Below are 57671 nucleotides of genomic sequence, written 5' to 3'. Positions count from 1 at the left end.
TAAATCAATTTTTCACGATACTCCCATTTTATCATAAATAGTCAAGAAATTCACGGATATTCTTTGAAAACTAAAAAGAACTTGACCATTAAGATCAAGTTCCATTATTTTCCTTGATAGGAAGTGTCATTCCACCTTTCCAGAGTGAAGGTTTCAAAATCCTTGGTTTCTAAAACTGTTAGACTAGCATTTGCTAAACCTCCATCTTTTCGAAGAAGAGGTTCTTTATAACCTAGAAGGGTACGAAGACTAGCAGTGAGATTTGCACCATGACCAACAATTAGAACTCTCTCAGCCTGACTCCCCTTCAGAGATTTGATAAATTGAATGGTACGTTGAGTTGTACTGTAGAGGGATTCCGCTTCAAACATTCTTGTATCAAACTTAGCTAAGTTTGTACGGAAAGCCGTGATTTGTTGTGGGTAGATGGCCTCTAATGTTGCAATTTTTAATCCCTCTAGTTTTCCGAGATGCCATTCACGTAGGTCAGGAATAGTCTCTAAAGGACATTGCGTCTGGAGTTGACTTTGGATAATTTCAGCAGATTTGACCGCTCTTGGTAAATCACTTGAATAAATCTCATCGAAAGGAATATTGCTGAGATATTGACCGAGCGCCTTTAAGGTATCAATAGACTCAGGAAGAAGAGGTGAGTCCCCTCCGGCACCTTGGAAACGTCCTTCAAGATTCCAGATAGTTCGGCCATGACGCACAAAATAGAGTTTCATCAGTTGTTTTCCTCCAAGATATCTGCAAAATCTGCTTTCACAAAGCTAGCCAAGTCTTGTGGAGCAATGATAATACTATGCCCGACTTCCCCAGCAGAGACGATCATCTTGTCCAAATCTAAAGCTGTTTTATCAATAAAAATAGGATAGTTGTGTTTTTGGCGAATGCCGACGGGGTTATTTGCCCCATGAATATAGCCTGTCGTTTTTTCTAGGTCTTTTTGTGGAATCATACTCACTTTTTTATTACCAGAAACCTTTGCTAATTTTTTTTCAGCGAGGTGTTCTGGTATGGGGACGATTCCGATGATTGGACCGGTCTTATCCCCCAGCAGAGCCAAGGTTTTAAAGATATGTGTTCGATCATATTCCGAAGGAAGTTCACCCTCAAGCGCATTGATTTGAATCCCTGTATGCTCAATTCCTGCTTTGGTTAAGATTTGCTCGACAAGAGTTTTTTTAATTTTTACTTTTTTTGCCATTATTTATACTTATCCTCCAATTGACTCATCCAGATACCAAGCCAAATGCCAAGCGCAAAGAAGAAGGCGATGAGAACATAGCTCACGATAGAAAGTCCAGTGTATTGGATACTTTCAGCACTTCCAGCATTTGGAATCAAAATCAAGAGAGTGCTTGATAGCACAATCCCAATAATAAAGTGATAAACACGGGAGTGGTAATTGTTTAAGGCATGGTCCATTAATTTTGAAAAGATAATGAGAGTTGCTCCTGCACCCATCCCGATAGGAAGGAAGGTACCAAATAAATCAAAGGCCTTAAAGCCAGTTAGCATTGGAGCGTACAGTCCTAAAATCAAGAGTAGATTTGATGGACTTAAACCAGGCACCAAGACACCAAGAGCTAAAAGAACACCTGCCAAGATGAAACTAGCGAAACTGGCGCTGAGAGATCCAACAACAAAGTTTAGCGCGTAGAGCCCTAGACCTGAAAGGATAAAGGTAGTCCAGAACCAGACTAGGTCAATCTTGTCACGATCAGACTCTCTAGTAGATTCTTTAAGGAGGCTAGGAACTGTACCGATGATAGCTCCAGCAAAGCTCCACAAAACATAGACTTGGTAATTTTCTAGCAAATACTCGATCGGATAGGAAAACAAACCAATCCCAAGCAACATCCCGATAGCTACTGGGATAAAGTAAAGGACATTCTCTTTAAAATCCTTAAAGGGATGAGCCAGAAAGCCAATCATTCGCTCGTAGATCCCCAAAATCGCTGCTAAAACACCGCCAGAAATTCCTGGTAGGATAAATCCTAAGGCGATGACGATTCCTTTAATAACTCGTGCAATCCATGAAAACATAATAAAATCCTCAATTTCATAAAATTCTTTCTCTATGCTATCAATTATAACACAGACGGGGAAAAAATGAAAAAACAAGTGAAAAAGTTTGTTATTTTCACTTGTCTTATGGTCTTAAAAATAGTTTTCTGAAGGTTTCTTCCTTGTCTTTGTCAGTAGAAATCAGATTGATGTCCAAATGATGTTCAAATCCTGCAATTCTCCCCTTAGAAGTGTACTGGTGGAGGTCATAGTCTAAATCAGTATTGGGTGTGGACTCAAAGTAGCCTGAGTCTGTCCCATAAGAAGGGATCCAGACGGCAGAGAAATTTTCCGTATTGATGCTATGTTCTTGCATGAAATAGACACCAATGTAAATCCCGATATTTTTAGCGCCCAGCGATTCAAGCTTAGCTCGAAAAGCTTCGACTCCGTCATTCATATCTGCCATTGTTTTTTTCTCAACGTCAAGCCAGTAATAACTAGGGTTGTATGGAGAAGCAGAATTGTAGAAAACTTCAGCCGCTTTTTCCATTTCTTCTTTGTTCGTACCAGCTAGATAAGCATAGACGGCTACGGGAACATTGCGCTTTTGAAATTCTGAAATGTGATTTTTATAGGATTTATCGACCCCGTTGATAAAGGCTGCATCATTTGCTTCCGTGTGTTGAGTACCACTGTGTACGCGAACAATAGCTCCAGAAATATTTTGAGATAAAATATCGTAGTTTATCTCCTCCGGTCTTTGCCAACCAGAAATGTCAATAATAGGTTTATCAAGATTATGCAAGGCCTGGTTTTCAACTTGGACAGTGTTGCTTTTTGACTTGACCGAATGGTCTTCATAAGCTGGTTTATTAAAGATTAAAATAGCTATAACAATGGTGAATAGACTAAAAATAATAGCTGGATGAATCTCTTTTCTCATATCTAATTAGTTTAACGTAAATAGATAAAAAAATCAAAGAAAACGTTGAAAAGATGAATGAACTAGCATGTTTTCCCCTATTTCTCTGTTTGTTTACTCCTAAGGAAGTAAATTATGGTATAATATAAGGGAATTTTTACAGAAAAGAGAATAGTATGTCAAATTATGCCATTATCTTAGCAGCGGGTAAAGGTACTCGCATGAAATCAGATCTTCCAAAGGTACTTCATAAAGTAGCAGGAATTTCGATGTTGGAGCATGTTTTTCGTAGTGTTGGTGCTATTCAACCTGAAAAAACAGTCACTGTTGTGGGACACAAGGCGGAGTTAGTTGAGCAAGTATTGGCTGGTCAGACAGACTTTGTTACCCAATCAGAACAACTAGGAACTGGGCATGCTGTCATGATGGCAGAGCCTATTCTCCAAAATCGTATCGGCCACACCTTGGTTATCGCTGGGGATACTCCTCTGATTACAGGTGAAAGTTTGAAAAACCTCTTGGATTTCCATATCAATCACAAAAATGTGGCGACTATTTTAACGGCTGAAGCAGCAGATCCTTTTGGGTATGGTCGTATCGTCCGTAACGATAATGCTGAAGTTCTTCGCATTGTGGAGCAGAAAGATGCCACAGACTTTGAAAAGCAAATTAAGGAAATCAATACAGGAACATATGTATTTGACAATGAACGTCTTTTTGAGGCCCTTAAAAACATCAACACCAACAATGCCCAAGGTGAGTACTATATTACTGACGTGATCGGTATTTTCCGTAATGCGGGTGAGAAGGTTGGGGCCTATACTCTCAAGGATTTTGATGAAAGTCTTGGAGTAAACGACCGTGTGGCTCTTGCCATTGCGGAGGCAGTGATGCGCCGCCGTATCAACCAAAAGCACATGGTTAATGGTGTTAGCTTTGTCAATCCTGAAGCAACTTACATTGATATTGATGTCGAGATTGCACCTGAAGTCCAAATCGAAGCCAACGTTACCTTGAAAGGTCAAACGAAGATTGGGGCGGAAACTGTTTTAACAAATGGAACTTATATCGTGGATAGCGCTATCGGAGCTGGAGCTGTGATTACGAATTCCATGATTGAGGAAAGTACAGTTGCAGATGGTGTGACAGTCGGTCCGTATGCTCATATTCGTCCAGGCTCAAGTCTTGCTTCTCAAGTTCACATTGGAAACTTTGTTGAAGTAAAAGGATCTTCAATCGGTGAAAATACTAAGGCAGGTCATTTAACCTATATCGGAAACTGTGAAGTGGGTAGCCATGTTAACTTTGGTGCAGGTACGATTACAGTTAACTACGACGGGAAGAATAAGTACAAGACTGTCATTGGCAACAATGTCTTTGTTGGATCAAACTCAACCATCATTGCTCCAGTAGAACTTGGTGATAATTCACTAGTTGGAGCTGGTTCAACGATTACAAAAGATGTTCCAGCTGATGCCATTGCTATTGGACGTGGACGTCAAGTTAATAAAGATGAATATGCATTACGTTTGCCTCATCATCCTAAGAATCAGTAGGAGTCTATCATGGAATTTGAAGAAAAAACGATTAGCCGGAAGGAAATCTACCAAGGTCCTATTTTTAAGCTAGTGCAAGATCAGGTGGAACTACCAGAAGGGAAGGGAACTGCCCAACGTGATCTGATTTTTCACAATGGAGGCGTATGTGTTCTAGCTGTAACAGCTGAGGACAAAATCGTCCTTGTTAAGCAATACAGAAAAGCTATTGAAGCTATCTCTTATGAAATTCCTGCTGGTAAACTGGAACTTGGTGAAAATGCAGATCCCATGTCGGCGGCCCTTCGTGAATTGGAGGAGGAAGTTGCCTATACGGGTAAGTTAGAGCTTCTATATGATTTCTACTCTGCTATTGGTTTTTGTAATGAAAAATTAAAACTCTACCTCGCAAGAGATTTAACTAAGGTGGAAAATCCTCGTCCGCAAGATGATGATGAAACCTTGGAAGTTCTAGAGGTCAGCCTTGAGGAAGCAAAAAACTTAATTCAGTCTGGCCATATCTGTGATGCCAAGACGATTATGGCAATCCAGTACTGGGAATTGCAAAAGAAATAGAGGAGTAGCCCATGGGAAAACCTTTGTTGACAGATGAAATAATCGAACGTGCCAATCGTGGGGAGAAAATCTCTGGGCCACCTCTTCAAGATGACGAGGAAACTAAAATTTTATCAACTTCTTCACAAAACTTTGGTTATTCACGTTCTAGAGACTATAATTCTATTCAAGATACTTTAACAATCGAAGTAGAGCCAACGATTCATAAGAGCCGTCGCATTGAGAATACCAAGAGAAATGTTTTTAACTCAAAATTAAACAGAATCTTATTTACAGTCATCCTACTCTTGATTTTACTTGTGTTGGCGATGAAACTTTTGTAATAGAAAAGGAAATAAAATGAAAATTGGAATCATTGCAGCAATGCCAGAAGAGCTCGTACACTTGACTCAGAATTTAGATCGAACACAAGAAGTCCAAGTCCTCGGAAATACTTACTACACTGGCACTGTTGGCAAGACAGAAGTTGTTCTAGTTCAGAGTGGGATTGGAAAGGTCATGTCAGCTATGAGTGTAGCGGTGTTAGCTGACCATTTCCAAGTAGATGCCGTTATCAATACAGGATCGGCAGGTGCAGTTGCAGAAGGTATTGCCGTTGGAGATGTAGTGATTGCGGATAAGTTGGCTTACCATGATGTGGATGTAACTGCTTTTGGCTATGCTTATGGTCAGATGGCTGGTCAACCTCTTTACTTTGAATCCGATAAGAACTTTATCGCTAGGATTAAAGAAAACTTATCTCAGTTAGAACAGACCTGGCACCTAGGCTTGATTGCTACAGGGGATAGCTTTATAGCTGGAGATGATAAGATTGCTAGTATCAAATCCCACTTTCCAGATGTTTTAGCCGTTGAGATGGAAGGGGCAGCGATTGCACAGGCAGCTCAGGCTCTTGGCCTACCTTTCTTAGTCATTCGTGCCATGAGCGACAATGCCAATCACGAAGCTTCTATCTCTTTTGATGAGTTTATCATTGAAGCTGGACGTCGTTCTGCCCAAGTTTTACTGGCCTTTTTAAAGGCTATGGATTAAGCGGAAATTTGACAGTTTATCTAGCTTATGATAAGATTTAAGTAAAGAAAAGCTAGAAAACGTTTCAGAGGATATTATGAGTATTGAAATGACCGTCAGTGAGATTGCAGAGGTCCTAGGACTCTCTCGTCAAGCAATCAACAATCGTGTCAAAGAACTTCCAGAAGAGGACACGAAAAAAAATGACAAAGGTGTAACAGTAGTTACTCGAAGTGGCTTGATCAAGCTAGAAGAAATCTACAAAAAAACGATTTTTGAGGATGAACCAGTCAGTGATGATGTCAAACAACGTGAACTGATGGAAATCTTGGTCGATGAGAAAAACGCTGAAATTCTTCGCTTGTACGAGCAACTTAAGGCCAAAGACCAGCAGTTAGCAGAAAAGGATGAACAGATGCGTGTTAAAGATCGACAGATTGCTGAAAAGGACAAACAGTTGGACCAACAGCAACAATTAACTCTTCAAGCTATGAAGGATCAAGAAAGTTTGAAACTAGAGTTGGACCAAGCAAAAGAAGAAGTCCAAGCAACCAAAAAAGGCTTTTTTGCTCGCTTATTTGGAGGAAAATAAAGAAGCTGTTTGGGTTATTCACTAACCTGATAGCTTCTTTTATTATTTATGGATTAAATCGAGTTGGAACTGAGGTAAAAAATGGAAAAATTAAGAGATTATATTGCCTTTGATTTGGAGTTCAATCAATACGAAGGGGTTACCCATTTAATTCAAGTATCAGCAGTTCGCTTTCAAAATGGTCAAGAAATAGGTGCCTTTGATTCTTATGTTCATACTACAGCACCTTTGAAGAGTTTTATCAATGGCTTAACTGGAATCACAGCTGAAACCTTGAAAGATGCGCCAAAGGTAGAGCAAGTTTTAAAAGTCTTTCAGGCATTTGTCGGCAACTTACCTATCGTTGGTTATAATGCAGCTAAGAGTGATTTGCCTATTCTCTTGGAGCATGGTATCGATTATCGTGATCAGTATAAGGTTGATCTATATGATGAAGCTTTTGAACGGCGTAGTTCTGACCTACACGGGATAGCTAATCTTAAATTACAAACTGTCGCGAATTTTTTAGGTTTTCACGGGAAGTCTCATAACAGTTTAGAGGATGCCCGCATGACGGCGCGTGTTTACGAAGCCTTTTTAGAATCGGATGAAGGAAAGCTATTAATAGAAGACCAGAGTAGTTTTTCTCTGAATAATCCTTTCGGTGGCTTAGATTTATCTCAATTTTTAGACTAGGAGTGCCTATGAAACCTGAAAAACCTAAAAAGCTAGGTTTTAGGAAGATATACTATAACCTAGATAAAATACTATTTCTATTTTTCTTGATTTTCATGATGGTAGAGTTTGTTTGGTTGCCATTGAATTCATGGATAGCTGGCATACTTCTAAGACAAACAGGTTACTTGTTTATCTCCTACAATAACTTTTGGGCGATTATACAAGGCTCGCCTTTTGTCAGTTTAGCCTTTCTCATTTTAATAGTAATCAATCTTTTAGTGGCTTATTTTCAAATCTGTCTTTTGTTCATTGGGGCGCGTCACCTTCTCTACCATGAAAAGAGAACCCTGATTGAATATAGTCGAAAAGTCTTTCACCAGAGTTTTCTATTTGTCAAACGATTGAGCTTTTGTAAGATGGCCTTTGTCTTCTTTTATGTAGCTCTGCTTTTTCCTTTTATTAGGAAAATTTTAAAAATCTACTATCTCAATAAGATTATTATTCCTGATTTTATCGTTACATACCTAGAAGATAAGAACTGGCTGGTAGGGCTGTTGATCATAGCATCCGCTTGGATCTTTCTCTACATTTCTGTTCGCTTCATGTTTGCCCTTCCTAAGATTCTCTTTGAAAGAAAGACAGTAAGAGAAAGTGTGAAATATAGTCTCCAAAAGACGAAGAAAAACGTCCTTTTCTTCTCTTGGCATCTCCTACTCATTATCATTAAAACCTATCTCTTCTTCTTTGTTTTGTTAATTCCCTTGCTCTTTGCTCAGGCGGTAATGGATAATTTTACTCAAAAAGAATCCTTGATTCTTGGTGTGATTAATTTTATCTTGATTAAAAACCTCCATTACATGACTCTGACTTATTTCCTAGTGAAGTTTGTTTCCTTCCTGACAGGAGAAGAGTTGGAGATCATGCCAAGGCGAAAGAAAGACCATTTGATGAGGTGGGGAGTCATGGGGTGTGCAAGTATCTTCTTTGCTTTAGAAGGTTACATCTATTTGGAGTCTCCGGATACCAATACACCTTTAGTGATTTCGCACAGAGGAGTAAGTAATAAAAATGGTGTTCAAAATACTGTGCAGTCTTTGGAAAAAACAGCTCAACTAAAACCAGATCTCATTGAAATGGATGTTCAGGAAACGAAAGACGGTCAGTTCGTGATGATGCACGATGCTAACCTTAAATCGCTAGCAAGAATTAATGCTACACCGCAAGACTTAACTCTGGATGAATTAACAAATACAGATATTTACGAGAATGGTTATCAAACAAAGATTTCAAGTTTTGATGCCTATTTAGAGCGAGCAAATGCTTTAAACCAAAAATTGTTGATTGAGATTAAAACCAGTAAAAAAGATAGCCCACAAATGATGGACCATTTCCTTGAAAAGTATGGAACGACGATCAAGAAATATGGCCACCAGATGCAGTCACTAGACTATCATGTGATTGATAAGGTCTTGGCTTACGATCCTGAAATTCCAGTGTACTTCATTCTGCCATATAATAGTGTGTTTCCGAGAACCAAGGCGACTGGTTATACCATGGAATATTCAACTTTGGATGAATACTTTGTCAATAAACTTTGGACAACAGATCAGAAACTATATGTTTGGACTGTGAATAGTTCTGAGTCCTTTGATAAGGCAGTCAGACTTGGAGCAGATGGAATGATAACGGATGATCTTGAAATGGTCCAGTCACAAGTCACAATGGCTCAAGATGATCCGGAATACACGGAATTACTCTTAAAGAAAGCAATGGAATTCTTTGATTTCTAAGAAAAAAAGAGAAACAGATGTTTCTCTTTTTTTGTGGATTAGAAAGGCAATTTTCCAGCGAAAGCACCGAGTTTCTTCTTAGTCGTTTCATCAATTTGTTCAAGTGCAGCGTTAATCGCTTGAACAGTCATGTCAGAAAGGGTTTCAAGATCTTCTGGATCTACAACTGCTGGATTAAAGTCAATGCTGACCACTTTCTTATCACCAGTTAGAGTTGCTTGGACAAGGTCTTGAGCTGATTTTCCAACAAATTCCATGGCAGCGAGTTCTGCTTGACTTTGTTCCATTTGTTTTTGAAGTTTTTGTGCTTGGCGCATCATGTTCTGCATGTTCATCATAGCGGTTTATAGTTTCCTTTTTCTATTATTTTCTTTTTTATTTTACCAACTTTAGGAGCAAAAGTCTAACAATAGTTTAAAACATCGTAGAGATTGCTTTCTTAAATTTACAAAAATGGATGCCACAATTTTCCTAGCTTTTTCTTGTATTTCTAAAAATATGTTTAAGTTTTATTTAAGGTTTCTATTATATTCTAAAGAACTATATATTAACCGAACGTTGAATGAGGGGTATAGAGAATAACCTAAATTTATTTCTTAATTTATTATAATTTTTCAGACTTTGTTGAATATTGTTCATTTTTCATCCTAATAATGAGCCGATTCACATGGTGGTTCTTTATCTTTTCTTCATGATAGGCATATATTGTGATATAATAGATAGTAATGAGTTTTTTAGAATAAACTAAAGGAGAATATAAATGGTCTATGCAGGAATCCTAGCCGGAGGAACTGGCACACGCATGGGAATCAGTAATTTACCAAAACAATTCTTGGAGTTGGGTGATCGACCTATTTTGATCCACACAATCGAAAAATTTGTTTTGGAACCAAGTATTGAAAAAATTGTAGTTGGAGTTCATGGAGACTGGGTGTCACACGCTGAGGACCTAGTTGACAAGTATCTTTCTCTTCACAAGGATCGCATCATCATTACCAAGGGTGGTGCTGATCGCAATACCAGTATTGAGAAGATTATAGAAGCCATTAATGCCTACCGTCCAATCACTCCAGAAGATATCGTGATTACCCATGACTCTGTTCGTCCTTTTATCACACTTCGCATGATCCAGGACAATATCAAACTCGCCCAAAATCATGATGCGGTTGACACAGTAGTAGAAGCGGTTGATACCATTGTTGAAAGTACCAATGGTCAGTTTATCACGGATATTCCAAATCGTGCTCACCTCTATCAAGGTCAAACACCTCAGACTTTCCGTTGCAAGGATTTCATGGATTTGTATGGTTCCCTATCTGATCAAGAAAAGGAAATCCTAACGGATGCATGTAAGATTTTTGTTATCAAAGGGAAGGATGTTGCCTTAGCCAAAGGTGAGTATTCAAACCTTAAAATCACAACTGTAACAGATTTGAAAATCGCGAAAAGCATGATTGAGAAAGACTAAGGCTATGATTAATCAAATTTATCAACTGACAAAACCAAAGTTTATCAATGTAAAATACCAAGAAGAGGACATTGATCAAGAGAATCATATCCTTATTCGTCCAAATTATATGGCGGTTTGTCATGCAGATCAACGTTACTATCAAGGGAAACGAGATCCAAAGATATTGGCTAAAAAGCTTCCTATGGCTATGATTCACGAGTCTTGTGGAACTGTTATTTCAGATCCAACTGGGACTTATGAGGTCGGTCAAAAGGTAGTTATGATTCCAAATCAACCGCCTATGCAGAGTGACAAGGAGTTCTACGAGAACTACATGACAGGGACCTACTTCCTATCTAGTGGTTATGATGGCTTTATGCGAGAATTTGTCTCTCTTCCCAAAGACCGAGTTGTTTCTTATAATGACATTGAGGACACTGTTGCCACCATTACCGAGTTTGTAAGTGTTGGTATGCATGCCATGGATCGTTTCTTGCATCTCGCTCATAGCAACCGAGAGCGCATCGCTGTTATCGGAGATGGTAGTTTGGCCTTTGTGGTTGCAAATATTATCAATTATACCTTGCCAGAAGCAGAGATTATCGTCATTGGTCGCCATTGGGAAAAGCTGGAGCTCTTCTCTTTTGCAAAAGAGTGCTACATTACGGATAATATCCCAGAGGATTTGACCTTTGATCATGGATTTGAGTGTTGCGGTGGTGATGGTACAGGTCCAGCTATCAATGACTTGATTCGTTATATTCGTCCACAGGGAACGATTCTCATGATGGGAGTAAGCGAATACAAGGTTAATATCAATACACGAGATGCTTTGGAAAAAGGATTGTTATTAGTGGGATCGTCTCGTTCAGGACGCGTCGATTTTGAAAAGGCCATTCAAATGATGGAAGTTAAAAAGTTTGCGAATCGTCTTAAGAATATCCTTTATGTTGAAGAACCCGTGAGAGAAATCAAGGACATTCACCGTGTCTTTGCTACAGACCTTAATACTGCTTTTAAAACAGTATTTAAGTGGGAAGTATAGAAGATGGAGGTTAATTGTGGAGAAACTCATCAAAGAAAAAATTTCTTCTTTACTATCTGAAGAAGAGCAAGTACTCAGTGTTGAACAGCTTGGAGGCATGACCAACCAAAACTATTTGGTCAAAACAACCAACAAACAGTATATTGTGAAATTTTTTGGTAAAGGGACTGAAAAACTCATCAATCGTCAAAATGAAAAGTACAATCTTGAACTTTTAGAGGATTTAGATTTAGATGTCAAAAATTACCTCTTTGATATTGAGTCAGGGATTAAAGTAAATGAATACATCGAATCGGCAGTAACTCTTGATTCAATATCTATCAAGTCCAAGTTTGAAAAGATTGCACTAATTTTACAAACCATCCACGCTTCAGGGAAAGAATTAAGAGGAGAGTTTGCTCCTTTTGAGGAAATCAGCAAATATGAATCCTTGATTGAGGGACCTATCCCCTATGAAAACTATGAAGCTGTGAGAAAAGAAGTATTCTTGCTAGAGAAAAGATTGGCTGATTTGGGTGTTGATAGAAAATCCTGTCATATCGATTTGGTACCAGAAAACTTTATCGAGTCACCACAAGGTCGCTTGTATTTGATTGACTGGGAATACTCTTCCATGAATGATCCAATGTGGGATCTGGCAGCTCTATTTTTGGAGTCTGACTTTACAAATCAGGAAGAAGAAGATTTCCTTGCTTATTATGAAAGTGACAAAACTCCAGTATCTCGTGAGAAGATTCGTATCTATAAAATCTTGCAAGATTCTATCTGGAGTTTGTGGACAGTCTATAAAGAAGCTCAAGGGGCTGATTTTGGAGATTATGGTATCAACCGTTACCAAAGAGCTGTCGAAGGTTTGACTTATTATGGAGGTTAGGATGAAGAATAAAAATGGTGTTTCTTTTGGTCTGCTCTCTGGTATTTTCTGGGGATTAGGTCTAACAATTAGTGCTTATATCTTTTCAATTTTTACAAATCTTTCGCCTTTTGTTGTGGCTGCTGCTCATGATTTCTTGAGTATCTTTATCTTGTTAGCTTTTCTTTTGGTAAAAGAAAGAAAAGTTCGTCTTTCGATTTTCTTAAATATTCGAAATGTGAGTGTAATTATCGGTGCTTTACTAGCAGGACCTATTGGTATGCAGGCCAATCTTTATGCGGTTAAATATATTGGTAGTTCTCTAGCTTCATCTGTATCGGCTATTTACCCAGCAGTTTCAGTTTTACTAGCCTTCTTCATTTTGAAACACAAGGTTTCAAAGAATACAGTATTCGGTGTTTTCTTGATTATTGCAGCGATCATTGCTCAAACCTACAAGGTTGAACAAGTTAACTCGTTTTACATTGGAATTCTTTGTGCCCTTGTCTGTGCCATTGCCTGGGGGAGTGAAAGTGTTCTCAGCTCCTATGCTATGGAAAGTGACTTGAGTGAAATCGAAGCACTATTAATCCGACAAGTAACCTCATTCTTGTCCTATCTTGTGATTGTGCTCTTTTCTCACCATTCATTTGCAGAAGTAGCAGATGGGCAATTGCTCGGTTTGATGTTAGTCTTTGCAGCATGTAATATGATTTCATACTTAGCCTACTATATTGCTATCAACCGTTTACAACCTGCAAAAGCGACAGGTTTGAATGTGAGCTATGTAGTCTGGACTGTCTTATTTGCAGTTATTTTCTTGGGTGCACCTCTAGATATGCTGACAATTATCACTTCACTTATTGTTATGGCTGGTGTTTATATTATTATTAAAGAATAAAGGAGATTCGTGTGAAAGCGATTATTTTGGCAGCGGGCTTAGGAACTCGTCTGCGCCCTATGACTGAAAATACCCCTAAAGCCTTGGTTAAGGTCAACCAAAAACCTTTGGTAGAATACCAAATTGAATTTTTGAAAGAGCGTGGAATTGATGAGATTATCATCGTTGTCGGTTACCTCAAAGAACAATTTGACTACCTAAAAGAAAAATATGGTGTCCGTTTAGTCTTTAATGACAAGTACGCAGATTACAATAACTTCTATTCACTTTATCTAGTAAAAGAAGACTTGGCTAACAGTTACGTCATCGATGCAGATAACTATCTTTTCAAAAATATGTTTCGAAACGATCTTAAACGTTCTACCTATTTTAGCGTTTATCGTGAAGACTGTACAAACGAATGGTTCCTAGTTTATGGTGATGACTATAAGGTTCAAGATATCATTGTTGACAGTAAGGCAGGCCGTATTTTGAGTGGTGTATCTTTCTGGGATGCTCCAACTGCAGAGAAGATTGTTGGCTTTATTGACAAAGCATATGCAAGTGGTGAATTTGTGGATCTCTACTGGGACAATATGGTTAAGGATAATATCAAAGAATTAGATGTGTATGTTGAAGAATTAGAAGACAATAGCATTTATGAAATTGATAGTGTAAAAGATTACCATAAGTTAGAAGAGATTTTATCTACTATTGAGTAAGGAAAGAGAAGAAGGCTTGAGCCTTCTTTTTATGTAGATTTTAAAACAGAAATGTTTGATATTGATTATATTCTTTAAACAAAACAAAAATTACAAAAAAATGAACAAAATGAAACAAAAAATATTGACAACGATTTCATATAGTGTTATACTTATACCATAAAAGATAATTGAAAGAAGGGAAAAGGTTATGGGATTAGATCATTTCTTTGACAAAAACCTGGTGTTTTGCTTAGAAGCGGATAATCAAGAACAACTTTTTAATCAGGTGGCAACCTTATTGGAAGAACGAGAAATCGTTACTCCAACTTATCGTGAAGCCTTGATCGCGCGTGAGAAGTCATTTCCAACTGGCTTAGATATGGAATTTCTAGGAAAGGATTTGCCAAATGTAGCGATTCCTCATACAGATATTGTTCATAATCTAGCTGAGAAAGTAGTGGTTGTTCGATTAGAAAAACCAGTAACTTTTCACAATATGATTGCTCCTGATAGAGAGGTTGAAGTTTCACTGCTCTTCTTTATCATTAACAATTCAAGTTCAAGTCAAACAAATATTCTGGCTCAGTTGATGGATTTCTTTACAGGGAAGGATCATCTAGAAGATCTATCAAAAATTTCTGAACCAGAAAAACTTTATGCTTATATTGCTGAAGCAACAGCTTAATCTTGTCTATTAAAAAATAAAATCGGAGGAAATCCAAATGATTAAAATTCTTGCTGCCTGCGGTGCAGGTGTTAACTCAAGTCACCAAATTAAAAGTGCCCTAGAAGAAGAACTTTCAAACCGTGGTTATGATGTTCACTGTGATGCAGTCATGGTGAAAGATGTAAACGAAGACCTTATCAAGGGCTACGATATCTTTACACCAATCGCTGCAACTGACCTTGGTTTTGAACCTGGTATTCCAGTAATTGAAGCTGGACCAATCTTGTTCCGTATTCCAGCGATGAGCGCTCCAGTATTTGACAATATTGAAGCAGCTATCAAAGAACACGGACTAAGCTAATTTATTCTTTATCTTGTTAACATTCATATAACTAAAAAAACGGGAGGAACTATTATGGATGTCATTATCGAACTAGCCAATAAGATTTTCAAGCCAGTCTTGGAAATGGGTGGTCCTATCATCATGCTGATCATCTTGACAGTATTGGCCTTACTATTTGGAGTGAAATTCTCCAAAGCGCTTGAAGGTGGTATCAAACTTGCCATCGCCCTTACTGGTATCGGTGCTATCATTGGTATGCTCAACGGAGCTTTCTCAGCTTCACTTGCGAAATTCGTTGAAAATACTGGTATTCAGTTGAACATCACTGACGTTGGTTGGGCACCACTTGCTACGATTACTTGGGGTTCTGCATGGACACTTTACTTCTTGCTTGTAATGCTGATTGTCAACGTTGTGATGCTTGCAATGAAGAAAACGGACACACTTGACGTTGATATCTTTGATATCTGGCACTTGTCAATCACTGGTCTTTTGATCAAATGGTATGCAGACAACAATGGTGTTAGCCAAGGAGTTTCACTTTTCATCGCAACTGCAGCAGTTGTCCTTGTAGGTGTTTTGAAAATCATCAACTCTGACTTGATGAAACCAACATTCGACGACCTTCTTAATGCACCAAGTTCATCACCAATGACTTCAACTCACATGAACTACATGATGAACCCAGTTATCATGGTTTTGGATAAGATCTTTGATAAAGTATTGCCAGGTCTTGATAAATACGACTTTGACGCTGCAAAATTGAACAAGAAAATCGGTTTCTGGGGATCTAAATTCTTCATCGGTTTCATTCTTGGTATCGTTATTGGTTTGATGGGTACTCCACACCCAGTTGCAGGTGTAGAAGGAGCTGATAAATGGGAACTTGTTATTAAAGGTTGGTTGAGCCTTGGTTTGACTGCCGGTGTCTGCTTGGAGCTCTTCTCACTTATCGGATCTTGGTTCATCGCAGCCGTAGAACCACTTTCACAAGGTATTACAAACGTTGCTACTAAACGTCTTCAAGGACGTAAATTCAACATCGGTCTTGACTGGCCTTTCATCGCTGGTCGTGCTGAAATCTGGGCTTGTGCAAACGTACTTGCTCCAATCATGCTAGTAGAAGCTGTGCTTCTTTCAAACGTCGGTAATGGTATCTTGCCACTTGCAGGTATCATCGCTATGGGTGTAACTCCAGCTCTCTTGGTTGTTACACGTGGTAAATTGCTCCGTATGATTATCTTCGGAACACTCTTGTTGCCTCTCTTCCTTCTTTCTGGTACACTTATTGCACCATTTGCAACTGAACTTGCTAAAGGTGTGGGTGCCTTCCCAGAAGGTGTGAGTCAAACTCAATTGATTACTCACTCAACTCTTGAAGGACCAATCGAAAAACTTCTTGGTTGGGCAATTGGTAATGCCACAACAGGTGATATTAAAGCAATCCTTGGCGCAGTAGTCTTCCTTGTATTCTATGTAGGTATCTTTGCTTGGTATAGAAAACAAATGATCAAACGTAACGAAGAATACGCAGCAAATGCTAAATAATTCGCTCCTATAAAATGTAAATTGTGAGAACTAGGTTGTTAATTTCCTACATTGGGAGTGGCAACCTAGTTTTTTATATAAATATCTAAAAATAGTTGGAGAACATTATGGTAATTGAAATCAAATCAGACCAGTTAACGGTCCAGTTTAAAACTTTAGGTGGCGCCTTGTCGTCAATCAAGGACCGAGAAGGAATTGAGTATTTGTGGCAAGGAGATGCCACTTACTGGAGTGGACAAGCCCCAGTACTTTTTCCAATCTGCGGCTCTTTAAGAGAAGATACAGCAATCTATAGTCATGCGGATGGAACGGAAACGAAAGGAAACATTCCTCGCCATGGTTTGGTCCGTAAAAAAGAATTTGAATTAGTTGATCAAACAGAAAACAGTGTAACCTTTGCTATCGAAGATGATGAGAATACTTATCAAAACTATCCTTATCATTTCCGCCTTGAAATCACTTATCTAGTGACTGGCAAGACCGTTCGTACCCAATACAAAGTCTTCAATAGAGAAACTAATAAAGTAATGCCATTCTTTATAGGAGGACATCCAGGGTTTAATTGCCCTCTTCTAGATGGCGAAACTTATGAAGACTACTATTTAGAGTTTGAGAAGGAAGAGACTTGCTCTGTTCCACGTCCTTTCCCAGAAACTGGACTCTTAGACTTCCAAGATAGAAGTCCATGGTTGGATTCACAAAAGGAAGTGGATCTCAGTTACGATCTGTTTAGTGTTGATGCAGTGACTTTAGATGAGTTGCAATCCAGAACAATTTCTCTTCGTTCTCGTAAACATGAGAAGGGATTAAAAGTACACTTCCAAGAGTTTTCAAATCTCATCATTTGGTCAACTTTGAATAAGGGACCATTCATTGCATTTGAACCTTGGTCTGGATTATCTACATCTCTTGAAGAAGGAGATCATTTAGAAGATAAGAAAAACGTTCGTCTCTTGGAACCCGGTCAAGTAGACCAAATTGGCTTTGATATTGAAATATTTTAGATAAAAAAACCACAAAAACAAACATTTATTGTTGACTTTTTCTATAAATAGGAGTATATTATGTTTGTAAGCAACAAATGATGTTTGCAACAAACAAATAATCACTTGTTATATTCTCTTTCGCAGAGAAAGTTTGTTTCTAGGAACTTGATTTCCTGGACTTGGATAAGGTGTAAATCATCTCATTCAATCAAATTTGTCAATAAACTGCTAGAAAGTCTTTTGTAGGTAAACTGCTAACTATAAAAGTCTTTACTAGCCTAGAAAAATAAAAAGGAGTAAACAATATGTCTATTGTTATCGGTGCAGATGCTGCAGGTTTGAGATTGAAAGAAGTTGTGAAAGACTTCTTGGAAAAAGAAAACTTCCACGTTGTGGATGTTACAGCTGAAGGTCAAGATTTTGTTGATGTGACTCTTGCTGTTGCTGCAGAAGTAAACAAAGAAGAACAAAATCTTGGTATCGTGATTGATGCTTATGGTGCTGGTCCATTCATGGTCGCAACAAAAATCAAAGGAATGGTTGCCGCAGAAGTATCTGACGAACGTTCAGCTTATATGACTCGTGGACACAACAACTCACGTATGATCACTATGGGTGCACAACTTGTTGGTGATGAATTGGCTAAAAACATTGCTAAAGGTTTTGTTAACGGTAAATACGACGGTGGACGTCACCAAATTCGTGTGGATATGTTGAACAAAATGTGCTAATTAGATTACAGTAAGAAAGGTAAGTTAAAAATGAGAATTGCAATTGGATGTGACCACATCGTAACAGATGAAAAAATGGCGGTTTCAGAATTTTTGAAATCAAAAGGATATGAAGTCATCGACTTTGGTACCTATGACCACACACGTACTCACTACCCAATCTTTGGTAAAAAAGTTGGTGAAGCCGTTACAAGCGGTCAAGCTGATCTTGGGGTATGTATCTGTGGTACTGGTGTTGGTATCAACAACGCTGTAAATAAAGTTCCAGGAGTTCGTTCTGCCTTGGTTCGTGATATGACAACAGCTCTTTATGCAAAAGAACAATTGAATGCCAACGTTATTGGTTTTGGTGGTAAAATCACTGGTGAATTGCTCATGTGCGACATCATTGAAGCTTTCATCAATGCTGAATACAAACCATCAGAAGAAAACAAAAAATTGATTGCGAAAATTGAGCACGTTGAAACTCACAATGCTCATCAAGCAGATGCAAACTTCTTTACAGAATTCCTTGAAAAATGGGATCGCGGTGAATACCACGACTAAGAGGTGACGCATGATTTTAACAGTCACAATGAATCCATCCATTGATATTTCTTATCCTTTGGATGAATTAAAAATTGACACTGTCAACCGTGTGGTGGACGTGACCAAGACAGCTGGTGGTAAAGGTCTCAATGTTACACGAGTTCTTTCAGAATTTGGTGATTCTGTTGCTGCTACTGGTTTGGTCGGTGGTAAACTTGGTGAGTTTTTAGTAGAGCATATTGACGATAAAGTAACGAAACGTTTCTTCTCCATTCAAGGAGAGACTCGTAACTGTATCGCTATTCTACACGGTGAAAACCAAACAGAAATCCTTGAAAAAGGTCCCGAAGTTCTTGAACAAGAAGGGCAAGATTTCTTGGTTCATTTCGAAAATCTTCTTGACACTGTGGAAGTAGTTGCTATCTCTGGTAGTCTGCCAGCAGGTCTTCCAGTTGATTACTATGCGAGCTTAGTAGAACTTGCTAATCGCGCAGGAAAACCAGTTGTTCTGGATTGCTCAGGTGCTGCCCTTCAGGAGGTTCTTGAATCACCACATAAACCAACAGTAATCAAACCAAATAACGAAGAATTGTCTCAGCTTCTTGGGAAAGAAGTTTCTGAGGATTTGGATGAATTAAAAGAAGTTCTTCAAGAGCCTTTATTTGCAGGGATTGAGTGGATAATTGTTTCACTTGGTGCAAATGGTGCTTTTGCAAAACATGGTGATACTTTCTACAAGGTAGATATTCCTAGAATTCAGGTAGTCAATCCTGTCGGGTCTGGAGATTCTACTGTTGCAGGAATTTCTTCAGGTCTTCTTCACAAAGAATCAGATGCAGAACTCCTCATCAAGGCAAATGTCCTTGGTATGCTCAATGCTCAAGAAAAAATGACTGGTCATGTCAACATGACCAACTATCAAGCTCTATATGATCAATTAATAGTAAAAGAGGTATAAAATGGCTTTAACAGAACAAAAACGTGCACGCTTAGAAAAACTTTCAGATGAAAATGGAATCATTTCAGCTCTTGCCTTTGACCAACGTGGTGCTTTGAAACGCCTCATGGCTCAATACCAAACGGAAGAGCCAACAGTAGCTCAAATGGAAGAACTCAAAGTCTTGGTTGCAGATGAATTGACTAAATACGCTTCTTCTATGCTTCTTGACCCAGAGTATGGACTTCCAGCTACAAAAGCGCTTGATCCAAATGCTGGTCTTCTCCTTGCTTATGAGAAAACTGGTTACGATACAACAAGCACCAAACGCTTGCCTGACTGCTTGGATGTTTGGTCTGCAAAACGTATCAAGGAGCAAGGTGCAGACGCTGTGAAGTTCTTGCTTTACTATGACGTAGACAGCGCTGACGAACTCAACCAAGAAAAACAAGCCTACATCGAACGTATTGGTTCTGAGTGTGTGGCAGAAGACATTCCATTCTTCCTTGAAATCTTGGCTTACGATGAAAAAATCGCTGATGCTGGCTCTGCAGAATACGCCAAAGTAAAACCACACAAGGTTATTGGTGCTATGAAGGTCTTCTCAGACCCACGCTTTAACATCGATGTCTTGAAAGTAGAAGTTCCTGTTAACATTAAATATGTTGAAGGCTTCGCTGAAGGTGAAGTAGTATATACACGTGAAGAAGCTGCAGCCTTCTTCAAAGCACAAGATGAAGCGACTAACTTGCCATACATCTACTTGAGTGCTGGTGTATCAGCTAAACTTTTCCAAGATACTCTTGTATTTGCTCATGAATCAGGCGCAAACTTCAACGGAGTTCTTTGTGGCCGTGCTACATGGGCTGGATCAGTTGAAGCCTACATCAAAGACGGTGAAGCAGCAGCTCGTGAGTGGTTGCGTACAACTGGATTTGAGAACATTGACGAACTCAACAAGGTTCTTCAAACAACAGCGACTTCATGGAAAGAACGCGTGTAAAATCTTTCTCCTAGTTTAGGAACATGAATCTAAAAAAATTTTTAAAAAAAGTTACATGTAAAGGTTTACAAAATAACTTACTTGTGCTATACTTAAATCACAAGTTAATACAAGGTGAGTGTTACTAAGTAATATTAGGCATGATCACAGGTGGATTAGAAATCAAAGGATTTTCTAGTTCATTTGTGGTCATTTTTTGTACTTATATACCTTTAATATATAAAAGGAGGTTGACATGTATCGAATTCTAAATCCAATGAATCACAATGTTTCACTTGTCAGAAATGATAAAGGAGAAGAGGTGATTGTAATTGGTAAAGGGATTACATTTGGAAAGAAGAAGGGGGATTTGATTGCTGAAAATCAGGTTGAGAAAATTTTTCGGATGAAGACCGAAGAGTCCAGAGAAAACTTTATGGCTCTTCTCAAAGATGTTCCGCTTGATTTTATCACAGTGACCTACGAGATCATTGATAATCTTTCTAAGAAATATCACTATCCGATTCAAGAATATCTCTATGTGACCTTGACAGATCATATTTACTGTTCCTATCAAGCTCTAACACAAGGAAGGTACAAGGATAGCAATCTACCAGATATTTCCACTAAGTATCCTGTCGCTTTTCAAATCGCAAAGGAAGCCTTTGAAATCTATCGTCAGAAGTTGACAGATCATTTCCCTGAGGATGAAATTATTCGGATTGCTTATCATTTCATCAATGCCGAAGGTGAAAATGAAGTGGAACTTGTGGAGTCGATTGATAAGAGGAAAGAAATTCTCAGGAATGTCGAAGAAGTGCTAAAGGGTTATGCAATTCAACGAACCAAAGAGAATAATCATTTCTATGATCGTTTTATGATTCATTTGAATTATTTCTTGGATTATTTAGACAGATCTAGAGATGATAACCAATCACTTCTGGATATGGAAGATCATATTAAACAATCCTATCCAAAAGCGTTCGAGATTGGTTCCAAGATCTATGATGTGATTACGCAACATACGGGTCTTGATCTGTATAAAAGTGAACGAGTTTATCTAGTTCTACATATCCAACGTTTATTGTCATAAAAATTTAATTAAAAATACATAAGGAGAATTCTATCATGAATAGAGAAGAAGTAACATTGTTAGGTTTTGAAATCGTAGCCTATGCTGGCGATGCTCGTTCAAAACTATTGGAAGCCTTGAAGGCTGCTGAAGCTGGCGATTTTGCGAAAGCAGATAGCTTAGTCGAGGAAGCTGGTTCTTGCATTGCAGAGGCTCACCACGCGCAAACAAGTCTATTAACTAAGGAAGCTTCAGGTGAGGACTTAGCTTATAGTGTAACCATGATGCATGGCCAAGACCACTTGATGACAACTATCTTGTTAAAAGATTTGATGCACCATTTAATCGAACTCTATAAGAGAGGAGTTAAGTAATGAATAAATTAATTGCATTTATTGAGAAAGGAAAACCTTTCTTTGAGAAATTATCTCGTAATATCTATCTTCGTGCTATTCGTGATGGTTTCATTGCAGGTATGCCTGTTATTCTCTTCTCAAGTATCTTTATCTTGATTGCTTTTGTACCAAACTCATGGGGCTTTAAATGGTCTGATGATGTTGTTAATCTCCTCATGAAACCTTATAGCTATTCAATGGGGATTCTAGCTCTCTTGGTAGCTGGTACAACAGCTAAGTCATTGACCGACTCAGTAAACCGTAGCATGGAGAAAACCAATCAAATCAACTATATGTCAACATTGTTGGCAGCAATTGTTGGTTTGTTGATGTTGGCAGCTGATCCTATCGAAAATGGCCTAGCTACTGGATTCTTGGGGACAAAAGGTTTGCTTTCAGCCTTCCTTGCTGCCTTTGTTACTGTAGCCATCTATAAGGTTTGTGTTAAGAACAACGTCACTATTCGTATGCCTGACGAAGTTCCACCAAATATCTCACAAGTCTTTAAAGATGTGATTCCATTCACTCTATCAGTGGTTTCTCTTTATGCTCTTGATTTACTAGCTCGTCATTTTGTTGGTGCAAGCGTAGCTGAATCAATCGGTAAATTCTTTGCACCATTATTCTCTGCTGCTGATGGTTATCTAGGTATTACGATTATCTTTGGTGCCTTTGCCTTCTTCTGGTTTGTTGGTATCCACGGTCCTTCAATCGTCGAGCCAGCAATCGCAGCTATTACCTATGCAAATGCCGAAGTCAACTTGAACCTTCTCCAACAAGGTATGCACGCTGACAAGATTCTTACTTCTGGTACACAAATGTTTATCGTTACCATGGGTGGTACTGGTGCGACACTGGTTGTTCCATTCATGTTCATGTGGTTGACCAAATCGAAACGAAACCGTGCAATCGGACGTGCGTCAGTAGTACCAACCTTCTTCGGTGTGAACGAACCAATCCTGTTTGGTGCACCGCTTGTCTTGAACCCAATCTTCTTTATTCCTTTCATCTTTGCGCCAATTGCCAACGTATGGATCTTTAAATTCTTCATTGAAACGCTCGGCATGAACTCATTTACTGCCAACCTTCCTTGGACAACACCAGGTCCGCTCGGTATTGTTCTCGGTACAAACTTCCAAGTTCTATCGTTCATCCTTGCTGCCCTTCTAATCGTTGTTGACATTGTCATTTACTATCCATTCCTTAAAGTCTATGATGAACAAATCCTTGAAGAAGAGCGTTCTGGTAAAGTTAATGATGAATTAAAAGAAAAAGTAGCTGCAAACTTCAATACTGCCAAAGCAGATGCTATTCTTGAAAAAGCAGGTGTAGAAGCAGCTCAAAACACAATCACAGAAGAAACAAATGTTCTCGTTCTCTGTGCTGGTGGAGGTACAAGTGGTCTCCTTGCAAACGCTCTAAACAAAGCAGCTGCAGAGTACAAGGTTCCTGTGAAAGCAGCAGCTGGTGGCTATGGAGCTCACCGTGAAATGTTGCCAGAGTTTGATCTGGTTATCCTTGCTCCTCAAGTTGCTTCAAACTTTGAAGACATGAAGGCCGAAACCGACAAACTTGGTATCAAACTTGCTAAGACAGAAGGTGGCCAATACATTAAACTGACTCGCGATGGAAAAGGCGCTCTTGCCTTTGTTCAAGCGCAGTTCGAAGAATAAAATGTAAATAGCGAAGAAGTGAGATGGAGGAACTCCTCCCAACTATACCCCATCTCATTTCTATTTCTTGAAAGGTGAATCAAATGACAAAAACACTTCCAAAAGACTTTATTTTTGGCGGAGCAACAGCAGCCTACCAAGCAGAAGGTGCTACACATACTGATGGTAAAGGGCCAGTCGCCTGGGACAAATACCTCAAAGATAACTACTGGTACACTGCTGAACCAGCCAGTGATTTCTATCACAAATACCCAGTTGACCTCAAACTTGCAGAAGAGTATGGTGTCAATGGTATCCGTATTTCAATCGCTTGGTCACGTATCTTTCCAACGGGTTATGGGAAGGTTAATGACAAGGGGGTTGAGTTCTATCATAATCTATTTGCAGAGTGCCACAAACGGCATGTTGAGCCCTTCGTGACTCTTCATCACTTTGACACGCCAGAAGCACTTCATTCAAACGGAGATTTCCTGAATAGAGAAAACATTAATCACTTTGTGGATTATGCAGCCTTCTGTTTTGAAGAATTTCCTGAAGTTAACTTTTGGACAACCTTTAATGAAATTGGGCCGATAGGGGATGGTCAGTATTTGGTTGGGAAGTTCCCTCCAGGTATTCAGTACGACCTTGCCAAAGTCTTCCAATCTCATCACAATATGATGGTGTCGCATGCGCGTGCAGTAAAACTTTTCAAGGATAAGGGATATAAGGGTGAAATTGGTGTGGTTCATGCACTGCCTACTAAGTATCCTCTGGATCCAGATAATCCAGCAGATGTTCGTGCAGCCGAGTTAGAAGATATCATTCACAATAAATTTATTTTGGATGCGACTTATCTAGGACGATATTCCGAAGAAACCATGGAAGGTGTCAATCATATCTTAGCAGTCAATGGTGGAAGTTTAGATCTGCGTGAAGAAGACTTCGCTGTGCTAGAAGCTGCAAAAGACCTGAATGACTTCCTTGGTATTAACTACTATATGAGTGATTGGATGCAAGCCTTTGATGGAGAAACAGAAATCATTCACAATGGTAAGGGTGAAAAAGGAAGCTCTAAATATCAGATTAAGGGAGTTGGACGCCGAGTGGCGCCTGACTATGTCCCACGTACGGACTGGGACTGGATTATCTATCCTCAAGGTTTGTATGATCAAATCATGCGCGTGAAGAAAGATTACCCAAATTACAAGAAAATCTACATCACAGAGAATGGTCTCGGATACAAAGATGAGTTTGTGGATGGGACAGTCTACGATGATGGACGGATTGATTATGTTAAGAAACATATGGAAGTGATTGCAGATGCAATCTCTGATGGAGCCAATGTCAAAGGCTACTTTATCTGGTCTCTGATGGATGTCTTTTCTTGGTCAAATGGTTACGAAAAGCGTTACGGCCTCTTCTATGTTGATTTTGAAACCCAGGAGCGCTATCCAAAGAAATCAGCTCACTGGTACAAGAAACTAGCTGAGACACAACTTATTGATTAAAATTCAACAAAAATTCCCCGCCAAAAGGCAGGGGAATTTTTATGGTTTTGATAAAAGAATGGTTGTTTGTTTCGACAGATCTTCAAATGTCTCCTGACTCAGTTTGGCATCTGAAACGATGGTATCAATCTCTGAGATATTGTAAAAAGTGTAAAAATCAAACTTATTAAACTTACTGTGGTCTGCCAGTAAGTATTTTTTATTGGCATTATTCAGGGCGATTCGTTGTACCTCGCCCTCTTCTTCACTGAAAGTAGCAATTGCCTTATCCTTAATACCATTACAGCTAACAAATGCCTTAGAAAACTGAAGGTTTGTCAAATCCTGTAAGGTAAGTGTCCCTACAAAAGCACCAGTGATAGAGCGATAATTTCCGCCAATCAAGATCAAATCTGTTAGTTTTCGTTCGTTTAGGATGAGAAAAACTGGAAGACTGTTTGTTACAACACGAATATTATCGATAGGGAGCTCACGAGCAAAACATTCTAAGGTTGTTCCTGGTCCGATAAAAATGGTTTCACCTTCGTCAATCAAATGACCTGCAAAACGGCTAATTTCTTGTTTTTCAGCAATCTGCAAGCCTTGTTTTTCGACGTTTGAGCGTTCGTTGTTTAAGAGAGAACCTGTACGAAGTTTTTCAGCACCACCATGCACACGAACCAGCAAATCCTTATCTGCCAATTCTTGTAAGTAGCGACGAGCAGTCATATCTGATACATCAAGACTCTCCATAATCTCTTTTACAGTAATGGTTCCTTTAGTATTCACTGTTTCTAAAATACTATCTAGCTTTTCTTGCTTTAGCATCCTTATCACCTCGATTTCTACTATTATTATCTTACCATAAAACGCTCAATCAATCAAATAGAAAAAAACAAAATAAAACAAAAACAAAAACAAAAATACCATGGTTGTTTTAAACAGACCATGATATTTTGAATGATTGGTCAAATTAGTCTAAACCGTAGTTGTAATCCTCGTCTTGCATGGCTTCAACTTCACCAAGGAGGTAACCATTTCCGACTTGAGAGAAGAAGTCGTGGTTAGAAGTTCCTGTTGAAATACCGTTCATGACGATAGGATTGACATCATCAGCTGAATCTGGGAAGAGAGGATCTTGTCCTAGGTTCATAAGGGCCTTATTGGCATTGTAACGAAGGAAGGTTTTAACTTCTTCGGTCCAACCAACACCGTCATAGAGACTTTCAGTATAACCTTCTTCGTTCTCGTAGAGGGTATAGAGCAGATCGTACATCCATTCTTTAAGTTTTTCTTGCTCTTCTTCAGGCAATTCATTGAAACCAAGTTGGAATTTGTAACCAATGTAAGTTCCGTGAACAGACTCATCACGGATGATTAGTTTAATGATTTCCGCAACGTTGGCCAGTTTGTTGTTACCGAGATAGTAGAGTGGTGTAAAGAAACCAGAGTAGAAGAGGAAGGTTTCAAGGAAAACGCTGGCAACTTTCTTTTCTAGTGGGCTACCATTGAGATAGATTTCATTGATAATTTCCGCTTTTCTTTGTAGGTAGGGATTAGTGTTGGTCCATTCAAAGATTTCTTCAATTTCAGCCTTGGTATTCAAGGTTGAAAAGATAGAAGAGTAAGATTTTGCGTGGACAGATTCCATAAATTGGATGTTGTTGAAAACAGCTTCCTCATGCGGTGTACGGATGTCTGAACGAAGCGCCTGAACTCCTGTTTCAGATTGCATGGTATCCAAAAGTGTCAAACCACCAAAGACTTTTCCTACCAAGTCTTTTTCTTTGTTTGATAATTTTCTCCAGTCGTCTAGGTCATTTGACAAGGGGATACGCGTATCGAGCCAGAATTGCTCCGTCAGCTTTTCCCAAGTTGATTTGTCGATGACATCTTCGATGGCATTCCAGTTAATGGCTTTGTAGTAAGTTTCCATTTGAAATCTCTTTCTGTATGTAATAATGCGATTGTCGAATCATCTCTATTTTATCATAGTCTGAGAAGAGTATCGCACAAAAAGTCGGAAGACCGACTTTTTGGTTTTTCATAGTATTTAAGATACTTATCAAGTTTTGTCTGGCGGGTAATTTAATCAGTAGTCTGAGAAAATGTGGTTGCCTCAGATAAAAATTAAATCACACAACTTTCACATTGGTTAGCACCAACTTCTCCACCGTCGTCTGTAAAGGTACGGACGTAGTAGATTGACTTGATACCCTTGTTAAAGGCATAGTTACGAAGGATGGATAAGTCACGTGTCGTTTGTTTGTTTTCTTTCTTCCATTCGTAAAGACCTTTTGGAATGTCACTACGCATGAAGAGGGTGAGTGAAAGTCCTTGGTCCACGTGTTCAGTTGCAGCCGCGTATACATCGATTACCTTACGCATATCCATGTCGTAGGCAGAAGTGTAGTATGGAATGGTTTCTGTTGACAAACCAGCAGCTGGGTAGTAGATTTTACCAATTTTCTTCTCTTGGCGTTCTTCAATGCGTTGTGTAATAGGGTGGATAGAAGCAGAAACGTCGTTGATGTAGCTGATAGAACCATTTGGAGCTACAGCAAGGCGGTTTTGATGGTAAAGACCATCTGCTTGAACCTTTTCGCGAAGTTCAGCCCAGTCAGCAGCGCTTGGAATAAAGACATCTTTAAAGAGTTCTTTAACACGGTCTGATTTTGGAACAAACTCGCCTGTCACATACTTGTCAAAGTAGCTTCCGTTAGCATAGTCTGATTTTTCAAAGTTATGGAAGGTGATACCGCGTTCGCGCGCTATATTGTTTGATTCCACCAAGGTCCAGTAGTTCATAAGCATAAAGTAGATGCTTGTAAATTCAATTGACTCAGGTGATCCGTACTCAATCAGTTGTTGGGCAAGGTAACTATGAAGTCCCATGGCACCAAGACCAAAGGTGTGAGCCAAACTATTTCCGTGATCGATAGTAGGAACAGCTACGATGTGTGAACTATCTGTAACGAAAGTAAGGGCACGAACCATAGCGCGGATAGAACGACCAAAGTCAGGTTAAGTCATCATGTTGACCACGTTTGTTGATCCAAGGTTACATGAAACGTCTGTTCCCATTTGAAGGAATTCTTGAGCATCGTTGATCAAGCTTGGTTCTTGAACTTGAAGAATCTCAGAACACAAGTTACTCATGATAATCTTACCATCAACGGGATTTGCACGGTTGGCTGTATCAATGTTGACTACATAAGGGTAACCAGACTCTTGTTGCAATTTAGAAATTTCAGTTTCCAAATCACGCGCCTTGATTTTTGTCTTGCGGATGTTTGGATTTGCTACTAATTCATCGTATTTTTCAGTGATATCGATGTAGTTGAATGGCACACCGTATTCAAGTTCTACAGAGTATGGGCTGAAGAGATACATTTCTTCATTTTTTCGAGCCAATTCGTAGAATTTATCGGGTACTACAACACCGAGTGAAAGAGTCTTAACACGAACTTTTTCATCAGCGTTTTCTTTCTTAGTGGAAAGGAAGGCGATGATATCTGGGTGAAAGACGTTGAGGTAGACAACCCCAGCACCTTGACGTTGCCCCAATTGGTTGGAGTAAGAAAAGCTGTCTTCAAAAAGCTTCATAACTGGTACGACACCAGAAGCTGCTCCTTCATAGCCTTTGATAGGAGCTCCAGCTTCACGAAGGTTGCTGAGGGAAATTCCTACACCACCACCGATACGTGAAAGTTGAAGGGCTGAGTTGATAGAACGTCCGATAGAGTTCATGTCATCAGTTACTTGGATCAAGAAACAAGATACCAATTCCCCACGACGAGCACGACCTGCGTTCAAAAAGGAAGGAGTAGCTGGTTGGTAGCGTTGGTGGATGATTTCATTGGCAATATCAATTGCAATCGCTTCATCCCCGTCAGCAAAATAAAGTGCATTAAAGAAGACACGGTCTTCCATGCTTTCAAGGTAATATTCACCGTCATTAGTCTTCAAGGCATATTGATTGTAAAACTTATAGGCTGCCATAAACGACTTGAATTGGAAGTTTTGGTCCTTGATAAATTGATGCAATTCTTCCAAAAACTCTGGACGGTATTTCTTGAGAAATGCAGTTTCGATGTAGTTATGTTCAATAAGGTAGTTGATTTTATCAGTAATTGAATCAAAAACCATAGTGTTTGGAACTACATTTTCTTTAAAGAAAGCATCCAAGGCTTCCTTATCTTTATGAAGCATGATTTGTCCATTGACAGGACGGTTGATTTCGTTATTGAGACGGAAGTAAGTCACGTCTTCAAGATGTTTTAATCCCATAAAATTTTCCTTATCTAACCTGATTACAAAAGAAAGGCCTCTAAGTTAGCCCTAGAAGCAATTTCTTCTGGATGATGCACTAAAATTATGCTAACTGTTTTAGTTTTCCTGGTTGGAAACCTGAAAAGACTTCAGTTGGTGTTTGGATAACAGGAGCAGCGCTGAAACCGAGCTCTTTAACTTGATCGACGTACTCAGGTTGCTCGTCAAGATTGATCTCACGATAAGCCACGTTGTTGCTATCCAAGAAACGTTTGGTCATTTTACATTGTACACAGTTGTTTTTAGAATAAACGGTTACCATTTTCGTAACTCCTCTTTCAAAATAGATTACTTTCTTAGTATATCAGAAAAAAAAACTTTGTCAAACTTTTTAAACTAAATCTTGTGCCAAAAAGTTACGGTTTTGAAATCAAAACACAAGATATAGTGTTTTCGAAAACATAAATTTTGATTTCCGTTGAACTGTCAAACTTTCTCAAAATAAAAAAACTACATACTGTATATTGGCAATATAAATAGAAGATTTTCAGCAAGTTATCAGAAAGGAAAACGAAGAAAATAGCAAAAATCGTAAGAACAGTAATAAGTATAGCTGAGATAATACTTTAACAAAATAGAAACTGTAATATTTACGAAAAAAGAAATTTTCTACACAAGATGTCCCAATATTTGTATTAGAATATCTAAAATATAACCAAAGTGGAAATAACAGATTATGATGTATTCATAAAAATGGATCATTGGTTAATTTTATATAGGATACTTATGAGTTTCGTATCCTTTCATAAGGAGTATATAAATACAATGTTTGAAAAAGTTCATTTTATGTGATACACTATCTGTGATTATAAGATTAAAAAATGGATATCTGGATACTTTTGTTTGATAGAGAATGTTATCAGATTATAATTAGATTAAATGAATGAAAGAATACAGAATTAGGAGGCGCGTGGTGAAAGAAAATGATGTTATTTTAAAACGGCAATCGACTCAAATATTTTTTAAGAATGGTGATACGGATTTTTTCTTCAATTGGTTGTTAGGAATCGGTGAAATTTTTGGTTTCTCTCATGGAGAGCTTTATTATCTTGCTCAAAGATTGGGGAACTCACCAAAGCCTGATGACTGGAAAAATGTATTTTTATCGCATGTAAACTACCTTGAACAAGAAGCAAGTAATTCAGGGTTGAGTGAACAAACAAAGGCGCATTATTATCTTGCACAGACCTACTCACTTCGCTCGGCAATCCAATTTACCGATCCATTTTCTGAAGAGTATTTACCGACCGTTCGTCAAATGGAGAAGGTGTTTTCTAGTGCAATTCATTCACTAGGTGCACCGATTGAAAAATTAACTATTACCTATCAGGGTTCTTACTTGCCTGGTTATTATCTTCATAGCGGCGATAATTGCCCAACGCTAATCATGATTGGTGGAGGTGATACTTATCGCGAAGATTTATTTTACTTTGCAGGATATCCTGGATGGATACGAAATTATAATGTTTTAATGGTTGACCTTCCCGGTCAAGGGAGCAATCCTAGTAGAGGGCTGGTCTTTGATGTGGATGCCTCTATTCCAATTTCATTATGCATAGACTGGTTGGAAAATAGAAATCCTAAACTAAATTATTTAGCCATTTATGGTGTCAGCGGAGGGGGATATTTTACCGCACAAGCTGTTGAAAAGGATCCAAGAATTCATGCTTGGATTGCTAGTACCCCTATTTACGACGTTGCAGAACTTTTCAGAAAAGAATTTGGATCAAGTTTGAAAGCACCTAGTTGGTTAATAAATGCCATTTTAAAATTAGCTGGAAATTTGAATGAATCAGCAAATTTGAATCTTAAAAAGTATGCATGGCAGTTTGGTACTTCTGATTTTAAGAGTGCTATTGATGATGTATTTAACCACGCAAAGATTGTAGATTATCAAAAAATTCAATGTCCTTGCCTGTTTATAATGGGAAAGGGAGAAGGTACTGAGCTGCAACGACAAACTAAGGTAATTTATGAAGCGCTTAAATCTAAAAATCCGCAAACTAAACTTCAGGTTTTTGACTCCGAAAGCGGTGCAGATGCTCATTGTCAAGTCAATAATTTAAGACTCGCCCATAATATAGTTTTTGATTGGTTGGACACTTTATTTGAATGGAATAGATTGAATTTTTAGCCACGCTTACACTACTTAAGTATATCTATTTTAATGTGAGACATCAAAAGATTATTTTACGTTAAGTGGCTAACTAGATAATTCTATACTATTAATAATTAGTGCCCAAATTTCCCATAGTACCTGTATGATAGAAAAAGAAGCAAGTTCATTTTCAGTAAAAGTCCATAAAATACTTGAAAAATTATCTAGAAGGTGATATAATACAGTCTTGTAAGGGTTATCACATATAATCCAAATAAGAAACAATTAAAGGAGAGTCAAACTATGGCTTCTAAAGATTTCCACGTAGTGGCAGAAACAGGTATCCACGCACGTCCAGCAACATTGTTGGTTCAAACAGCTAGCAAATTTGCTTCAGATATCACTCTTGAGTACAAAGGTAAATCAGTAAACCTTAAATCAATCATGGGTGTTATGAGTCTTGGTGTTGGCCAAGGTGCTGATGTTACAATTTCAGCTGAAGGTGCAGATGCTGACGACGCAATCGCTGCTATCACTGAAACTATGGAAAAAGAAGGATTGGCATAAGGAAAATGACAGAAATGCTTAAAGGAATCGCAGCATCTGACGGTGTTGCAGTTGCAAAAGCATATCTACTCGTTCAACCGGATTTGTCATTTGAGACTATTACAGTCGAAGATACAAACGCAGAAGAAGCTCGCCTTGATGCCGCTCTAAAAGCATCACAAGACGAGCTTTCTGTTATTCGTGAGAAAGCAGTAGGTACGCTCGGTGAAGAAGCTGCTCAAGTTTTTGACGCTCACTTAATGGTTCTTGCTGACCCAGAAATGATCAGTCAAATCAAGGAAACAATCCGTGCGAAGAAAGTGAATGCAGAAGCAGGTCTGAAAGAAGTGACAGACATGTTTATCACTATCTTTGAAGGCATGGAAGACAACCCATACATGCAAGAACGTGCAGCGGATATCCGCGACGTGACAAAACGTGTATTGGCAAATCTCCTTGGTAAAAAATTGCCGAACCCAGCTTCTATCAATGAAGAAGTGATCGTGATTGCGCATGACTTGACTCCTTCAGATACAGCTCAATTGGACAAAAACTTTGTAAAAGCTTTTGTAACCAACATTGGTGGACGTACAAGCCACTCAGCTATCATGGCTCGTACACTTGAAATCGCGGCAGTACTAGGTACAAACAACATCACTGAAATTGTTAAAGATGGTGATATCCTTGCTGTTAACGGTATCACTGGTGAAGTGATTATCAACCCAACTGATGAGCAAGCGGCAGAATTCAAGGCTGCTGGTGAAGCTTATGCGAAGCAAAAAGCTGAATGGGCACTTTTGAAAGACGCTCAAACAGTGACTGCTGATGGTAAACACTTTGAATTGGCTGCTAATATCGGTACTCCAAAAGATGTTGAAGGTGTCAATGCCAACGGTGCTGAAGCTGTTGGACTTTACCGTACAGAGTTCTTGTACATGGATTCTCAAGACTTCCCAACAGAAGACGAGCAGTACGAAGCATACAAAGCTGTTCTTGAAGGAATGAACGGTAAACCAGTTGTCGTTCGTACAATGGATATCGGTGGAGATAAGGAACTTCCTTACTTTGATATGCCTCATGAAATGAACCCATTCCTTGGATTCCGTGCCCTTCGTATCTCTATTTCTGAGACTGGAGATGCTATGTTCCGCACACAAATCCGTGCTCTTCTTCGTGCGTCTGTACACGGTCAATTGCGTATCATGTTCCCAATGGTTGCGCTTTTGAAAGAATTCCGTGTAGCGAAAGCAGTCTTTGACGAAGAAAAAGCAAACCTTCTTGCTGAAGGTGTTGCAGTTGCGGACAACATCCAAGTTGGTATCATGATCGAGATTCCTGCAGCGGCTATGCTTGCAGACCAATTTGCAAAAGAAGTTGACTTCTTCTCAATTGGTACAAACGACTTGATCCAATACACAATGGCGGCAGACCGTATGAACGAGCAAGTTTCATACCTTTACCAACCATACAACCCATCAATCCTACGTTTGATTAACAACGTTATCAAAGCAGCTCACGCTGAAGGTAAATGGGCAGGTATGTGTGGTGAGATGGCTGGTGACCAAAAGGCTGTTCCACTTCTTGTCGGAATGGGCTTGGATGAGTTCTCTATGTCAGCAACATCTGTCCTTCGTACACGTAGCCTGATGAAAAAACTCGATACAGCTAAGATGGAAGAGTACGCAAACCGTGCCCTTACAGAATGCTCAACAATGGAAGAAGTTCTTGAACTTCAAAAAGAATACGTTGACTTTGATTAATTGAAAGGTCCTTGCAACTCAGTTGCAGGGATTTTTTGCTTTAAAAATTTGGTGATTGATTTTCAATATAGGATTCTTAAATCAGACTGTTCAGATAGAAGGTAGTGTAGAAAACAAAAAAAATGTTAACTGGTTCATAAAATTCTTGACAAGTTGAAAATTTAGGAGTAAACTATTAACCAGTTAACTTTTAGAGAGGAGTTTCTGCAATTTAGAAATGAATTGCAACTAGAAATATCAAAAAGAAAGAGAGTTTCGATGAAAATTAATAAAAAATATCTAGCTGGTTCTGCGGCAGCCTTGATTTTAAGTGTTTGTTCTTATGAGTTGGGATTGTATCAAGCTAGAACAGTCAAGGAAAATAATCGTGTGTCTTACGTTGATGGTAAACAAGCGACGCAAAAAACGGAGAATTTGACTCCTGATGAGGTTAGCAAGCGTGAAGGAATCAATGCAGAGCAAATCGTCATCAAGATAACAGACCAAGGCTATGTCACTTCACATGGCGACCATTATCATTATTACAATGGTAAGGTTCCTTATGACGCTATCATCAGTGAAGAGTTGCTCATGAAGGATCCAAACTACCAGCTAAAAGACGAGGATATTATCAGTGAAATCAAGGGTGGTTATGTTATCAAGGTAGATGGAAAATACTATGTCTACCTTAAGGATGCAGCCCATGCAGATAATGTCCGTACGAAAGAAGAAATCAATCGGCAAAAACAAGAGCATAGTCAGCATCGTGAAGGAGGAACTTCAGCAAACGATGGTGCGGTAGCCTTGGCACGTTCACAGGGACGCTACACCACAGATGACGGCTATATCTTTAATGCATCCGATATCATTGAAGATACTGGTGATGCTTATATCGTTCCTCATGGCGACCATTACCACTACATTCCTAAGAGTGAGTTATCAGCCAGCGAATTGGCTGCCGCAGAAGCCTTCCTATCTGGTAGAAGTGGTCAATCAAATACGCCTACTTATCGCCGTACCAATGGCAACAGTGCTAGCAGTGATATAGATAGATGGACACCATCCTATAATAATCAAGGCAGTGGCTATACGAACACAAACACATCTAACAACAGTAACAGTAGCGACGATAGCCAAGCAAGTCAAAGTGATGAGGATATTGATGGCCTTCTGAAACAACTTTATGGCTTGCCACTCAGCCAACGACACGTAGAATCTGATGGCCTTGTCTTTGATCCAGCACAAATCACAAGTCGAACAGCTAGAGGTGTTGCAGTACCTCATGGGGACCATTACCATTTTATCCCTTATTCACAGATGTCTGAATTGGAAGAACGAATCGCTCGCATCATCCCGCTTCGCTATCGTTCGAACCATTGGGTGCCGGATTCAAGACCAGAACAACCAAGTCCACAACCGACTCCGGAACTTAGTCCAAGCCCGCAACCTGCACCAAATCCTCAACCAGCTCCAAGCAATCCAATTGACGAAAAATTGGTTAGACAAGCGGTTCGAAAAGTAGCTGATGGCTATGTCTTTGAGGAAAATGGAACCTCACGTTATATTCCTGCTAAGGAACTTTCAGCAGAAACTGCTGTAGCCATTGATAGCAAACTAGCCAAGCAAGAAAGTTTGTCTCATAAGCTAGGAGCTAAGAAAACCAACCTCCCATCTAGTGATCGAGATTTTTACAATAAGGCTTATGACTTACTAGCAAGCATTCATCAAGATTTAATTTCCAATAAAGGGCGTCAAGCTGAATTTGACGCTTTGGATAAACTCTTGGAACGTCTCAATGATGTCTCAAGCGATAAAGTCAAGTTAGTGGATGATATTCTTACCTTCCTAGCACCGATTCGTCATCCAGAACGTTTAGGAAACCCGAATGCGCAAATTGCTTATACTGATGATGAGATTCAAGTAGCCAAGTTGGCAGGCAAGTATACAACGGAAGATGGCTATATCTTTGATCCTCGTGATATCACTAGTGATGAGGGGGATGCCTATGTAACTCCACATATGACCCATAGTCATTGGATTAAGAAAGATAGTTTGTCTGAAGCTGAAAGAGCGGCAGCCCAGGCTTATGCTAAAGAGAAAGGTTTGACACCTCCTTCTACTGACCATCAGGATTCAGGAAATACTGAAGCTAAAGGAGCAGAAGCTATCTACAACCGCGTGAAAGCAGCTAAGAAGGTACCGCTTGATCGTATGCCTTACAATCTCCAACATACTGTGGAAGTCAAAAACGGAAGCTTGATTATACCTCATTATGACCATTACCATAACATCAAATTTGAGTGGTTTGACGAAGGTCTTTATGAGGCTCCTAAGGGGTATACTTTAGAGGATCTCTTTGCGACTGTGAAGTACTATGTAGAACATCCAAACGAACGTCCGCATTCAGATAGTGGATGGGGCAATGCAAGTGACCATGTTCAAAGAAACCAAAATGGTCAAGCTGATAATAATCATACTGAAAAACCATCAGTGGAGAAACCTCGGACAGAAAAACCTGAGGAAGAAAAACCTCGCGAAGAGAAACCGCAGAGTGAGAAACCAGAGTCTCCAAAACCAACTGAGGAACCTGAGGAAGAATCACCAGAGGAGCCAGAAGAAACTCAGGTTGAGACTGAAAAGGTTGAAGCGAAGTTGAGAGAGGCTGAAGATTTACTTGCAAAAATCCAAGACCCCGTCATCAAGTTCAACGCTAACGAAACTCTTACTGGATTAAAGAATAATCTATTGTTTGGCGCTCAGGACAACAATACTATTATGGCAGAAGCTGAAAAACTATTGGCTTTGTTAAAGGAAAGTAAGTAAAGGTAACAGCATTTTCTAACTCCTAAAAACAGGATAGGAGAACGGGAAAACGAAAAATGAGAGCAGAATGTGAGTTCTAGTTCTCATTTTTTTCATGAAAATGTACAAAATATCTTGACAGATAGTGTAAATAAAGATAAACTATTTACTAGTTAATTAAATGGTTAAATACTAGTTAAGGAGTAATGATGAAAAAAAGAACAATCCTATTATTGATGGCCAGTTTATTGGCTCTTGTCTTAGGAGCATGTGGTCAAAAAGAAAAACAAGAAGCAAAAGGGATGAAGATTGTCACAAGTTTTTACCCTATCTACGCCATGGTCAAAGAGGTATCGGGTGACTTGAATGATGTTCGAATGATTCAGTCAAGTAACGGGATTCACTCCTTTGAACCGTCAGCCAATGACATTGCTGCTATCTATGACGCGGATGTTTTTGTCTACCATTCTCATACGCTCGAATCTTGGGCGGGAAGTCTAGATCCTAACTTGAAAAAATCAAAAGTTAAGGTTTTAGAAGCGTCTGAAGGGATGACTTTGGACCGTGTACCAGGCTTGGAAGATGTAGAAGCTGGTGATGGGATTGATGAAAAAACACTTTACGACCCGCATACTTGGTTAGATCCTGAAAAAGCAGGCGAAGAAGCGCAGATTATTGCGGACAAACTTTCAGAGGTTGATAGTGAGCACAAAGAAACTTACCAAAAAAATGCTCAAGCCTTTATCAAAAAAGCTCAGGAATTGACTAAGAAATTCCAGCCTATTTTTGAAAAAGCGAGTCAAAAGACTTTTGTTACCCAACACACAGCTTTTTCTTACTTGGCTAAACGCTTTGGATTGAAACAACTTGGAATTGCTGGTATCTCTCCTGAACAAGAGCCGAGCCCAAGACAGTTGACAGAAATCCAAGAATTTATCAAAACCTATAAGGTCAAAACCATCTTTACTGAGAGTAATGCTTCTTCTAAAGTTGCTGAAACCTTGGTCAAATCAACAGGAGTTAGTCTGAAAACACTGAATCCTTTGGAAGCAGACCCCGAAAATGATAAAACTTACTTAGAAAATCTAGAAGAAAATATGAAAGTTCTTGCAGAAGAATTAAAATGAGGAGATTATGAAAATTAAGAAAAAGTATCTTGCGGCGGGATCGGCTTTAGTCCTTTCCCTAAGTCTTTGTATCTACGCACTGAACCAACACCAGGTAGAAGACAAAAAAGATACAAATCGTGTATCTTATGTTGATGGTAAACAAGACTCTCAAAAGACAGAGACTCAGACACCAGATCAAGTTAGCAAAAAAGAAGATATTCAGGCAGAACAAATTGTCGTGAAAATTACTGATCAAGGTTATGTGACTTCACACGGTGATCATTTCCATTATTACAATGGTAAAGTTCCTTTTGATGCGATTTTCAGTGAAGAACTGTTGATGAAAGACCCTGATTATCAGCTAAAGGATGCTGATATTGTCAACGAAATCAAAGGTGGGTACATTATCAAGGTGGATGGTAAGTATTATGTTTACCTTAAGGATGTGGCTCATGCAGATAACGTTCGTACGAAGGACGAAATTGAACGCCAAAAACAAGGTCATACACACGATGCCCCAACTTCTAACAGTGCAGTGACACTTGCACGATCACAAGGACGCTATACTACCGATGATGGCTATATTTTTAATCCATCTGATATTATTGAGGATACTGGTGATGCTTATATCGTTCCTCACGGTGGACATTACCACTACATTCCAAAGAGTTCCTTATCTGCTAGCGAATTGGCAGCTGCTCAAGCTTACCTCTCTGGAACTAGAAAACAACCGAGTGTAACTGACTATCGTCCAAGCCAAAATGGAAGCAGTCACACCACTAATCCAAGTCAACAAACCGAAACACCAAGCAAACCAGAAGAGAGCCTTCAGAGTCTATTGCAGCAACTCTATGCTCTTCCAAGTAATCAACGTTATGCTGAATCAGATGGCTTGATTTTTGATCCTGCTAAGATTTCAAGTAGAACGCCGAGTGGCGTGGCGATTCCTCACGGAAATCACTATCATTTCATCCCATATACAAAGCTTTCTGCATTGGAAGAAAAGATTGCGCGTATGATTCCTTTATCTAGCGACAGTGGGAAGCCAACACCTTTAGAAAATCCAAGCAAACCAGCAGAGCATCCAGCTCAGCCAAATCATTCTCATGACCAAGACGGTGACCATGGAAGCCAGGATACCAACCATGAAGATCATGACCATGATGGAGAGGAGCATGACCATCACCACGGTGAAGAACATGATCATAGTTTTGCAGCTGATCGTGTTATTAGTGAAGATGAGCAAGGGTTTGTAGTTTCTCATGGAGATCACGCTCATTATTTCTTTAAGAAGGACTTGACTGCAGCCCAAATCAAAGCTGCCCAAAATCACTTGAAAGAAAATCATCAGTCCGATCCTGTTCAACCACTTGCAAAGACTGTGGAAAGTTTCTCAAGAGATGCTAGCGATGAAGAAAAAATCAAGTATATCTCACAGACCTACGGGGTTCCGCTCGAAGCGATTCGTATTTCAAATGGATTCTTTGTCTTTGGAAATCCGGATCAAGCCTATGATCCAACCCATATCCATCCCTATGCCGTTCGAAAAGAACATGTTCGTATTCCTCTCCAAACTGGAAATCCAGAACTGGATTTCCTAAATGAACTGTATACGACTGCACTACGTGATGGGGTGTCTCCTTACAGTTTGCAAGTTGAAAATGGTAGTTTTGTCATTCCTCATGGTGATCACAATCACTACATTAAGGTTCAGACCAAGGGATATGAGGTAGCCTTAAAGAACAAGATTCCTACCTTACAATCAAGCTATCAGCCTGGAGCTTTTGACGAGCAGACTGTTCTTTCTAAAGTGGATCAACTGTTAGCAGATAGCAGAAGCCTCTACAAGGACCAACCTATCATGCAGAGACGTGTGGAACTTGCTTTGGGTCAATTTACCGAGAACATGAAAAAATTGGCGACTAACTCAACTGCTGGATACTTAGCAGCCTTGAATCTCTTTGATAAGCAATATATCCATGTGGATCATAGTGTTTCTCCAGTTGAAACATCACCTTTAGACAAGAAATACCAAGCCCTTGTAGATAAGATCAATACACTGGATACAGATACATATGGTTTGCCTAAGAAGGATCTCTTGCTTCATTTGCAGGAAGCAAAACTAGCACAGGATGAGACAGAGTTGGCTGCCATTGAAGCGAAACTGCAGGCCTTGCAAGATTTCCGAGATCGGACAGGAGTCACAACAGTAGAGTACATCAAGTATTTCTATGAACATGTGTCTGATGGTCGTTTGAGAGAAGAACTTCGGAACCGTGTTGCCAAGTTGACTTGGGAACTTTACCAGTCACAATCTTTCCTCAAAGCAACCGACTTGAACAAGCTATTCCCAACTATTTACCAAACTAAGCTAGAAGTAGAAGAAGCTCTCAAAGAAGAACCCGTTTCTACAAAAGCTGGTAAGACTATTCTAGATACGGAAAAAGTAGATAGTCAAACTGCTAAGACAGCTATCTATGAATTCCTAAAAGAACTCTACGGTGATTTCATGCCAGAAGAGCGGGTTAGCAAGGTCAAGAAGGAAGAAGTGGATGCTCTTCTGACCAAAGCTGTTCAACTTCTAGCACGTGTCAAAGAAGACGGTGTCAAACAATCCCTAGCTGAAGAAGTAGCTAATATCAAAGCAGCCACAGAAAAAGAAAATGCGGACTTTGATGAAGCCAAAACACAGCTTGAGGAACTTTTGAACCGTATTGCAACAACTATCCAACGAGAAGAAAAACAGGCGGAGCAAGATCCACAAACGGTGATGATCTATCAAAAACTCTATAATGTTCTGATGTCTCTTCACAAGTATTTGGAAGATAACAAAGGTTCAGATGCTGACTTTGAACGTGTCGATGCACTCTTTGATCAGCTTGCAGCTAAAAGCGGGGATAAAGAAGGTCTCCTTGCTCTAGCTAAAGAGATTATTAGCTTGAATCAAGAACTTCGTTCAAAATCGAGTGAAACTGCTAGCCAATCTAAGTCTGAGAAAGGCAATGAAACAGCTGCTTCTCAAGCAAGCGAAAAGCAAGAGAAAAGCGAGTCTGATCCAAGTACTCAACCAAACGAATAAAAAGAAAGGCGAAGTAGCTGAGCTACCTCGTCTTTTTTAGTCTTTATAAGATACAATTCCAATGATGGTATCTACTGCACGCTCCATGGTCTGAAGACTAACGTATTCAAAACGTCCGTGCATGTTTTCACCACCTGCAAAGATATTCGGAGTTGGAATACCCATGAAGGAAATCTTAGACCCATCAGTCCCTCCGCGAATCGGTTCAATGATTGGCGTGATTCCCAGATCTTCCATTACGGCTTTGGCAATGGTAACGGGCGTCATATCTTTCTCGATGACTTCTTTCATGTTGTAATACTGGTCAGTCAAGTTTAAGGTAACACGATTACTACCAAGTTCTTGATTCATCTTGTCAGCAATAGACTGCATAGCTGCTTTACGTGCTTCAAAGGCATTCTTTTCAAAATCGCGAATGATGTAGCTTGCACGCGCCTCCTCGACACTACCTGACACATCCATAAGATGATAGAAACCTTGGTAACCATCTGTCAGTTCAGGACGATCATTCCCAGGAAGTTGATTATGAAAATCAATCGCTAGCTGAAGGGCATTGACCATCTGACCTTTAGCAGTACCAGGGTGAACATTGCGCCCTTGGAAATGAAGTTCAGCAGCAGCTGCTGAGAAAGTCTCGTACTGCAGTTCCCCTAGTGGTCCACCATCAACCGTGTAGGCAAAGTCTACATCAAAGTCATCTGCATCAAACTTATTGGCACCGACACCGATTTCTTCGTCAGGTCCAAAGCCAACACGAATTTCACAGTGTTTGATTTCAGGATGAGCAGTCAAGTACTCGATAGCGGTCATAATCTCAGCAATACCTGATTTGTCATCGGCACCCAGCAAGGTCGTGCCGTCAGTTGTGATAAGCGTTTGACCATGATATTTTTCAAGACTCTTGAAGTCAGAAGGATCTAGTTTAAATCCAGAATCACCCAAGTCGATAGCTCCACCATCGTAATTTTCGATGACTTGTGGCTTCACACCTTCCGCATTAAAATCAGCAGTATCCATATGGGAGATGAAGCCAATTTTGCGAGTGAGCTTTGGATCATTAGCTGGTAAGGTCCCAATTGCAAAACCATTTGGAAGGTAGTAGACGTTTTGCAAACCAACACGTTTCATTTCAGGAATAAGAACGTTGGTCGCAAAATCTACCTGACTTTGCGTACTTGGAGTAGTAGTAGAGTGTTCATTAGAACGCGTGTTGACCTTAACGTAGGTAAGAAAACGTTCCAAAAGGTTCGGATAAGACATAAAAACTCCTTTATTATCATTTTTTTCATTGTATCATAGAATGGAGAGAAAGACAAAGAGAAGTAAATAAAAATAAAATGAATGAAAGCGTTTATTTATTATATATTTCATGGTAGAATGGTAATTGAAAAAAACATCACAAGGACATATCGATGAAAAAAGCAATTTTAATGATGACATTCGGTTCGCCAGAAGAGATTACCTTTGAGAGTGTGGCGGATTTTTTTACCAACATTCGTCGTGGAGTTAGACCCAAGGATCACGAGATTCAGACTCTCTATGACAACTATGTTCGTATAGGTGGAACACCGCTTCAGAGGATTACACGTGAGGAGGTCAGTCTAGTCAAGGAACGGTTAGGAGAAGACTATGATATCTACTTTGCTAACAAATTTTCTCGCCCCTTTATTCCTGATGTGATCAAGCAGATGGAGGCTGATGGCGTTGAAGAGTGTATTTGTTTGATTTTAGAACCACATTATTCCTTCTACTCGGTTATGGGGTATGAAAAGTTCCTGGAGAGCCAGCAAATACAATTTTTAGTCATTAAGGATTGGTATCAGCAACAATCTTTGCTGGACTTCTGGACAGATGAGATTAGCAAAATTTTACGAAACGATGTGGGAGAAGAGTCCTTTAAGGTGATTTTCTCAGCCCATAGTGTTCCAATTTTTGCCTTGGACTTTGGCGATCCTTATATCGATCAGATTTTTGATAATAGCAAGTTGATAGCAGAGCAACTCAGTCTAACAGCAGATCAGTATACCAATACTTGGCAGAGCGAGAGTGATATTGGAATCCCTTGGATCAAGCCAGATGTCTTAGAATATTTGCGAGAACAAAAGCAACATCCAGAGCATTATATTTTTGTACCAATTAGCTTTATCAGTGAACATATTGAAGTTCTTTTTGATAACGATGTAGAATGTTATGAATTATGTCAAGAATTAGGTGTCACCTACCATCGACCAGCTATGCCAAACACAGACTCTCGTTTAATTGATGCTTTAGTTGATACTGTAAGGGCCAACGAACAAAAAGAATTTAAGGAATTTCTCCCAGAAGAAGAAACCTTTGACGAATTAGCGCCTTCAGCAACCACCAAGGATATTATGGAAGAAACAGATGACCTTCAGATGCCAGAATTTGTGAAAAAACTGATTGAGAAAAAAGGTCGTGAAAATGTGAAGATGCCTTACTTGATTAAGAAAATGCTAGAAAAGGCTGGTAAGTTGCCGAAAGACTAAAGAAAAAAGGATTTAGCATGAAGCTAGATCCTTTAATTGTCTTATTTTTTCTCAAGAAGAGCTTTGATTTCTTGAAGAACTTCAAGTTCGGTTGGAGCAGCAGGTGTATCCTCAGCTGGCTCTTCTTTCTTAGTAAGGTTTTGAGCTTTTTCAAAAGCCTTGATAACGAAGAAAAGAACAGTACCAATCACTAAGAAGTTGATAACAGCACTCAAGAAGCTACCGTAACCAACGCCATTCCATGAAAGTTCAGCGATGCGTTCAACGTTCGCCGCTTTCAAAGCTGGGTTCAAGATAAGTGGAGTGATGATGTCATTTACAAGTGAAGTAACAATAGCACCAAAAGCAGAGGCGATGATCACACCGACAGCGAGATCAACGACATTGCCACGAAGCAAAAATTCTTTAAGATCTTTTAACATTTTCATAAATTCCTTTCCAAAATTTCATTCTTATTATATCCTAAAACCGAACGAATTGCGAGATTAATGTTTTAGAGATGAATAGCCCTTTTTAAAAATGTAGATTTTGCTGATAATATAGTTTAAGATAATGATTAATATCTGCGCCAAGATAGTCTCAATAGTATTAATCCTATCTAAATTCTGTTCGACAAACTGACCAATAATATTAGGATAAGATGTAACGAAGATATAAGTTAAAAGTACGTCCAGCCCAAGGGTAGAGAGACGAGCTAAGAAAAATTTAGCCAAACGGATTGCCCAATTCTTTCTTTCTTGTTTAAATACAAAAGTATCATTAGTGATAAAGGCAAAAAGAATACCGATAATATTAGCTAGAGCCGTAGCTAGAAGCTCTTGATGAGTTATTTGATAGATAGCTAAACGTGATAGGATTGAGACTAAAGTAGTGGCTCCTCCAAAGAAGAGATAAGCTAGAATCTCATTGTCAAAAAAATTTTGAATCAATTTTCTCATGGTTTTAGTATAGCATAAAGTCATATATTGTGCTATACTGGTAAGGTTGATTCAATCAACCCTTGGTGCTTAGCTTCTTTCACCAAGCATATTTTACGCGGGAAACCGCCAAAGGAGAAAACATGAAAAATTTAACTGTTCGTGACATGGCAGATATTGCTATTGTTGCTGCTATCTATGTGGTTTTGACCATTACTCCACCACTAAATGCTATTAGCTACGGTGCTTACCAGTTCCGTATTTCTGAGATGATGAATTTTCTAGCCTTTTACAACCCTAAATACATCATTGGTGTGACGATTGGCTGTATGATTGCAAATTTCTTTAGCTTTGGTCTGATAGATGTCTTTGTTGGAGGGGGATCTACCCTAGTCTTTTTAAGTTTAGGTGTCTGGCTCCTTAGCAAGTACAAAAAGGACTTTTTGTTTAATGGCTTGATTCGAAAAGATCATTTCTTCTTTTCAATCCTATTCTCTATTTCAATGATTACCATTGCAGCAGAACTTCATATCGTTGCTGAAGCTCCATTCTTCTTTACTTGGTTTACTACAGGGATTGGAGAGTTTGCTTCGCTTATCGTTGGTGCAATCCTAATCGGAAAACTGGGACAGCGAATCGACCTTACAAAATAAGAAGTTTATAAGCTAGATTCTTGCTAGATCTAGCTTTTTTCATTCTAGAAAATTAAAAGAGAGCGCTTGACAAGAGCATAGAACTATAGTATACTTTTTAGGTAAGCTGATTTAGCTCAGTTGGCAGAGCGCATCCATGGTAAGGATGAGGTCGCCGGTTCAATCCCGGCAATTAGCATGATAGAAACGAAATAACCTTGGGAAACCAAGGTTTTTCTTGTACACTTGTATAAATGAATCGAAGAGTTTTGGCAGTTGACAAAAGTGACTCTATCTAGTAGAATAGTAGTTGCGATGAGTCGATAGGTAGTCTTCGGACTACTATTGAGCATAAGGAGGTCATAACGCAGGAGCGGACCTTGATGAGTTGTGTGAACCTGCTCATCACATGAAGATGCCTCTTAGTCCCTGGTCAAATGGCTAGGGATTTTTAGTTTTCAGAAAATATAGTCTAAAAGTGCTTTTCAATTTCTGGAAAAAGTAGTATAATACATCTATTATAGAAATTTTTAGAAAATTCCGAAAGAGGTTATTTATGGGATATACAGTTGCTGTAGTCGGCGCGACAGGTGCTGTCGGAGCTCAGATGATAAAAATGTTGGAAGAATCAACACTTCCAATCGATAAAATTCGTTACCTTGCTTCTGCACGTTCAGCAGGCAAAACTTTGAAATTTAAAGACCAAGATATTACGATTGAAGAAACGACTGAAACAGCTTTTGAAGGAGTTGATATTGCACTCTTTTCAGCAGGTGGTTCGACATCAGCTAAGTATGCACCATATGCCGTTAAAGCTGGAGCGGTAGTGGTGGATAATACATCTTATTTCCGTCAAAATCCAGATGTTCCTTTGGTTGTCCCGGAAGTCAATGCTCACGCACTTGATGCCCACAACGGCATCATTGCCTGTCCTAACTGTTCAACAATCCAAATGATGGTGGCTCTTGAGCCGGTCCGCCAAAAATGGGGCTTGGACCGCATCATCGTTTCAACTTACCAAGCAGTCTCTGGTGCTGGTATGGGTGCGATTCTTGAAACACAACGTGAACTTCGTGAAGTCTTGAATGATGGTGTGAATCCACGTGATTTGCATGCGGAAATCTTGCCTTCAGGTGGTGACAAGAAACACTACCCTATCGCCTTTAACGCTCTTCCGCAAATCGATGTCTTCACGGACAATGATTACACTTACGAAGAGATGAAGATGACCAAGGAAACGAAGAAAATCATGGAAGATGATAGCATCTCAGTATCTGCAACCTGTGTACGTATTCCAGTCTTGTCAGCTCACTCTGAGTCAGTTTATATTGAAACAAAAGAAGTGGCACCAATCGAAGAAGTCAAAGCAGCCATCGCAGCCTTTCCAGGTGCTGTTCTTGAGGATGACGTAGCGCACCAAATCTATCCTCAAGCCGTCAATGCAGTGGGTTCGCGTGATACTTTTGTTGGTCGTATCCGTAAAGACCTAGATGCAAAAAAAGGAATCCACATGTGGGTTGTTTCAGACAACCTTCTAAAAGGTGCTGCTTGGAACTCAGTTCAGATTGCAGAAACGCTTCACGAACGTGGATTGGTTCGTCCAACAGCTGAGTTGAAATTTGAATTAAAATAGTCATATCGTTTAGGAGTTCAGATGAACTCCTTCTTTGAATAGAGAGGTGTTTTCATGTCTTATCAAGATTTAAAAGAGTGTAAAATCATCACGGCCTTCATTACCCCTTTCCACGAGGATGGTTCTATCAACTTTGATGCCATTCCAGCCTTGATTGAGCATTTATTGGCCCATCATACGGATGGAATTCTTCTCGCAGGGACGACTGCTGAGAGTCCAACCTTGACCCACGATGAGGAGTTGGAACTCTTTGAGGCAGTTCAAAAAGTTGTCAACGGACGTGTTCCTTTGATTGCGGGTGTTGGTACCAATGATACACGTGACTCGATCGAGTTTGTCAAAGAAGTCGCAGAATTTGGTGGTTTCGCAGCTGGGCTTGCGATTGTACCATACTACAATAAACCTTCTCAAGAAGGAATGTATCAGCACTTTAAGGCAATTGCAGATGCCTCGGATTTGCCGATTATCATTTATAACATTCCAGGGCGTGTAGTTGTCGAATTGACTCCAGAAACCATGCTTCGTTTAGCTGACCATCCTAATATCATCGGTGTTAAAGAATGTACCAGCTTGGCTAATATGGCTTACTTGATTGAGCACAAACCAGAAGAGTTCTTGGTCTATACTGGTGAGGATGGAGATGCTTTCCATGCCATGAACCTTGGTGCGGACGGGGTTATTTCTGTTGCATCTCATACAAATGGGGATGAAATGCACGAGATGTTGACTGCCATTGCGGAGAGTGATATGAAAAAAGCAGCAGCCATTCAGCGTCAGTTCATTCCTAAGGTCAACGCCCTCTTCTCTTATCCAAGCCCTGCTCCAGTTAAGGCAGTTCTGAACTACATGGGATTTGAAGCTGGACCAACTCGTCTACCTCTAGTTCCAGCACCAGAAGAAGGTGCCAAACGCATTATCAAGGTTGTCGTAGATGGCGACTACGAGGCCACAAAGGCAACTGTAACAGGTGTCTTAAGACCAGATTATTAAGAAAGACAATAAAATCCATGACCGCAAGAACGATCATGGATTTTGCTTATTTTCCTAAACAGAATTGACTAAAGAGTTGGGTAATGAGTTCATCTGGAGCAGCATCTCCAGTGATTTCTCCGAGAATTTCCCAAGTACGGGTCAAGTCAACTTGAAGCAAATCAACTGGCATCCCTAGTTCAAGACCTTCATTAACTGCTTGTAGGCTTTCAACTGCCTTCTCAATCAGAGAAATATGACGGGCGTTGGACAAGTAAGTAGCATCTTGCTCGACCAAACCAGCATTTTCAAAGAAGAGGTTGTTGATTCTCTCTTCAATCTTATCGATATTTTGGTTTTTAAGAACTGAAATACGGATAACATCTTCAGGGAGTTCCGAAGTTTCAATTGTTTCTGGTAGGTCAGTTTTATTGAGTAGAATAATGCGGTTGGTATCCTGACTGATTTCTAAGAGTTGTCTGTCTTGTGCTGTTAGTGGCTCACTAGCATTTAGCACTAGTAGTACCAAGTCAGCTTCCTTGAGGGCTTTTCTCGAACGCTCGACACCGATTTGTTCCACGATATCATCTGTATCCCGGATACCGGCTGTATCAATCAATTTGAGAGGAACACCATTGATATTGACGTATTCTTCGATGACATCTCGAGTAGTACCAGCAATGTCTGTAACGATAGCCTTGTCTTCACGTAGGAGATTGTTTAGGAGGCTCGATTTCCCAACGTTGGGGCGTCCGATGATGGCAGTTGAAATTCCCTCACGAAGGATTTTGCCACGTTGTGCTGTTCTAAGGAGATTGGTCAGCAGTTGCTCAAACTCCATAGTCTTCTCGCGGACGACTGCAGTAGTGGCTTCTTCAACATCATCATACTCAGGATAGTCAATATTGACCTCTACTTGGGCAAGCGTATTGAGGATTTCTTGGCGAGTATTATTAATGAGGTCAGAAAGAGAACCGTCCAATTGTTTGACTGCGATATTCATGGCCTTGTCAGTCTTGGCACGGATGATGTCCATCACCGCCTCAGCCTGTGTCAAGTCCACACGACCGTTTAGAAAGGCACGCTTGGTAAATTCACCCGGTTCAGCCAATCGAGCTCCTTCACGGATAGCTAGTTGGAGAATCTCATTGGTCACCGCAATCCCACCGTGAGTGTTAATCTCGATAATATCCTCACGAGTGAAGGTCTTTGGAGACTTCATAGCTCCAACCATAACTTCGTCCATGACCTTCCCTGTCTGCGGGTCAATAATGTGACCGTAGTTGAGGGTATGGCTTGCAACCTTGCTCAAGTCTTTTCCTTTAAAAATCTTTTGCGCAATGGCAAAACTATCTGTTCCGCTCAGGCGGACAATACCAATGGCTCCTTCACCTAGTGGAGTAGAGATAGCAGCGATGGTATCAAATTCACGTGTAATCATACTATTTCCTTTTGTAATTCTTTTCTTAGGATATGTATCCAAACATCTCTTCAAATTGTAACAAATTTAGGTTATTTCTTCAATGGATGCTACTTGGAGATTGAAAAAGCCTAAGCAATTCTGCTTAAGCTGGATTATTTGGTGCGCATTTCCCCTTGAGGGAAGTAGGTTCCTTCTGGCATGTCGTTGATGATGACATGAACGGCTGATTGAGGGGCTCCAGTGTTGCGGACAACAGCTTCCGTTACTTCCTTAGCAAGAGCTTTCTTTTGCTCGAGCGTGCGACCTTCAAATAAATCGATGCGTACAAATGGCATAATAGCTTCCTCCACTAGTTTTTGATTTCTTCTATTTTACCACATTTTGCCGTTTAAAGCTTCAGAAAATTATGATATACTAGAATGTAGCAAAAATTTAGAAATGGACGTGAAATAGAAGCATGGCACAGTTGTATTATCGTTATGGGACCATGAACTCTGGTAAGACGATTGAGATTCTCAAGGTGGCCTATAACTACGAGGAGCAAGGAAAGGGAGTTGTGATTATGACTTCGGCTCTGGATACGCGTGACGGTGTTGGCTATGTGTCGAGTCGAATCGGCATGAAACGCCCAGCCATTGCGATTGAGGAAACGACAGATATCTTCGGCTATATCCGAGACTTACCTGAAAAACCTTACTGTGTGTTGGTCGATGAGGCCCAGTTTCTCAAGCGTCACCATGTTTATGACCTAGCTCGTGTTGTTGATGAGTTAGACATACCTGTCATGGCTTTTGGTTTGAAGAATGACTTTCGCAATGAATTGTTCGAAGGTTCCAAATATCTCTTGCTTTTAGCAGATAAGATTGACGAAATCAAGACCATCTGTCAGTACTGTAAGAAAAAGGCGACCATGGTGTTGCGTACTCAGGATGGACTGCCCGTTTATGATGGCGAACAAATTCAAATTGGTGGTAATGAAACCTATATCTCAGTCTGCCGTAAACATTATTTTGCCCCTGAAATCAATAAGGAGAATGAAGAAAAATGAACATCTATGATCAACTACAAGCTGTAGAAGACCGTTATGAAGAATTAGGAGAATTGCTGAGTGACCCTGATGTGGTATCTGATACCAAACGTTTCATGGAATTGTCCAAAGAAGAGGCTTCTACTCGTGACACCGTAACTGCCTACCGTGAGTACAAACAAGTCCTTCAAAACATCGTCGATGCCGAAGAAATGATTAAGGAATCAGGTGGAGATGCGGACTTGGAAGAAATGGCCAAGCAAGAGCTCAAAGATGCCAAGGCTGAAAAAGAAGAGTATGAAGAAAAACTCAAAATTTTGCTCCTTCCAAAGGATCCAAACGATGACAAGAACATCATCCTTGAAATTCGTGGAGCGGCTGGCGGTGACGAAGCAGCACTTTTTGCTGGTGACCTTCTAACCATGTATCAAAAGTATGCTGAAGCTCAAGGCTGGCGCTTTGAAGTTATGGAAGCCTCAATGAACGGCGTAGGTGGTTTCAAAGAAGTGGTTGCCATGGTTTCGGGTCATTCTGTATATTCTAAGCTTAAGTACGAATCAGGTGCCCACCGTGTGCAACGTGTCCCTGTGACAGAAAGCCAAGGCCGTGTTCATACCTCAACTGCCACAGTCCTTGTCATGCCTGAAGTGGAAGAAGTAGAATACGATATTGATCCAAAAGACCTTCGTGTTGACATTTACCACGCATCTGGTGCTGGTGGACAGAACGTCAATAAGGTTGCGACTGCCGTGCGTATCGTTCACTTGCCAACCAATATCAAGGTTGAGATGCAGGAAGAACGTACCCAGCAGAAGAACCGTGAGAAGGCTATGAAAATCATCCGTGCGCGTGTTGCTGACCATTTTGCTCAGATTGCTCAAGATGAACAAGACGCCGAGCGTAAGTCTACTATCGGAACTGGTGACCGTTCAGAACGTATCCGTACTTATAATTTCCCTCAAAACCGTGTCACAGACCACCGTATCGGCTTGACCCTCCAAAAACTAGATACCATTTTGTCTGGAAAATTGGATGAAGTTGTAGATGCCTTGGTGCTCTATGACCAAACACAAAAATTAGAAGAATTAAACAAATAATGAAATTAGCTCAATTATTTTCAGATTTTGAAGAAGAGTTGATAAGACAAGGAGAGGAAGCAGAAAGCCTCTCTTTTGTCTATCGTAGCCTTAAAAAACTCTCTTTTACAGACTTTGTCTTTGCCCTCCAGCAAGAGGTAACAGAGGAAGAAAAACAATTTGTAGAAGAAATTTTCCAGCAGTTAGCAGTTCACAAACCAGCTCAGTATATCATTGGTCACGTAGATTTCTTTGGAATGCAGTTAAAAGTAGATGAGCGGGTTTTGATTCCTCGTCCAGAGACAGAAGAGTTGGTGGAGCTCATCCTCACAGAAAATCCTGAGGAAAATCTTAAGATCCTAGATATCGGGACTGGAAGTGGCGCCATAGCCCTTGGATTAGCAAAAAACAGACCAGATTGGTCAGTGACAGCAGCAGATATTTCCCAAGCCGCCTTAGAGCTTGCATCAGAGAATGCTAGAAATCAAAATCTTAATATATTTTTTAAAAAATCGGATTGTTTTGCAGAAATTTCTGAAAAATATGATATAATTGTATCCAATCCACCCTATATCTCTCGTGAAGATGAGTCAGAGGTCGGTTTGAATGTTTTGCATTCGGAGCCTCATCTAGCTCTCTTTGCAGATGAGGATGGCCTAGCTATTTACCGTAGAATTGCGGAAGATGCAAAAGACTATCTCACAGATGGTGGTAAGATTTACCTTGAAATTGGATACAAGCAAGGTCAAAGTGTTCCTGCGCTTTTTAGGAAACATCTTCCTGAAAAACGAGTACGAACACTCAAGGACCAATTTGGTCAAGATAGGATGGTTGTAGTTGATGATGGACAGGATTAGACAAGAGTTGGAAAAGGGCAGAGCTGTTGTTCTACCAACCGAGACAGTTTACGGTCTCTTTGCTAAGGCCTTAGATGAAAAAGCTGTCGACCATGTTTACAAACTCAAACGTCGTCCTAGAGAAAAGGCGCTCAATCTTAATGTCGCTTCTCTAGAGGACATCTTGCACTTTTCAAAGAATCAGCCAACTTATCTACAAAAGCTTGTAGAGGCCTTTTTACCGGGTCCCTTGACCATTATCCTCGAAGCCAATGACCGAGTTCCCTATTGGGTCAATTCTGGTCTTTCAACGGTGGGATTTCGGATGCCGAGTCACCCCATTACACTTGATTTGATTCGAGAGACAGGTCCTTTGATTGGACCGTCTGCCAATATCTCGGGTCAGGCGAGTGGAGTGACCTTTGCTCAAATTCTAGAGGATTTTGACCAAGAGGTTTTGGGGCTGGAGGACGACGCTTTTCTAACTGGACAGGATTCGACTATTTTGGATTTGTCTGGAGACAAGGTGAAAATCTTACGCCAGGGGGCGATTAAGCGAGAAGATATTCTTGCTCGGTTGCCAGAGATTTCTTTTGAGGAGGAATGAGATGCTAAGAGATTTGCAAGAAACAGATGTGAATGCTATATGTGAGATTAACCAAGAGGCTTTGGGCTATTCTTTTAGTCCAGAGGACACAGCTAGTCAACTAGCTAGACTGTCTCAGGATTCTCATCATTTCCTACTTGGCTATGAGGATGAAGCCAGCCATGTCCTACTTGGATATGTCCATGCTGAAGTTTATGAATCCCTCTATTCCAAAGCAGGATTTAATATTTTAGGCTTAGCGGTTTCGCCTCAAGCACAAGGGCAAGGTATCGGTAAAAGCTTACTGCAAGGGTTGGATAAAGAAGCAAAAAGACGTGGTTATGAGTTTATCCGCTTAAATTCTGGCGATCATCGTCTGGGTGCTCATGCATTTTATGAAAAAGTTGGTTATACTTGTGATAAAATGCAGAAACGGTTTATTCGCATCTTTTAGTTTATTATCTTATTGAAAAACAAACTAAAGGACCAGTCACACTATAAAGGAGAAGACCTATGATTTTTGACAAAGACGATTTTAAAGCATACGATGCTGATCTATGGAATGCTATTGCCAAAGAAGAAGAACGCCAACAAAACAACATCGAGTTGATTGCTTCGGAAAACGTGGTTTCCAAGGCTGTTATGGCAGCTCAAGGGTCTATCTTGACAAACAAATATGCCGAGGGTTACCCAGGACGCCGTTATTATGGTGGAACCGATGTAGTAGACGTGGTAGAAACTCTAGCTATTGAACGTGCAAAAGAAATTTTCGGTGCTAAATTCGCCAATGTCCAACCTCACTCAGGAAGCCAAGCCAACTGTGCAGCATATATGGCTTTGATTGAGCCTGGTGATACCGTTATGGGGATGGATTTGGCAGCAGGTGGACACTTGACCCACGGAGCTCCAGTTAGCTTCTCTGGTCAAACCTACAACTTTGTTTCTTACAGTGTTGATCCTGAAACGGAACTCTTGGACTTTGATGCTATCTTGAAACAAGCGCAAGAAGTAAAACCAAAACTAATTGTAGCGGGTGCTTCAGCCTATTCTCAAATTATCGACTTTTCAAAATTCCGTGAAATCGCAGATGCCGTTGGTGCTAAGCTCATGGTCGATATGGCTCATATCGCTGGTTTGGTTGCAGCTGGACTTCATCCAAGCCCAGTACCATACGCTCATATCACTACAACAACGACCCACAAAACTCTTCGTGGACCGCGTGGTGGTTTGATTTTGACAAATGATGAGGACCTAGCTAAGAAAATCAACTCAGCTATTTTCCCTGGTATTCAGGGTGGTCCTTTGGAGCATGTTGTGGCGGCTAAGGCTGTCTCATTCAAAGAAGTTTTGGATCCAGCCTTCAAGGAGTATGCTGTCAATGTCATCAAAAACAGCAAGGCTATGGTTGAAGTCTTCTTGCAGGATCCTGATTTCCGTATCATTTCTGGTGGTACTGAAAACCACCTATTCTTAGTGGATGTTACTAAGGTTGTTGAAAACGGAAAAGTGGCTCAAAACTTGCTAGATGAAGTTAACATTACCCTAAATAAAAACTCTATCCCATACGAAACCTTGTCACCATTTAAGACAAGTGGGATTCGTATCGGATCTGCAGCCATCACTGCACGTGGATTTGGTGAAGAAGAAAGCCGTAAAGTGGCTGAACTCATCATTAAAACCCTTAAAAATGCAGAAAATGAGGCTGTCTTAGAAGAAGTGAGAAGTGAAGTCAAAGCGTTGACAGATGCCATCCCACTATACGAGGACTAATACTTTTATGGACATTTATATTAAGAAAGCTATTATCCATCAGTTCAGCCCAGATGATACCGAGCTGTTCCTAGCGGATAAGTTTCTCAATATCACTCCAAAAATCGAGGAATACCTACGTAAAAAAATCGAACGCGTGTATTCAGATGAAGCCAAGACTGGGATTTTCGAAGAAGAAAATCCCTTCTTCAATCACATCACAGACGATTTGTTGGAGACATCAGTAACACTGGCTAATCTTTGGAAAGAGGAATTCAGTATTTCTGAAAACCTCAAGACCAATGACTTGGTTTTTGTTCAGTTTTCTAAAGAAGGTGTAGAGCATTTCGCTTTCTTACGAATTGCCCTGCGGGAAACCTTGACCCACCTCGGTGGAGAAGTTGATAATCCAATCAAGCTAACTCAGAATAACTTGCCGGGATTTGGAACGGGAGCTGATGAGGCTTTGGTCGTCAATCTTCAAAGTCGCAAGTACCATCTCATCGAAAAACGCATCAAGTATAATGGGACTTTTTTGAACTACTTTTCAGAAAATCTCCTAGCTGTTGTTCCCAAGATTTCACCAAAGAAATCCATCAAGGAACTGGAAAAAACGGCCCAGAGAATTGCAGAGTCCTTTAACACAGATGATTTTCAATTTCAATCCAAGGTCAAATCAGCGATTTTCAACAATCTTGAAGAAAGCAATGAATTGTCACCTGAAAAATTAGCCAACGACCTTTTTGATAACAACCTGACAGCTCGTCTAAGCTTTATTGACCAAGTCAAGGAAGCCGTACCAGAACCAGTCCAGTTTGATGAAATTGATGCTAGTCGTCAGCTCAAGAAATTTGAAAACCAAAAACTTTCCTTGTCAAATGGAATTGAACTCATCGTTCCAAATAATGTTTACCAAGACGCAGAGTCTGTTGAGTTTATCCAAAATGACAATGGAACCTATTCTATCTTAATCAAAAATATCGAGGATATTCAAAGTAAATAATGTTTAAATTTATAAGAAGAGTGCTTGTGCTAGCAGTCTTCCTTTTCGCAGGATATAAAGCTTATCATATCCATCAGGATGTTAAACAAGTCATGACCTACCAACCCATGGTTCGAGAAATCTTGAGCGAAAGAGATACTCCAGCCAATGAAGAGTTGGTGCTCGCTATGATTTATACCGAAACGAAGGGAAAAGAGCGGGATGTTATGCAGTCTAGTGAGTCTGCTAGTGGCGCTACCAATACCATCAAAGACGATGCCTCTAGTATTCGCCAAGGGGTACAGACTTTAACAGATAATCTCTATTTGGCACAGAGCAAAGGAGTAGATGTCTGGACCGCCGTTCAAGCCTATAATTTTGGACCTGCCTATATCGACTTTATCGCTCAGAATGGCAAGGAAAATACTCTGGCACTAGCCAAGCGTTACTCCCGAGAAACGGTCGCTCCAATCCTTGGTAATACTACAGGGAAGACCTATACCTATATCAACCCTATTTCTATCTTTCACGGAGCTGAACTCTATGAAAACGGTGGAAATTATTACTACTCGAGACAGGTTCGCTTTAATCTCTATATCATGAAATTCTTTAATTTCTTCTAAACATCTGGTTTGACCAGGTGTTTTTCACTATAAGCTTTCTTTAAGATTGTTTTATTACCCTAGAAAGGTAAAGGAGGGAATATCCCATGAGAAAGAAATTCTTTCTAACAAGTGCTGTAGTATTGTGGGCCGCAACAGCTATGACGAGCGTTCACGCAGCAACCGATGTTCAAAAAGTAATCGATGAAACCTATGTACAACCCGAATATGTCCTAGGTTCTTCTCTATCTGAAGACCAGAAAAATCAAACTCTTAGCAAACTTGGCTATGACGCATCAAAAGACACCAAAGATATCAAAACTATGACACCTGATATCTATTCGAAAATTATGAATGTGGCTAATGACGCTAGTCTACAGCTCTATTCATCAGCTAAGATTCAAAAGCTAGGTGACAAGTCACCTTTAGAGGTAAAGATTGAAACGCCTGAAAATATCACCAAGGTGACGCAGGATATGTACCGTAACGCAGCAGTGACGCTGGGAGTGGAGCATGCCAAAATCACAGTTGCAGCACCCATTCCAGTTACAGGAGAGAGCGCCCTAGCAGGGATTTACTACTCGTTAGAGGCCAATGGTGCTAAAGTACCGCAAGCCAATAAAGACTTGGCCCAAGAGGAGCTAAAAGCCTTATCAGATATCAATGCTGAAAACAAGGACAAGTCAGGTTACGATGCCAATAAACTCAATGTCGCCTTGGCAGATATCAAGGCAGGAATCGCAAAGGCAAAAGAAGCCAAAGGTAATCTGACAGAGGAAGATGTCCGCAAAATCGTTGAAGACACGCTAAAAAACTACAAACTCGATCAGGTTATAACAGGAAACCAGGTCAATATCATCATCAATTTTGCCCTCAATCTCTCAAAGAGTGACATTTTGAACAATGCTGATTTCACTAAAACCCTAAATGACCTCAAGGAAAGCATTGTCTCTCAAGCTGGAGATAGCTTTAAAAATATCAACCTCAACTTTGATGCCAATAAAGCGCTAGAAGACGGGGGCAACTTCTTTAGCTCCCTTTGGCAAGCCATTGTCAACTTCTTCAAGAGTTTTGGTGCTTAGGTCATTTCATGATATAATAGATGGTAACAGAAATGTTGCCGTCTTTTTTTGTCGGCTGAAAGAAAGTGAAGAATATGCTAAAGAAAAATGATATTGTAGAAGTTGAAATTGTTGATTTGACCCATGAAGGGGCTGGAGTCGCCAAGATAGAAGGTTTGGTTTTCTTTGTAGAAAATGCTCTACCAACTGAGAATATTCTCATGCGTGTCCTTAAGGTCAATAAAAAGATTGGCTTTGGGAAGGTTGAAGAATACCTTACTTACTCTCCACATCGTAACCAAGACCTTGACCTAGCTTATCTACGCTCAGGTATCGCTGATTTGGGGCATCTTGCCTATCCAGAGCAGCTTAAGTTCAAAACCAAGCAAGTCAAAGACAGTCTCTACAAGATTGCTGGTATTATAGATGTAGAGGTTGCTGAAACGCTTGGTATGGAACATCCAGTCAAGTATCGAAACAAGGCACAGGTGCCCGTTCGTCGAGTGAATGGTGTCTTGGAAACTGGCTTTTTCCGTAAGAATTCGCATGATCTCATGCCTCTCGAAGATTTCTTTATCCAGGATCCTGTCATTGACCAAGTCAT

At 39.9% G+C, this 57671-nt stretch carries 57 protein-coding genes, 1 tRNA gene, 1 pseudogene and 1 riboswitch (1 of these 60 running past the window's edge); of the genes and pseudogenes, 45 read left to right on the top strand and 14 right to left on the bottom strand.

What is annotated here, in order from left to right:
• Positions 1-104 precede the first annotated feature (104 nt).
• From HMPREF9189_RS06660 to HMPREF9189_RS06645, 4 genes are all read right to left on the bottom strand, one after another.
• Complete coding sequence (locus HMPREF9189_RS06660) at positions 105-728, bottom strand: histidine phosphatase family protein (protein WP_000780795.1); 624 nt, start codon at positions 726-728, stop codon at positions 105-107.
• Entirely contained in the window at positions 728-1210 is a 483-nt protein-coding gene (locus tag HMPREF9189_RS06655) for an aminoacyl-tRNA deacylase (protein ID WP_001085912.1), read from the bottom strand. Before HMPREF9189_RS06655 ends, HMPREF9189_RS06660 begins: the two co-directional genes overlap by 1 nt.
• Positions 1210-2052, bottom strand: a complete 843-nt coding sequence (locus tag HMPREF9189_RS06650) for a DUF368 domain-containing protein (protein ID WP_000493298.1) — start codon at positions 2050-2052, stop codon at positions 1210-1212. Before HMPREF9189_RS06650 ends, HMPREF9189_RS06655 begins: the two co-directional genes overlap by 1 nt.
• A gap of 106 nt (positions 2053-2158) precedes the next feature.
• Complete coding sequence (locus HMPREF9189_RS06645) at positions 2159-2959, bottom strand: glycoside hydrolase family 25 protein (protein ID WP_001224383.1); 801 nt, start codon at positions 2957-2959, stop codon at positions 2159-2161.
• Between the two features lie 155 nt (positions 2960-3114).
• On the opposite strand from HMPREF9189_RS06645, the gene glmU reads away from it, so the two are divergent.
• From glmU to HMPREF9189_RS06610, 7 genes are all read left to right on the top strand, one after another.
• Complete coding sequence (glmU, locus tag HMPREF9189_RS06640; protein ID WP_000073750.1) at positions 3115-4494, top strand: bifunctional UDP-N-acetylglucosamine diphosphorylase/glucosamine-1-phosphate N-acetyltransferase GlmU; 1380 nt, start codon at positions 3115-3117, stop codon at positions 4492-4494.
• A 9-nt stretch (positions 4495-4503) separates the two neighbouring features.
• The gene (locus tag HMPREF9189_RS06635; protein ID WP_000393800.1) at positions 4504-5049 is read left to right on the top strand and encodes an NUDIX hydrolase; all 546 of its coding nucleotides are present in this window, start codon (positions 4504-4506) and stop codon (positions 5047-5049) included.
• 11 nt (positions 5050-5060) lie between these two features.
• Positions 5061-5372 carry a cell wall synthase accessory phosphoprotein MacP gene (macP, locus tag HMPREF9189_RS06630; protein ID WP_000517856.1) on the top strand — a complete coding sequence of 104 codons (312 nt, stop codon included), beginning with the start codon at positions 5061-5063 and terminating at the stop codon, positions 5370-5372.
• A 16-nt stretch (positions 5373-5388) separates the two neighbouring features.
• Positions 5389-6081 carry a 5'-methylthioadenosine/adenosylhomocysteine nucleosidase gene (locus tag HMPREF9189_RS06625; protein WP_000689806.1) on the top strand — a complete coding sequence of 231 codons (693 nt, stop codon included), beginning with the start codon at positions 5389-5391 and terminating at the stop codon, positions 6079-6081.
• Between the two features lie 76 nt (positions 6082-6157).
• A complete protein-coding gene (gene rocS, locus HMPREF9189_RS06620) occupies positions 6158-6652 on the top strand; it encodes a chromosome segregation protein RocS (RefSeq protein WP_000021249.1) in 495 nt (164 codons plus the stop codon).
• Positions 6653-6733: 81 nt separating this feature from the next.
• On the top strand, positions 6734-7327 hold the full coding sequence (locus HMPREF9189_RS06615) for a 3'-5' exonuclease (protein WP_000413630.1): 594 nt from the start codon (positions 6734-6736) through the stop codon (positions 7325-7327).
• A gap of 8 nt (positions 7328-7335) precedes the next feature.
• The gene (locus HMPREF9189_RS06610; protein ID WP_000801711.1) at positions 7336-9099 is read left to right on the top strand and encodes a glycerophosphoryl diester phosphodiesterase membrane domain-containing protein; all 1764 of its coding nucleotides are present in this window, start codon (positions 7336-7338) and stop codon (positions 9097-9099) included.
• 38 nt (positions 9100-9137) lie between these two features.
• On the opposite strand, the gene HMPREF9189_RS06605 is transcribed toward HMPREF9189_RS06610, so the two are convergent.
• Positions 9138-9437, bottom strand: coding sequence for a YbaB/EbfC family nucleoid-associated protein (locus HMPREF9189_RS06605; protein WP_000981516.1), 300 nt, complete (start codon positions 9435-9437; stop codon positions 9138-9140).
• A gap of 422 nt (positions 9438-9859) precedes the next feature.
• Here HMPREF9189_RS06605 and HMPREF9189_RS06600 point away from each other — a divergent pair, with 422 nt between their 5' ends.
• From HMPREF9189_RS06600 to lacG, 17 genes are all read left to right on the top strand, one after another.
• A complete protein-coding gene (locus HMPREF9189_RS06600) occupies positions 9860-10567 on the top strand; it encodes a 2-C-methyl-D-erythritol 4-phosphate cytidylyltransferase (protein ID WP_000262370.1) in 708 nt (235 codons plus the stop codon).
• 4 nt (positions 10568-10571) lie between these two features.
• A complete protein-coding gene (locus HMPREF9189_RS06595) occupies positions 10572-11594 on the top strand; it encodes a ribitol-5-phosphate dehydrogenase (RefSeq protein WP_000609904.1) in 1023 nt (340 codons plus the stop codon).
• Positions 11595-11610: 16 nt separating this feature from the next.
• The gene (locus HMPREF9189_RS06590; protein ID WP_000413091.1) at positions 11611-12468 is read left to right on the top strand and encodes a phosphotransferase family protein; all 858 of its coding nucleotides are present in this window, start codon (positions 11611-11613) and stop codon (positions 12466-12468) included.
• A 1-nt stretch (position 12469) separates the two neighbouring features.
• Positions 12470-13348: a DMT family transporter gene (locus tag HMPREF9189_RS06585; protein WP_000791844.1), complete on the top strand. Its 879-nt coding sequence runs from the start codon at positions 12470-12472 to the stop codon at positions 13346-13348.
• An 11-nt stretch (positions 13349-13359) separates the two neighbouring features.
• Positions 13360-14049: a sugar phosphate nucleotidyltransferase gene (locus HMPREF9189_RS06580; protein ID WP_000643949.1), complete on the top strand. Its 690-nt coding sequence runs from the start codon at positions 13360-13362 to the stop codon at positions 14047-14049.
• Between the two features lie 190 nt (positions 14050-14239).
• Positions 14240-14716, top strand: coding sequence for a PTS sugar transporter subunit IIA (locus HMPREF9189_RS06575; RefSeq protein ID WP_000521983.1), 477 nt, complete (start codon positions 14240-14242; stop codon positions 14714-14716).
• 37 nt (positions 14717-14753) lie between these two features.
• The gene (locus HMPREF9189_RS06570) at positions 14754-15059 is read left to right on the top strand and encodes a PTS sugar transporter subunit IIB (protein WP_000590551.1); all 306 of its coding nucleotides are present in this window, start codon (positions 14754-14756) and stop codon (positions 15057-15059) included.
• Between the two features lie 54 nt (positions 15060-15113).
• Positions 15114-16589 carry a PTS galactitol transporter subunit IIC gene (locus HMPREF9189_RS06565; RefSeq protein WP_000382510.1) on the top strand — a complete coding sequence of 492 codons (1476 nt, stop codon included), beginning with the start codon at positions 15114-15116 and terminating at the stop codon, positions 16587-16589.
• Positions 16590-16696: 107 nt separating this feature from the next.
• On the top strand, positions 16697-17593 hold the full coding sequence (locus HMPREF9189_RS12030) for an aldose 1-epimerase family protein (RefSeq protein ID WP_000234158.1): 897 nt from the start codon (positions 16697-16699) through the stop codon (positions 17591-17593).
• Positions 17594-17880: 287 nt separating this feature from the next.
• Complete coding sequence (gene lacA / locus HMPREF9189_RS06555; protein ID WP_000029277.1) at positions 17881-18306, top strand: galactose-6-phosphate isomerase subunit LacA; 426 nt, start codon at positions 17881-17883, stop codon at positions 18304-18306.
• Between the two features lie 30 nt (positions 18307-18336).
• A complete protein-coding gene (gene lacB / locus HMPREF9189_RS06550; RefSeq protein ID WP_001216921.1) occupies positions 18337-18852 on the top strand; it encodes a galactose-6-phosphate isomerase subunit LacB in 516 nt (171 codons plus the stop codon).
• A gap of 10 nt (positions 18853-18862) precedes the next feature.
• Positions 18863-19792 carry a tagatose-6-phosphate kinase gene (locus tag HMPREF9189_RS06545; protein ID WP_000604257.1) on the top strand — a complete coding sequence of 310 codons (930 nt, stop codon included), beginning with the start codon at positions 18863-18865 and terminating at the stop codon, positions 19790-19792.
• Between the two features lies 1 nt (position 19793).
• The gene (gene lacD / locus HMPREF9189_RS06540) at positions 19794-20774 is read left to right on the top strand and encodes a tagatose-bisphosphate aldolase (RefSeq protein WP_001229129.1); all 981 of its coding nucleotides are present in this window, start codon (positions 19794-19796) and stop codon (positions 20772-20774) included.
• A gap of 235 nt (positions 20775-21009) precedes the next feature.
• Entirely contained in the window at positions 21010-21846 is an 837-nt protein-coding gene (locus tag HMPREF9189_RS06535; RefSeq protein ID WP_000285741.1) for a PRD domain-containing protein, read from the top strand.
• 35 nt (positions 21847-21881) lie between these two features.
• Positions 21882-22199, top strand: coding sequence for a PTS lactose/cellobiose transporter subunit IIA (locus HMPREF9189_RS06530; protein WP_001078324.1), 318 nt, complete (start codon positions 21882-21884; stop codon positions 22197-22199).
• Positions 22199-23893, top strand: coding sequence for a lactose-specific PTS transporter subunit EIIC (locus tag HMPREF9189_RS06525; RefSeq protein WP_001037312.1), 1695 nt, complete (start codon positions 22199-22201; stop codon positions 23891-23893). The genes HMPREF9189_RS06530 and HMPREF9189_RS06525 overlap by 1 nt, the downstream gene beginning before the upstream one ends.
• Before the next feature lie 83 nt (positions 23894-23976).
• On the top strand, positions 23977-25383 hold the full coding sequence (gene lacG, locus HMPREF9189_RS06520) for a 6-phospho-beta-galactosidase (protein ID WP_000169301.1): 1407 nt from the start codon (positions 23977-23979) through the stop codon (positions 25381-25383).
• Between the two features lie 39 nt (positions 25384-25422).
• On the opposite strand, the gene HMPREF9189_RS06515 is transcribed toward lacG, so the two are convergent.
• From HMPREF9189_RS06515 to nrdH, 4 genes and pseudogenes are all read right to left on the bottom strand, one after another.
• Positions 25423-26190, bottom strand: coding sequence for a DeoR/GlpR family DNA-binding transcription regulator (locus HMPREF9189_RS06515; RefSeq protein WP_000917591.1), 768 nt, complete (start codon positions 26188-26190; stop codon positions 25423-25425).
• A gap of 145 nt (positions 26191-26335) precedes the next feature.
• Positions 26336-27298: a class 1b ribonucleoside-diphosphate reductase subunit beta gene (nrdF, locus tag HMPREF9189_RS06510; RefSeq protein ID WP_000451378.1), complete on the bottom strand. Its 963-nt coding sequence runs from the start codon at positions 27296-27298 to the stop codon at positions 26336-26338.
• Positions 27299-27492: 194 nt separating this feature from the next.
• Positions 27493-29652 (bottom strand): annotated as a pseudogene (gene nrdE, locus HMPREF9189_RS06505) (class 1b ribonucleoside-diphosphate reductase subunit alpha).
• A gap of 85 nt (positions 29653-29737) precedes the next feature.
• Entirely contained in the window at positions 29738-29956 is a 219-nt protein-coding gene (gene nrdH, locus HMPREF9189_RS06500; RefSeq protein ID WP_000259241.1) for a glutaredoxin-like protein NrdH, read from the bottom strand.
• A 651-nt stretch (positions 29957-30607) separates the two neighbouring features.
• Between nrdH and HMPREF9189_RS06495 the strand changes: the two genes are divergently transcribed.
• The 6 genes from HMPREF9189_RS06495 (at position 30608) to HMPREF9189_RS12025 (ending at position 41067) form a co-directional block, all read left to right on the top strand.
• A complete protein-coding gene (locus tag HMPREF9189_RS06495) occupies positions 30608-31828 on the top strand; it encodes a S9 family peptidase (RefSeq protein ID WP_000661896.1) in 1221 nt (406 codons plus the stop codon).
• A gap of 267 nt (positions 31829-32095) precedes the next feature.
• Positions 32096-32359, top strand: a complete 264-nt coding sequence (locus HMPREF9189_RS06490; RefSeq protein WP_000146948.1) for a phosphocarrier protein HPr — start codon at positions 32096-32098, stop codon at positions 32357-32359.
• A gap of 5 nt (positions 32360-32364) precedes the next feature.
• Positions 32365-34098 (top strand): phosphoenolpyruvate--protein phosphotransferase, encoded by a 1734-nt coding sequence (ptsP, locus tag HMPREF9189_RS06485; RefSeq protein WP_009755337.1) that lies wholly within the window; start codon positions 32365-32367, stop codon positions 34096-34098.
• A 258-nt stretch (positions 34099-34356) separates the two neighbouring features.
• Complete coding sequence (locus HMPREF9189_RS06480; protein ID WP_000700252.1) at positions 34357-36900, top strand: pneumococcal-type histidine triad protein; 2544 nt, start codon at positions 34357-34359, stop codon at positions 36898-36900.
• Between the two features lie 188 nt (positions 36901-37088).
• A complete protein-coding gene (locus tag HMPREF9189_RS06475) occupies positions 37089-38006 on the top strand; it encodes a metal ABC transporter substrate-binding protein (RefSeq protein ID WP_000747432.1) in 918 nt (305 codons plus the stop codon).
• 7 nt (positions 38007-38013) lie between these two features.
• Entirely contained in the window at positions 38014-41067 is a 3054-nt protein-coding gene (locus tag HMPREF9189_RS12025) for a pneumococcal-type histidine triad protein (RefSeq protein ID WP_000694274.1), read from the top strand.
• A 36-nt stretch (positions 41068-41103) separates the two neighbouring features.
• Here the strand turns inward: HMPREF9189_RS12025 and pepT are convergent, their stop codons facing one another.
• Positions 41104-42327, bottom strand: a complete 1224-nt coding sequence (pepT, locus tag HMPREF9189_RS06465) for a peptidase T (protein ID WP_000121377.1) — start codon at positions 42325-42327, stop codon at positions 41104-41106.
• Positions 42328-42479: 152 nt separating this feature from the next.
• Between pepT and hemH the strand changes: the two genes are divergently transcribed.
• The gene (hemH, locus tag HMPREF9189_RS06460; protein ID WP_000709269.1) at positions 42480-43574 is read left to right on the top strand and encodes a ferrochelatase; all 1095 of its coding nucleotides are present in this window, start codon (positions 42480-42482) and stop codon (positions 43572-43574) included.
• A gap of 41 nt (positions 43575-43615) precedes the next feature.
• Here the strand turns inward: hemH and mscL are convergent, their stop codons facing one another.
• Together mscL and HMPREF9189_RS06450 are read right to left on the bottom strand one after the other, a co-directional pair.
• On the bottom strand, positions 43616-43996 hold the full coding sequence (mscL, locus tag HMPREF9189_RS06455) for a large conductance mechanosensitive channel protein MscL (protein ID WP_000910208.1): 381 nt from the start codon (positions 43994-43996) through the stop codon (positions 43616-43618).
• 63 nt (positions 43997-44059) lie between these two features.
• Positions 44060-44512 carry a GtrA family protein gene (locus HMPREF9189_RS06450; RefSeq protein ID WP_009730113.1) on the bottom strand — a complete coding sequence of 151 codons (453 nt, stop codon included), beginning with the start codon at positions 44510-44512 and terminating at the stop codon, positions 44060-44062.
• Positions 44513-44540: 28 nt separating this feature from the next.
• Positions 44541-44637: riboswitch (PreQ1 riboswitch) on the top strand.
• Between HMPREF9189_RS06450 and HMPREF9189_RS06445 the strand changes: the two genes are divergently transcribed.
• The 4 genes from HMPREF9189_RS06445 to dapA all read left to right on the top strand — a co-directional run bounded on the left by HMPREF9189_RS06445 (position 44635) and on the right by dapA (position 47746).
• Positions 44635-45144, top strand: a complete 510-nt coding sequence (locus HMPREF9189_RS06445) for a QueT transporter family protein (RefSeq protein WP_000793849.1) — start codon at positions 44635-44637, stop codon at positions 45142-45144. It overlaps the preceding riboswitch by 3 nt.
• Before the next feature lie 105 nt (positions 45145-45249).
• Positions 45250-45322: transfer RNA gene (locus tag HMPREF9189_RS06440), tRNA-Thr, on the top strand.
• 357 nt (positions 45323-45679) lie between these two features.
• The gene (locus tag HMPREF9189_RS06435) at positions 45680-46756 is read left to right on the top strand and encodes an aspartate-semialdehyde dehydrogenase (RefSeq protein WP_000542490.1); all 1077 of its coding nucleotides are present in this window, start codon (positions 45680-45682) and stop codon (positions 46754-46756) included.
• Between the two features lie 54 nt (positions 46757-46810).
• On the top strand, positions 46811-47746 hold the full coding sequence (gene dapA / locus HMPREF9189_RS06430; RefSeq protein ID WP_000121633.1) for a 4-hydroxy-tetrahydrodipicolinate synthase: 936 nt from the start codon (positions 46811-46813) through the stop codon (positions 47744-47746).
• A 46-nt stretch (positions 47747-47792) separates the two neighbouring features.
• Here dapA and mnmE read toward each other — a convergent pair whose 3' ends face one another.
• Together mnmE and HMPREF9189_RS06420 are read right to left on the bottom strand one after the other, a co-directional pair.
• Positions 47793-49166 (bottom strand): tRNA uridine-5-carboxymethylaminomethyl(34) synthesis GTPase MnmE, encoded by a 1374-nt coding sequence (gene mnmE / locus HMPREF9189_RS06425; RefSeq protein WP_000632731.1) that lies wholly within the window; start codon positions 49164-49166, stop codon positions 47793-47795.
• Between the two features lie 134 nt (positions 49167-49300).
• Complete coding sequence (locus HMPREF9189_RS06420) at positions 49301-49483, bottom strand: 4-oxalocrotonate tautomerase (RefSeq protein WP_001117401.1); 183 nt, start codon at positions 49481-49483, stop codon at positions 49301-49303.
• Positions 49484-49605: 122 nt separating this feature from the next.
• Here HMPREF9189_RS06420 and HMPREF9189_RS06415 point away from each other — a divergent pair, with 122 nt between their 5' ends.
• The 10 genes from HMPREF9189_RS06415 to rlmD all read left to right on the top strand — a co-directional run.
• The gene (locus HMPREF9189_RS06415) at positions 49606-50196 is read left to right on the top strand and encodes a thymidine kinase (RefSeq protein WP_000068125.1); all 591 of its coding nucleotides are present in this window, start codon (positions 49606-49608) and stop codon (positions 50194-50196) included.
• Positions 50193-51272: a peptide chain release factor 1 gene (gene prfA, locus HMPREF9189_RS06410; RefSeq protein ID WP_001028814.1), complete on the top strand. Its 1080-nt coding sequence runs from the start codon at positions 50193-50195 to the stop codon at positions 51270-51272. Before HMPREF9189_RS06415 ends, prfA begins: the two co-directional genes overlap by 4 nt.
• Complete coding sequence (gene prmC, locus HMPREF9189_RS06405; RefSeq protein WP_000761862.1) at positions 51272-52108, top strand: peptide chain release factor N(5)-glutamine methyltransferase; 837 nt, start codon at positions 51272-51274, stop codon at positions 52106-52108. Before prfA ends, prmC begins: the two co-directional genes overlap by 1 nt.
• Positions 52092-52694 (top strand): L-threonylcarbamoyladenylate synthase, encoded by a 603-nt coding sequence (locus tag HMPREF9189_RS06400; protein WP_000969289.1) that lies wholly within the window; start codon positions 52092-52094, stop codon positions 52692-52694. Before prmC ends, HMPREF9189_RS06400 begins: the two co-directional genes overlap by 17 nt.
• Before the next feature lies 1 nt (position 52695).
• A complete protein-coding gene (locus HMPREF9189_RS06395; RefSeq protein WP_000942953.1) occupies positions 52696-53127 on the top strand; it encodes a GNAT family N-acetyltransferase in 432 nt (143 codons plus the stop codon).
• 59 nt (positions 53128-53186) lie between these two features.
• Positions 53187-54443 carry a serine hydroxymethyltransferase gene (gene glyA, locus HMPREF9189_RS06390; RefSeq protein ID WP_000575503.1) on the top strand — a complete coding sequence of 419 codons (1257 nt, stop codon included), beginning with the start codon at positions 53187-53189 and terminating at the stop codon, positions 54441-54443.
• Positions 54444-54450: 7 nt separating this feature from the next.
• On the top strand, positions 54451-55425 hold the full coding sequence (locus HMPREF9189_RS06385) for a nucleoid-associated protein (RefSeq protein WP_000356116.1): 975 nt from the start codon (positions 54451-54453) through the stop codon (positions 55423-55425).
• Positions 55425-56027, top strand: coding sequence for a lysozyme family protein (locus HMPREF9189_RS06380; protein ID WP_004240129.1), 603 nt, complete (start codon positions 55425-55427; stop codon positions 56025-56027). The genes HMPREF9189_RS06385 and HMPREF9189_RS06380 overlap by 1 nt, the downstream gene beginning before the upstream one ends.
• Before the next feature lie 86 nt (positions 56028-56113).
• The gene (locus tag HMPREF9189_RS06375; protein ID WP_001227384.1) at positions 56114-57088 is read left to right on the top strand and encodes a DUF1002 domain-containing protein; all 975 of its coding nucleotides are present in this window, start codon (positions 56114-56116) and stop codon (positions 57086-57088) included.
• A gap of 74 nt (positions 57089-57162) precedes the next feature.
• Positions 57163-57671, top strand: the beginning of a protein-coding gene (gene rlmD, locus HMPREF9189_RS06370; RefSeq protein ID WP_000914545.1) for a 23S rRNA (uracil(1939)-C(5))-methyltransferase RlmD. The gene runs 847 nt beyond the window's last position; the window shows 509 of its 1356 coding nt (coding positions 1-509); the start codon lies at positions 57163-57165; its stop codon lies off the right edge, out of view.

It is taken from the genome of Streptococcus sp. oral taxon 071 str. 73H25AP (genome assembly GCF_000146755.1).
Taxonomy (GTDB): domain Bacteria; phylum Bacillota; class Bacilli; order Lactobacillales; family Streptococcaceae; genus Streptococcus; species Streptococcus oralis_T.
This window is presented reverse-complemented; position numbering and strand designations above follow the sequence as displayed.

Coding starts and splice junctions, on each gene's coding strand:
- HMPREF9189_RS06480 (WP_000700252.1), top strand. CDS start 34,357: ATGAAAATTAATAAAAAATATCTAGCTGGTTCTGCGGCAGCCTTGATT.
- pepT (WP_000121377.1), bottom strand. CDS start 42,327: ATGTCTTATCCGAACCTTTTGGAACGTTTTCTTACCTACGTTAAGGTC.
- HMPREF9189_RS06610 (WP_000801711.1), top strand. CDS start 7,336: ATGAAACCTGAAAAACCTAAAAAGCTAGGTTTTAGGAAGATATACTAT.
- HMPREF9189_RS06545 (WP_000604257.1), top strand. CDS start 18,863: ATGATTTTAACAGTCACAATGAATCCATCCATTGATATTTCTTATCCT.
- HMPREF9189_RS06585 (WP_000791844.1), top strand. CDS start 12,470: ATGAAGAATAAAAATGGTGTTTCTTTTGGTCTGCTCTCTGGTATTTTC.
- HMPREF9189_RS06450 (WP_009730113.1), bottom strand. CDS start 44,512: ATGAGAAAATTGATTCAAAATTTTTTTGACAATGAGATTCTAGCTTAT.
- ptsP (WP_009755337.1), top strand. CDS start 32,365: ATGACAGAAATGCTTAAAGGAATCGCAGCATCTGACGGTGTTGCAGTT.
- HMPREF9189_RS06385 (WP_000356116.1), top strand. CDS start 54,451: ATGGACATTTATATTAAGAAAGCTATTATCCATCAGTTCAGCCCAGAT.
- HMPREF9189_RS06435 (WP_000542490.1), top strand. CDS start 45,680: ATGGGATATACAGTTGCTGTAGTCGGCGCGACAGGTGCTGTCGGAGCT.
- HMPREF9189_RS06615 (WP_000413630.1), top strand. CDS start 6,734: ATGGAAAAATTAAGAGATTATATTGCCTTTGATTTGGAGTTCAATCAA.
- HMPREF9189_RS06575 (WP_000521983.1), top strand. CDS start 14,240: ATGGGATTAGATCATTTCTTTGACAAAAACCTGGTGTTTTGCTTAGAA.
- prfA (WP_001028814.1), top strand. CDS start 50,193: ATGAACATCTATGATCAACTACAAGCTGTAGAAGACCGTTATGAAGAA.
- HMPREF9189_RS06415 (WP_000068125.1), top strand. CDS start 49,606: ATGGCACAGTTGTATTATCGTTATGGGACCATGAACTCTGGTAAGACG.
- nrdF (WP_000451378.1), bottom strand. CDS start 27,298: ATGGAAACTTACTACAAAGCCATTAACTGGAATGCCATCGAAGATGTC.
- lacG (WP_000169301.1), top strand. CDS start 23,977: ATGACAAAAACACTTCCAAAAGACTTTATTTTTGGCGGAGCAACAGCA.
- HMPREF9189_RS06380 (WP_004240129.1), top strand. CDS start 55,425: ATGTTTAAATTTATAAGAAGAGTGCTTGTGCTAGCAGTCTTCCTTTTC.
- glyA (WP_000575503.1), top strand. CDS start 53,187: ATGATTTTTGACAAAGACGATTTTAAAGCATACGATGCTGATCTATGG.
- HMPREF9189_RS06475 (WP_000747432.1), top strand. CDS start 37,089: ATGAAAAAAAGAACAATCCTATTATTGATGGCCAGTTTATTGGCTCTT.
- HMPREF9189_RS06635 (WP_000393800.1), top strand. CDS start 4,504: ATGGAATTTGAAGAAAAAACGATTAGCCGGAAGGAAATCTACCAAGGT.
- HMPREF9189_RS06515 (WP_000917591.1), bottom strand. CDS start 26,190: ATGCTAAAGCAAGAAAAGCTAGATAGTATTTTAGAAACAGTGAATACT.
- HMPREF9189_RS06535 (WP_000285741.1), top strand. CDS start 21,010: ATGTATCGAATTCTAAATCCAATGAATCACAATGTTTCACTTGTCAGA.
- mscL (WP_000910208.1), bottom strand. CDS start 43,996: ATGTTAAAAGATCTTAAAGAATTTTTGCTTCGTGGCAATGTCGTTGAT.
- HMPREF9189_RS06650 (WP_000493298.1), bottom strand. CDS start 2,052: ATGTTTTCATGGATTGCACGAGTTATTAAAGGAATCGTCATCGCCTTA.
- hemH (WP_000709269.1), top strand. CDS start 42,480: ATGAAAAAAGCAATTTTAATGATGACATTCGGTTCGCCAGAAGAGATT.
- lacD (WP_001229129.1), top strand. CDS start 19,794: ATGGCTTTAACAGAACAAAAACGTGCACGCTTAGAAAAACTTTCAGAT.
- prmC (WP_000761862.1), top strand. CDS start 51,272: ATGAAATTAGCTCAATTATTTTCAGATTTTGAAGAAGAGTTGATAAGA.
- HMPREF9189_RS06530 (WP_001078324.1), top strand. CDS start 21,882: ATGAATAGAGAAGAAGTAACATTGTTAGGTTTTGAAATCGTAGCCTAT.
- HMPREF9189_RS06660 (WP_000780795.1), bottom strand. CDS start 728: ATGAAACTCTATTTTGTGCGTCATGGCCGAACTATCTGGAATCTTGAA.
- HMPREF9189_RS06595 (WP_000609904.1), top strand. CDS start 10,572: ATGATTAATCAAATTTATCAACTGACAAAACCAAAGTTTATCAATGTA.
- HMPREF9189_RS06570 (WP_000590551.1), top strand. CDS start 14,754: ATGATTAAAATTCTTGCTGCCTGCGGTGCAGGTGTTAACTCAAGTCAC.
- nrdH (WP_000259241.1), bottom strand. CDS start 29,956: ATGGTAACCGTTTATTCTAAAAACAACTGTGTACAATGTAAAATGACC.
- HMPREF9189_RS12030 (WP_000234158.1), top strand. CDS start 16,697: ATGGTAATTGAAATCAAATCAGACCAGTTAACGGTCCAGTTTAAAACT.
- HMPREF9189_RS06605 (WP_000981516.1), bottom strand. CDS start 9,437: ATGATGAACATGCAGAACATGATGCGCCAAGCACAAAAACTTCAAAAA.
- HMPREF9189_RS06445 (WP_000793849.1), top strand. CDS start 44,635: ATGAAAAATTTAACTGTTCGTGACATGGCAGATATTGCTATTGTTGCT.
- HMPREF9189_RS06420 (WP_001117401.1), bottom strand. CDS start 49,483: ATGCCATTTGTACGCATCGATTTATTTGAAGGTCGCACGCTCGAGCAA.
- HMPREF9189_RS06490 (WP_000146948.1), top strand. CDS start 32,096: ATGGCTTCTAAAGATTTCCACGTAGTGGCAGAAACAGGTATCCACGCA.
- HMPREF9189_RS06600 (WP_000262370.1), top strand. CDS start 9,860: ATGGTCTATGCAGGAATCCTAGCCGGAGGAACTGGCACACGCATGGGA.
- HMPREF9189_RS06655 (WP_001085912.1), bottom strand. CDS start 1,210: ATGGCAAAAAAAGTAAAAATTAAAAAAACTCTTGTCGAGCAAATCTTA.
- mnmE (WP_000632731.1), bottom strand. CDS start 49,166: ATGATTACACGTGAATTTGATACCATCGCTGCTATCTCTACTCCACTA.
- HMPREF9189_RS06625 (WP_000689806.1), top strand. CDS start 5,389: ATGAAAATTGGAATCATTGCAGCAATGCCAGAAGAGCTCGTACACTTG.
- lacB (WP_001216921.1), top strand. CDS start 18,337: ATGAGAATTGCAATTGGATGTGACCACATCGTAACAGATGAAAAAATG.
- rocS (WP_000021249.1), top strand. CDS start 6,158: ATGAGTATTGAAATGACCGTCAGTGAGATTGCAGAGGTCCTAGGACTC.
- HMPREF9189_RS06395 (WP_000942953.1), top strand. CDS start 52,696: ATGCTAAGAGATTTGCAAGAAACAGATGTGAATGCTATATGTGAGATT.
- HMPREF9189_RS06400 (WP_000969289.1), top strand. CDS start 52,092: ATGATGGACAGGATTAGACAAGAGTTGGAAAAGGGCAGAGCTGTTGTT.
- dapA (WP_000121633.1), top strand. CDS start 46,811: ATGTCTTATCAAGATTTAAAAGAGTGTAAAATCATCACGGCCTTCATT.
- HMPREF9189_RS06565 (WP_000382510.1), top strand. CDS start 15,114: ATGGATGTCATTATCGAACTAGCCAATAAGATTTTCAAGCCAGTCTTG.
- lacA (WP_000029277.1), top strand. CDS start 17,881: ATGTCTATTGTTATCGGTGCAGATGCTGCAGGTTTGAGATTGAAAGAA.
- HMPREF9189_RS06525 (WP_001037312.1), top strand. CDS start 22,199: ATGAATAAATTAATTGCATTTATTGAGAAAGGAAAACCTTTCTTTGAG.
- HMPREF9189_RS12025 (WP_000694274.1), top strand. CDS start 38,014: ATGAAAATTAAGAAAAAGTATCTTGCGGCGGGATCGGCTTTAGTCCTT.
- macP (WP_000517856.1), top strand. CDS start 5,061: ATGGGAAAACCTTTGTTGACAGATGAAATAATCGAACGTGCCAATCGT.
- glmU (WP_000073750.1), top strand. CDS start 3,115: ATGTCAAATTATGCCATTATCTTAGCAGCGGGTAAAGGTACTCGCATG.
- HMPREF9189_RS06645 (WP_001224383.1), bottom strand. CDS start 2,959: ATGAGAAAAGAGATTCATCCAGCTATTATTTTTAGTCTATTCACCATT.
- HMPREF9189_RS06375 (WP_001227384.1), top strand. CDS start 56,114: ATGAGAAAGAAATTCTTTCTAACAAGTGCTGTAGTATTGTGGGCCGCA.